The organism is Frigoribacterium endophyticum (assembly GCF_011759585.1).
In the GTDB taxonomy this organism is placed as follows: domain Bacteria; phylum Actinomycetota; class Actinomycetes; order Actinomycetales; family Microbacteriaceae; genus Frigoribacterium; species Frigoribacterium endophyticum.
Genome location: NZ_JAAOYV010000002.1, coordinates 1421648 through 1476250 on the forward strand (window position 1 = coordinate 1421648; position 54603 = coordinate 1476250).

57 protein-coding genes, 1 tRNA gene and 1 pseudogene (2 of these 59 only partly in view) are annotated in these 54603 nt (G+C 75.8%); 15 read left to right on the forward strand and 44 right to left on the reverse strand.

Annotated elements, in window-relative coordinates:
- The 12 genes from FHR77_RS14135 to FHR77_RS14190 form a co-directional block, all read right to left on the reverse strand.
- Positions 1-150, reverse strand: the 5' portion of a protein-coding gene (locus tag FHR77_RS14135) for a sensor histidine kinase (protein WP_341777390.1). The gene continues 1032 nt to the left of window position 1, outside the view; the window shows 150 of its 1182 coding nt (coding positions 1-150); the start codon lies at positions 148-150; its stop codon lies off the left edge, out of view.
- Positions 147-797 (reverse strand): response regulator, encoded by a 651-nt coding sequence (locus FHR77_RS14140; RefSeq protein ID WP_056058420.1) that lies wholly within the window; start codon positions 795-797, stop codon positions 147-149. Before FHR77_RS14140 ends, FHR77_RS14135 begins: the two co-directional genes overlap by 4 nt.
- 115 nt (positions 798-912) lie before the next feature.
- Positions 913-2409, reverse strand: a complete 1497-nt coding sequence (locus FHR77_RS14145) for an alpha/beta hydrolase (protein WP_167261107.1) — start codon at positions 2407-2409, stop codon at positions 913-915.
- Entirely contained in the window at positions 2406-4637 is a 2232-nt protein-coding gene (locus FHR77_RS16715) for a phosphatidylglycerol lysyltransferase domain-containing protein (protein ID WP_167261109.1), read from the reverse strand. The genes FHR77_RS14145 and FHR77_RS16715 overlap by 4 nt, the downstream gene beginning before the upstream one ends.
- Before the next feature lie 134 nt (positions 4638-4771).
- Positions 4772-5776, reverse strand: a complete 1005-nt coding sequence (locus FHR77_RS14155) for an aldo/keto reductase family protein (protein ID WP_167261111.1) — start codon at positions 5774-5776, stop codon at positions 4772-4774.
- A 561-nt stretch (positions 5777-6337) separates the two neighbouring features.
- Positions 6338-7099: an SGNH/GDSL hydrolase family protein gene (locus FHR77_RS14160; protein ID WP_167261113.1), complete on the reverse strand. Its 762-nt coding sequence runs from the start codon at positions 7097-7099 to the stop codon at positions 6338-6340.
- Between the two features lie 204 nt (positions 7100-7303).
- Positions 7304-8014 carry a response regulator gene (locus tag FHR77_RS16200; protein ID WP_167261115.1) on the reverse strand — a complete coding sequence of 237 codons (711 nt, stop codon included), beginning with the start codon at positions 8012-8014 and terminating at the stop codon, positions 7304-7306.
- Entirely contained in the window at positions 8011-9363 is a 1353-nt protein-coding gene (locus tag FHR77_RS16205) for a histidine kinase (RefSeq protein ID WP_167261117.1), read from the reverse strand. The genes FHR77_RS16200 and FHR77_RS16205 overlap by 4 nt, the downstream gene beginning before the upstream one ends.
- 57 nt (positions 9364-9420) lie before the next feature.
- Positions 9421-10230, reverse strand: coding sequence for an ABC transporter permease (locus FHR77_RS14175; RefSeq protein ID WP_167261118.1), 810 nt, complete (start codon positions 10228-10230; stop codon positions 9421-9423).
- On the reverse strand, positions 10227-11174 hold the full coding sequence (locus tag FHR77_RS14180) for an ABC transporter ATP-binding protein (RefSeq protein ID WP_167261120.1): 948 nt from the start codon (positions 11172-11174) through the stop codon (positions 10227-10229). The genes FHR77_RS14175 and FHR77_RS14180 overlap by 4 nt, the downstream gene beginning before the upstream one ends.
- 327 nt (positions 11175-11501) lie before the next feature.
- Positions 11502-12536: an NAD-dependent epimerase/dehydratase family protein gene (locus FHR77_RS14185; RefSeq protein ID WP_167261122.1), complete on the reverse strand. Its 1035-nt coding sequence runs from the start codon at positions 12534-12536 to the stop codon at positions 11502-11504.
- A gap of 217 nt (positions 12537-12753) precedes the next feature.
- Positions 12754-12930 (reverse strand): hypothetical protein, encoded by a 177-nt coding sequence (locus FHR77_RS14190; RefSeq protein WP_156370169.1) that lies wholly within the window; start codon positions 12928-12930, stop codon positions 12754-12756.
- A gap of 465 nt (positions 12931-13395) precedes the next feature.
- Here FHR77_RS14190 and FHR77_RS14195 point away from each other — a divergent pair, with 465 nt between their 5' ends.
- The 3 genes from FHR77_RS14195 to FHR77_RS14205 all read left to right on the forward strand — a co-directional run bounded on the left by FHR77_RS14195 (position 13396) and on the right by FHR77_RS14205 (position 16359).
- Positions 13396-13743 carry a hypothetical protein gene (locus FHR77_RS14195; RefSeq protein ID WP_167261124.1) on the forward strand — a complete coding sequence of 116 codons (348 nt, stop codon included), beginning with the start codon at positions 13396-13398 and terminating at the stop codon, positions 13741-13743.
- A 114-nt stretch (positions 13744-13857) separates the two neighbouring features.
- Positions 13858-14817, forward strand: coding sequence for a helix-turn-helix transcriptional regulator (locus tag FHR77_RS14200; protein ID WP_056058453.1), 960 nt, complete (start codon positions 13858-13860; stop codon positions 14815-14817).
- Between the two features lie 201 nt (positions 14818-15018).
- Positions 15019-16359, forward strand: coding sequence for a glycosyltransferase family 9 protein (locus tag FHR77_RS14205; protein WP_341777391.1), 1341 nt, complete (start codon positions 15019-15021; stop codon positions 16357-16359).
- Positions 16360-16391: 32 nt separating this feature from the next.
- On the opposite strand, the gene FHR77_RS16210 is transcribed toward FHR77_RS14205, so the two are convergent.
- The 8 genes from FHR77_RS16210 to FHR77_RS16220 form a co-directional block, all read right to left on the reverse strand.
- Positions 16392-17783, reverse strand: a complete 1392-nt coding sequence (locus tag FHR77_RS16210; protein ID WP_243861676.1) for a hypothetical protein — start codon at positions 17781-17783, stop codon at positions 16392-16394.
- Positions 17784-18117: 334 nt separating this feature from the next.
- On the reverse strand, positions 18118-18858 hold the full coding sequence (locus tag FHR77_RS14215; protein WP_167261126.1) for an SDR family oxidoreductase: 741 nt from the start codon (positions 18856-18858) through the stop codon (positions 18118-18120).
- A gap of 36 nt (positions 18859-18894) precedes the next feature.
- Positions 18895-20307, reverse strand: a complete 1413-nt coding sequence (gene rfaE2 / locus FHR77_RS14220) for a D-glycero-beta-D-manno-heptose 1-phosphate adenylyltransferase (RefSeq protein WP_167261128.1) — start codon at positions 20305-20307, stop codon at positions 18895-18897.
- Positions 20304-21110 (reverse strand): D-sedoheptulose-7-phosphate isomerase, encoded by an 807-nt coding sequence (locus FHR77_RS14225; protein ID WP_424956112.1) that lies wholly within the window; start codon positions 21108-21110, stop codon positions 20304-20306. The genes rfaE2 and FHR77_RS14225 overlap by 4 nt, the downstream gene beginning before the upstream one ends.
- Complete coding sequence (locus FHR77_RS14235; protein WP_167261129.1) at positions 21107-22381, reverse strand: glycosyltransferase; 1275 nt, start codon at positions 22379-22381, stop codon at positions 21107-21109. The genes FHR77_RS14225 and FHR77_RS14235 overlap by 4 nt, the downstream gene beginning before the upstream one ends.
- Complete coding sequence (locus tag FHR77_RS14240; RefSeq protein WP_167261131.1) at positions 22378-23445, reverse strand: glycosyltransferase; 1068 nt, start codon at positions 23443-23445, stop codon at positions 22378-22380. Before FHR77_RS14240 ends, FHR77_RS14235 begins: the two co-directional genes overlap by 4 nt.
- A complete protein-coding gene (locus tag FHR77_RS16215) occupies positions 23442-24602 on the reverse strand; it encodes a glycosyltransferase family 9 protein (protein ID WP_341777392.1) in 1161 nt (386 codons plus the stop codon). Before FHR77_RS16215 ends, FHR77_RS14240 begins: the two co-directional genes overlap by 4 nt.
- The gene (locus FHR77_RS16220) at positions 24599-25228 is read right to left on the reverse strand and encodes an HAD family hydrolase (protein ID WP_243861678.1); all 630 of its coding nucleotides are present in this window, start codon (positions 25226-25228) and stop codon (positions 24599-24601) included. Before FHR77_RS16220 ends, FHR77_RS16215 begins: the two co-directional genes overlap by 4 nt.
- A 133-nt stretch (positions 25229-25361) precedes the next feature.
- On the opposite strand from FHR77_RS16220, the gene FHR77_RS14250 reads away from it, so the two are divergent.
- On the forward strand, positions 25362-26354 hold the full coding sequence (locus FHR77_RS14250) for a glycosyltransferase family 9 protein (protein WP_167261135.1): 993 nt from the start codon (positions 25362-25364) through the stop codon (positions 26352-26354).
- Positions 26351-27184, forward strand: coding sequence for an ANTAR domain-containing protein (locus tag FHR77_RS15660; protein WP_341777393.1), 834 nt, complete (start codon positions 26351-26353; stop codon positions 27182-27184). Before FHR77_RS14250 ends, FHR77_RS15660 begins: the two co-directional genes overlap by 4 nt.
- On the opposite strand, the pseudogene FHR77_RS16225 reads toward FHR77_RS15660, so the two are convergent.
- Both FHR77_RS16225 and FHR77_RS14260 read right to left on the reverse strand, forming a co-directional pair.
- Positions 27183-28049: pseudogene (locus FHR77_RS16225) on the reverse strand (sigma-70 family RNA polymerase sigma factor); the annotation flags it as partial. The gene FHR77_RS15660 and the pseudogene FHR77_RS16225 overlap by 2 nt on opposite strands.
- Before the next feature lie 200 nt (positions 28050-28249).
- Entirely contained in the window at positions 28250-28675 is a 426-nt protein-coding gene (locus FHR77_RS14260) for a hypothetical protein (protein ID WP_167261139.1), read from the reverse strand.
- A 181-nt stretch (positions 28676-28856) separates the two neighbouring features.
- Here FHR77_RS14260 and FHR77_RS14265 point away from each other — a divergent pair, with 181 nt between their 5' ends.
- Both FHR77_RS14265 and FHR77_RS14270 read left to right on the forward strand, forming a co-directional pair.
- The gene (locus FHR77_RS14265) at positions 28857-29354 is read left to right on the forward strand and encodes a hypothetical protein (RefSeq protein ID WP_167261141.1); all 498 of its coding nucleotides are present in this window, start codon (positions 28857-28859) and stop codon (positions 29352-29354) included.
- Positions 29354-30157, forward strand: coding sequence for a nitroreductase family protein (locus tag FHR77_RS14270; protein ID WP_167261142.1), 804 nt, complete (start codon positions 29354-29356; stop codon positions 30155-30157). The genes FHR77_RS14265 and FHR77_RS14270 overlap by 1 nt, the downstream gene beginning before the upstream one ends.
- 174 nt (positions 30158-30331) lie before the next feature.
- Here the strand turns inward: FHR77_RS14270 and FHR77_RS14275 are convergent, their stop codons facing one another.
- The 6 genes from FHR77_RS14275 to FHR77_RS14300 all read right to left on the reverse strand — a co-directional run bounded on the left by FHR77_RS14275 (position 30332) and on the right by FHR77_RS14300 (position 38039).
- The gene (locus tag FHR77_RS14275) at positions 30332-30484 is read right to left on the reverse strand and encodes a hypothetical protein (RefSeq protein WP_167261144.1); all 153 of its coding nucleotides are present in this window, start codon (positions 30482-30484) and stop codon (positions 30332-30334) included.
- Between the two features lie 295 nt (positions 30485-30779).
- Positions 30780-33428 carry an ATP-dependent Clp protease ATP-binding subunit gene (locus FHR77_RS14280; protein ID WP_167261146.1) on the reverse strand — a complete coding sequence of 883 codons (2649 nt, stop codon included), beginning with the start codon at positions 33426-33428 and terminating at the stop codon, positions 30780-30782.
- 275 nt (positions 33429-33703) lie between these two features.
- Positions 33704-34192 (reverse strand): hypothetical protein, encoded by a 489-nt coding sequence (locus FHR77_RS14285; RefSeq protein ID WP_167261148.1) that lies wholly within the window; start codon positions 34190-34192, stop codon positions 33704-33706.
- 146 nt (positions 34193-34338) lie between these two features.
- Complete coding sequence (locus FHR77_RS14290; RefSeq protein ID WP_167261150.1) at positions 34339-35223, reverse strand: Rieske (2Fe-2S) protein; 885 nt, start codon at positions 35221-35223, stop codon at positions 34339-34341.
- A 176-nt stretch (positions 35224-35399) separates the two neighbouring features.
- Positions 35400-36806, reverse strand: a complete 1407-nt coding sequence (locus tag FHR77_RS14295) for an APC family permease (protein WP_167261152.1) — start codon at positions 36804-36806, stop codon at positions 35400-35402.
- Between the two features lie 312 nt (positions 36807-37118).
- Positions 37119-38039 (reverse strand): LysR family transcriptional regulator ArgP, encoded by a 921-nt coding sequence (locus FHR77_RS14300; protein WP_056058475.1) that lies wholly within the window; start codon positions 38037-38039, stop codon positions 37119-37121.
- Between the two features lie 91 nt (positions 38040-38130).
- On the opposite strand from FHR77_RS14300, the gene FHR77_RS14305 reads away from it, so the two are divergent.
- Both FHR77_RS14305 and FHR77_RS14310 read left to right on the forward strand, forming a co-directional pair.
- Positions 38131-38958 carry a LysE/ArgO family amino acid transporter gene (locus FHR77_RS14305; protein WP_341777394.1) on the forward strand — a complete coding sequence of 276 codons (828 nt, stop codon included), beginning with the start codon at positions 38131-38133 and terminating at the stop codon, positions 38956-38958.
- An 81-nt stretch (positions 38959-39039) separates the two neighbouring features.
- Entirely contained in the window at positions 39040-39849 is an 810-nt protein-coding gene (locus FHR77_RS14310) for a TSUP family transporter (RefSeq protein ID WP_167261154.1), read from the forward strand.
- Positions 39850-39893: 44 nt separating this feature from the next.
- Here FHR77_RS14310 and FHR77_RS14315 read toward each other — a convergent pair whose 3' ends face one another.
- The 7 genes from FHR77_RS14315 to FHR77_RS14345 all read right to left on the reverse strand — a co-directional run bounded on the left by FHR77_RS14315 (position 39894) and on the right by FHR77_RS14345 (position 44768).
- Positions 39894-41039, reverse strand: a complete 1146-nt coding sequence (locus tag FHR77_RS14315) for a zinc-dependent alcohol dehydrogenase (protein WP_341777395.1) — start codon at positions 41037-41039, stop codon at positions 39894-39896.
- 20 nt (positions 41040-41059) lie between these two features.
- Positions 41060-41539 (reverse strand): hypothetical protein, encoded by a 480-nt coding sequence (locus FHR77_RS16230; protein WP_056058485.1) that lies wholly within the window; start codon positions 41537-41539, stop codon positions 41060-41062.
- 151 nt (positions 41540-41690) lie between these two features.
- A complete protein-coding gene (locus tag FHR77_RS14325; RefSeq protein WP_167261158.1) occupies positions 41691-42572 on the reverse strand; it encodes a manganese catalase in 882 nt (293 codons plus the stop codon).
- Between the two features lie 196 nt (positions 42573-42768).
- Positions 42769-43128, reverse strand: a complete 360-nt coding sequence (locus FHR77_RS14330; protein WP_167261161.1) for a DUF7882 family protein — start codon at positions 43126-43128, stop codon at positions 42769-42771.
- Between the two features lie 168 nt (positions 43129-43296).
- The gene (locus FHR77_RS14335; protein ID WP_167261163.1) at positions 43297-43773 is read right to left on the reverse strand and encodes a hypothetical protein; all 477 of its coding nucleotides are present in this window, start codon (positions 43771-43773) and stop codon (positions 43297-43299) included.
- A gap of 552 nt (positions 43774-44325) precedes the next feature.
- The gene (locus FHR77_RS14340; RefSeq protein ID WP_167261165.1) at positions 44326-44604 is read right to left on the reverse strand and encodes a hypothetical protein; all 279 of its coding nucleotides are present in this window, start codon (positions 44602-44604) and stop codon (positions 44326-44328) included.
- Entirely contained in the window at positions 44604-44768 is a 165-nt protein-coding gene (locus tag FHR77_RS14345) for a hypothetical protein (protein WP_167261167.1), read from the reverse strand. The genes FHR77_RS14340 and FHR77_RS14345 overlap by 1 nt, the downstream gene beginning before the upstream one ends.
- Positions 44769-44999: 231 nt before the next feature.
- On the opposite strand from FHR77_RS14345, the gene FHR77_RS14350 reads away from it, so the two are divergent.
- A tRNA-Gly gene (locus FHR77_RS14350) sits at positions 45000-45070 on the forward strand.
- Between the two features lie 103 nt (positions 45071-45173).
- Here the strand turns inward: FHR77_RS14350 and FHR77_RS14355 are convergent.
- The 4 genes from FHR77_RS14355 to FHR77_RS14370 all read right to left on the reverse strand — a co-directional run bounded on the left by FHR77_RS14355 (position 45174) and on the right by FHR77_RS14370 (position 47705).
- Positions 45174-46346, reverse strand: a complete 1173-nt coding sequence (locus FHR77_RS14355; RefSeq protein ID WP_167261169.1) for an NAD(P)-binding domain-containing protein — start codon at positions 46344-46346, stop codon at positions 45174-45176.
- Between the two features lie 211 nt (positions 46347-46557).
- Positions 46558-47013 (reverse strand): MarR family winged helix-turn-helix transcriptional regulator, encoded by a 456-nt coding sequence (locus tag FHR77_RS14360; RefSeq protein WP_056058516.1) that lies wholly within the window; start codon positions 47011-47013, stop codon positions 46558-46560.
- A 292-nt stretch (positions 47014-47305) separates the two neighbouring features.
- Entirely contained in the window at positions 47306-47467 is a 162-nt protein-coding gene (locus FHR77_RS14365; RefSeq protein ID WP_167261171.1) for a hypothetical protein, read from the reverse strand.
- Between the two features lie 94 nt (positions 47468-47561).
- Positions 47562-47705 carry a hypothetical protein gene (locus FHR77_RS14370; protein ID WP_156370189.1) on the reverse strand — a complete coding sequence of 48 codons (144 nt, stop codon included), beginning with the start codon at positions 47703-47705 and terminating at the stop codon, positions 47562-47564.
- 271 nt (positions 47706-47976) lie between these two features.
- Here FHR77_RS14370 and FHR77_RS15665 point away from each other — a divergent pair, with 271 nt between their 5' ends.
- The gene (locus FHR77_RS15665; protein WP_208380839.1) at positions 47977-48333 is read left to right on the forward strand and encodes a hypothetical protein; all 357 of its coding nucleotides are present in this window, start codon (positions 47977-47979) and stop codon (positions 48331-48333) included.
- A gap of 13 nt (positions 48334-48346) precedes the next feature.
- On the forward strand, positions 48347-48682 hold the full coding sequence (locus FHR77_RS14380; protein ID WP_056058522.1) for a DUF7882 family protein: 336 nt from the start codon (positions 48347-48349) through the stop codon (positions 48680-48682).
- On the opposite strand, the gene FHR77_RS14385 is transcribed toward FHR77_RS14380, so the two are convergent.
- From FHR77_RS14385 to FHR77_RS14405, 5 genes are all read right to left on the reverse strand, one after another.
- On the reverse strand, positions 48672-49385 hold the full coding sequence (locus FHR77_RS14385; RefSeq protein WP_167261173.1) for a GAF and ANTAR domain-containing protein: 714 nt from the start codon (positions 49383-49385) through the stop codon (positions 48672-48674). The genes FHR77_RS14380 and FHR77_RS14385 overlap by 11 nt on opposite strands.
- Before the next feature lie 47 nt (positions 49386-49432).
- The gene (locus FHR77_RS14390; RefSeq protein ID WP_167261175.1) at positions 49433-50206 is read right to left on the reverse strand and encodes a hypothetical protein; all 774 of its coding nucleotides are present in this window, start codon (positions 50204-50206) and stop codon (positions 49433-49435) included.
- Between the two features lie 440 nt (positions 50207-50646).
- Positions 50647-50919, reverse strand: a complete 273-nt coding sequence (locus tag FHR77_RS14395) for a hypothetical protein (RefSeq protein ID WP_056058532.1) — start codon at positions 50917-50919, stop codon at positions 50647-50649.
- A 162-nt stretch (positions 50920-51081) separates the two neighbouring features.
- Positions 51082-52176 carry an alanine dehydrogenase gene (gene ald / locus FHR77_RS14400; protein WP_056058535.1) on the reverse strand — a complete coding sequence of 365 codons (1095 nt, stop codon included), beginning with the start codon at positions 52174-52176 and terminating at the stop codon, positions 51082-51084.
- 85 nt (positions 52177-52261) lie between these two features.
- The gene (locus FHR77_RS14405) at positions 52262-52549 is read right to left on the reverse strand and encodes a hypothetical protein (protein ID WP_167261177.1); all 288 of its coding nucleotides are present in this window, start codon (positions 52547-52549) and stop codon (positions 52262-52264) included.
- 160 nt (positions 52550-52709) lie between these two features.
- On the opposite strand from FHR77_RS14405, the gene FHR77_RS14410 reads away from it, so the two are divergent.
- The 3 genes in view from FHR77_RS14410 to FHR77_RS14420 are tightly spaced (at most 59 nt apart) and all read left to right on the forward strand, a layout consistent with a single transcriptional unit that may run on beyond the window.
- The gene (locus tag FHR77_RS14410; RefSeq protein ID WP_307803230.1) at positions 52710-53423 is read left to right on the forward strand and encodes an ANTAR domain-containing protein; all 714 of its coding nucleotides are present in this window, start codon (positions 52710-52712) and stop codon (positions 53421-53423) included.
- A complete protein-coding gene (locus FHR77_RS14415; RefSeq protein ID WP_167261179.1) occupies positions 53420-54133 on the forward strand; it encodes a GAF and ANTAR domain-containing protein in 714 nt (237 codons plus the stop codon). The genes FHR77_RS14410 and FHR77_RS14415 overlap by 4 nt, the downstream gene beginning before the upstream one ends.
- 59 nt (positions 54134-54192) lie before the next feature.
- Positions 54193-54603, forward strand: the beginning of a protein-coding gene (locus tag FHR77_RS14420) for a GNAT family N-acetyltransferase (protein WP_056058547.1). Its footprint extends 960 nt past the window's final position; only the first 411 of its 1371 coding nucleotides appear in the window; it begins with the start codon at positions 54193-54195; its stop codon lies off the right edge, out of view.

Sequence of the window (54603 nt, forward strand, 5' to 3'; positions counted from 1 at the left end):
CAGGCAGATCAGCACGTCGAGGGCGACGCGCTGCCAGCGACGCCGCAGGTGCAGGCCCGGCCCAGGGGGCCCGCCCGGCTCGGGGAGCCCGCCCGTCCCGGGGAGCCGGCCCGCGCCTCCCGCGCTCCGCTCCTCCGCGGGCGACGTCACGGCCGCGGCACCAGCCCCGCGCGGTCGGCGACGATGGCCGCCTCGACGCGCGAGCCGACGCCGAGGGCGGCGACGACCGAGCTGACCGTGTCCTTGACGGTGCCGAGGGTGAGCCCGCACTCCGTGCCGATCTCGGTGTTCGAGAGCCCGCGGGCCAGGGCGCGCAGCACGACGGTCTCGCGCTCGCTGAGCCGGGCGACCACCGCGACCTGCGCCTCGTCCTCGGCAGAGCGGAACAAGCGCTCGCGCCGCAGCCCCGGCGCCAGCACGACCCCGCCCGCGGCGAGGGTGAGCACGTGCCGGGCCAGCTGCTCGGGGTCGGTGTCCTTGAGCAGGAAGCCCGAGGCGCCCCGGTGCAGCGCCTCCAGCACCTGGTCGTCGGTGTCGAAGGTCGTCAGCATCGCCACGACCGGGGGCGCGGCGTCGGCCATCAGCTCGGAGAGGATCGTCAGCCCGTCGGGCTCGGGCATGCGGATGTCGAGCAGCACGACGTCGGGGGCGAGCTCGCGCACGGTCTCGACGGCGACGGGGCTGGCGACGGCCGCGAGCACCGTGATGCCGGGCGAGGCGCCGAGCACGAGGGCGATGCCGGAACGCACGAGCCCCTCGTCGTCGACGACCACGACGGAGACGGGGGTGTCGGTCATCGGTGCGGGCCTCTCGGTCGGGTGCGCGGGCGCCGGGGCCCGCGCTGCGAGGCTAGCGCTGCCGCGGCCGCCCCCGGGGAGTCGCGGGCCGGCCTCCCGGGCAGCTCCCGGCCGGTCACGAGCCGCCGTGGCTCGCCGCGGGGGTCGCCGTCGCTGCCGGGGCCGTGCTCGGGTCGGCCGGTGACAGCGCGCTCGCCGAGAGGCCCCAGCGAGGGTAAAGGTCGCCGATGCCCACCGCGAAGCCCCGGGTGGCGGTCGTCCAGTCGTGGGCCGTGCCCGGCGAGACCCAGCGCGTGACGTGCATGCCCGCGGCCTCGGCGGCGGCCGAGTTCGCGGTCATCGCGGCCCCGAAGGTCGGGTCGTCGGCCCCGACGGCGAAGAACGCGGCCGTGTCGGCGTAGGGCGTGTGCGCCGCCATGATCGCCTGCGGCTGGGCCGCGTCGTACGCGGCGCGGTCTCCCGCGAAGCCGTCGGCGACGGTCTGCTCGACCGAGCCGAGCGACGGCCCGACCTCGCCCGAGACGTCGATCACCGAGCCGAACAGGTCGGGCCGCGCCGACCCGAACTGGATGGCGCAGGTGCCGCCCTGCGAGAACCCGCCGATCGTCCAGGCCCGGGGGCCGGTCGCCACCCGGTAGTGCGCGGTCACGTAGTCGACCACGTCGGTCGTGACGTAGGTCGCGCTGTTCCCGAGGGCCCCGTCGACGCACATCGGGTTGTGCTCGTCGGCGCTCAGCTGGTCGGGCACCACGGCGATCGGCGCGAGCCCGTGGTCGGCCGCGGCGTAGGCCTCGAGGGTCGTGACGAGCCCGCCCGAGGTGACCACCGACTCCGGCGAGGCGGGCTGGCCCGACATCATCACCACGACGGGCAGGGGCGGCGGGTCGGCGACGAGCGCCGCCGGGGGCAGCCAGACGACGGCGTCACGGGCGGGGAAGCCGGAGACCGTGCCGGGGATGTGCACGGTGCCGTAGCGCCCTTGGGCCGGCATGTCGGCGGGCGGGGTCCACGACGCGTACAGCTGCGGGTCGAAGGCGCCGGGGCCGGAGCCCGCCGCGCCGTCGGCGCCCACCGAGGAGGGCAGCGCCGCGATCGTGCTCTCGCCGAGGGCCTCGGCGAGGGTCGGGTACGCGCCCGCGTCGCGGTTGATCGCGAGGGCCCCCGCCGTGACGAACACGACGACGCCGAGGCCGGCCACGACCCGCTTCGCAGCCGAGGTGCGGACGAGGGCCACGACGGCCACCGCGACGGCCGCGAGCACGCCCGAGAACCAGGTGCGGTCGACCCAGGTCGGGGGCACGCCGGCGACGTCGAGGAGGTCGCCGAGCACCCACGAGCCCAGGGCGCCGAGCGCGGCGCCGGCGACGGCCGCGAGCAGGACCCGCCGCCACCAGCGCCGATGTGGCCGGGCGGCCGCGGTGTCGGGGGCCGTGTCGGGGGCGACGGCCCGGTCGGGGGCGGCGGCCGTGTCGGCGGCGACGCTCGCGGCCGGTCGGCGCGGACGCCGCCGCGGTGGCCACGCCACGAGCACCGCCAGCACGAGCGCCGCTCCGTAGACCACGGCGAGCAGCGGGGTGGAGGTGAGGGGCAGGGTCAGGAGGTCCTCCTTCATCGGGCACCGCGCATCCGACGGTCCGCCGCCGCGCCGCGGGCGGCCCGCAGCGCGGCCACCACCTGTCGGGCCCGGAGGGTCGGCACGTAGGCCGTCGCCAGGGCACGGCCGACCGGCGCGAGGTCGGCCGGGCTCGGGCAGGCGAGCCAGAGGGTCTCGTGGGCGGGGTCGAACTTGGCCTTGAAGCGCCGCAGCGACGTGAAGCCGTACGAGGGCTCGAGCACCCGGCCGGTCGTGGCGAGCAGCCGTGCGACGAGCCGGTCGACCAGGGTCGTCGGCACCGTGCCGTCGGCGCTCGCCAGCGGGGTGCCCGAGAGGCTGAGCGTCTCGAGCCCCTCGGCGCGGAACGTCTGCGCGGCGGTCGCGATGAGGAACTCCACGACGCCGGGCATCGGGTCGTGCCCGCGGCGCATCACGTCGAGCGTGCGCCCGACGAGCCGCCCGTCGCGCCACGAGGGCAGCCAGCTCGTCACCCCGTGCACGGCCCCGTCGGCGTCGACCGCGACGAGCAGCCGCACCTCCGGGTCGTCGAGCTCGTGGAGGCCGCCGAGGGTGAAGCCCATCTCGGGCAGCGCCTTCGCGGCCACCCAGTCGTCGCTGAGCGCGTCGACCTGGCGGCGCAGCTCCTCGTCGAGGCCGCGGTAGGTGCTCCACACGGCGCGGACGCCGTCGCGGGCCGCGCGGTTGGTGGCGGTGCGGAGGTCCTGCCGCTTCTTGCCCGACGTGGTGAACGTCGCCAGCTCGACCACCGACTCCTCGGCGACCGGGGTCACGCTCCAGCCGAGCTCGGCGAAGACGTCGAGGTGGCGACCGTGCACGCTGTAGAACGCCGGCACGAGGCCACGCGTCGAGCAGTGGCGGGCGAAGCCGCGGATGGTCTCGGCGGCGTCGTCGGGGGCGCTGATCGGGTCGGAGACCGTGAGGGCCACGCCGTGCGCGACCCGGTAGGCGACGGCGCCGCGGCCGTCGTCGGTGAACCAGTGGCCGTTGCCGGCCCAGGTCGCCATGAAGCCGAGCGAGCCCGCGTCGGAGCGGCGCAGCTGCGCGAGCACCCGGTCGCGGTCGGCGACGCGGAGGTCGGCGGCGGTGCGACGGTCGAAGGCGCGACGGCGGCGCAGCAGCACGATCGTCGCCGTGGCCGGGGCGACCCAGATCAGGAGGAGCAGCACCTGCCACTCGACCTCGCCCGAGCTGAGGCCCGACCAGGTGAACCAGTCGTCGGCGAGCGGGATCACGGTGAAGTACCAGGCCAGCAGGCCCGTCATCAGCACGAGGGCGCCGACGGCGACGACGAGCCCGAGGCGCCGGCCGCGCAGCAGGAGGCCGACGGCGAGGGCGAGCACGCCGACCGCGACGACCGTCACCTCGGGGCCCGCCAGCTCGGAGATCGGCGACAGCACGCCGACCGCGTCGCGGGCGACGGCGGCGATGGTCCAGCCGAGGGCGACGGTGCCGAGGGCGGTGGCGGCGACGGTGCGGGCGCGACGGCTCGGCTCGTCGTGCCAGGGGGCGTGCGCCGAGAGCGGCACGAGGGCGCGGCCGAGCGGCAGGCCGGCGAGCAGGGCGAGGGCCCGGGCGAGGTCGATCCCGTGCCCGCCGAAGAGCAGCCCCGCGAGGGCGAGGGCGAGCACCGCGGCGCGCAGGCCCTGGCGGCGGGCCGGGGCGAGCCCGCGGCTGACAGCGACGAGCACGACGATGAGCGTGACGGACGGGCCCCAGACCCGGTCGCCGTCGGCGATCTGCGAGAACTCCTCGCCCACCGCGGAGCCGACCAGGAGCACGAGGGAGGCGGCGGCCGCGGCCCCGAGGGAGCCCACGACCGCGACGGTGCCGGTCCGCACCGCGCCGACCCGCGCCTCCGCCCAGGCCACCGTCACGAGCGCGGCGGCGGCCGCGAGTGAGGGTGCGACGACGTGGCGGAGGTCGCCGTCGGCGTGCGCGACGGTGATCCAGGCGGCCGCGGTGAGGAGGGCGAGGAGGGTGAGGGGGCGGGCGCGGAGGACGGTGGCGGCGGCGCGGGCGGCCGCGGTGGCTGTGCGTGCGGCCGCGGTGGCGGTGCGCGCGGGCGCGGCGGCTGTGGGGGCTGTGGTGGCGCGCGTGCCCTGGGTGCCGGGGCTGCCGGTGCTGCCCGGGCGGGCGCTCGTGCTCGTGCTCGGGCTGGCGCTGGTGTCCGCCGGGCCGCCGTGGGGGCTGCCGGCGGGGGGCGGGGCGAGGGTCGTGTTCTCCACGGCCCCAGTCTCGGGCGGGGCCTCGAGCCGCGCGTCGGCCCCCGGGCGTGGCCCGCCCGCCGTCCGGCTGGCGCGGGTCCGCCGGACGGCTGGGCGAGGAGAGCCGGGCGGGTCGGGCCCGGCGCCCCGGTCGGCTACGCCTCGCGGCCGGCCGGCATCTGGGTCCCGCGGGGGTCGGTCTCGGCGAGTCCCTCGAAGATCGACTCGATCTTCGCGAGCACGTCGGCCTCGAGCTTCACCCCCGACGCCTTCGCGTTCGACTCCACCTGCTCGGGGCGCGAGGCGCCGATGATGGCCGAGGCGACGTTCTCGTTCGAGAGCACCCAGGCGAGGGAGAGCTGCGCCTGCGTGAGCCCGAGCTCGTCCGCGACGGGCTTCAACTGGGCGACCGCGTCGAGCACGTCGTCGCGCATCCAGCGCTCGATCATCGACGCGCCGCCCTTCTGGTCGGTCGCGCGGCTGCCCTCGGGCAGGGCGGCGCCCTTCTGGTACTTGCCCGTGAGCACGCCCTGCGCGACGGGCGACCAGACGATCTGCGAGATGCCGAGCTCCTTCGAGGCCGGGACGACCTCCTCCTCGATGACCCGCCAGAGCAGCGAGTACTCGGGCTGGTTCGAGACGAGCTGGATCTTCAGCTCGCGGGCGAGGGCGTGCGCCTCGCGCAGCTGCTCGGCGTTCCACTCCGAGACGCCGATGTAGAGCACCTTGCCCTGGCGCACCAGGTCGGCGAACGTCTCCATCGTCTCCTCGAGGGGAGTCTCGACGTCGTAGCGGTGGGCCTGGTAGAGGTCGACGTAGTCGGTCCGGAGGCGCTTCAGCGAGCCGTTGATCGACTCAGTGATGTGCTTCCGGCTGAGGCCGGTGTCGTTGTGGCCCTTGGGGCCGGTCGGGCCGTAGACCTTGGTGAAGATCTCGACCGACTCGCGGCGCTCGCCCGCCAGCGCCTCGCCGAGGACGACCTCGGCCTGGGTATTCGCGTAGACGTCGGCCGTGTCGAAGGTCGAGATGCCGACGTCGAGGGACTTGCGGACGCAGGCGGTCGCCGTGTCGTTCTCGACCTGCGAGCCGTGGGTGAGCCAGTTGCCGAAGGTGAGCTCCGAGACCTTGAGGCCAGAGTTTCCGAGGTACCTGAATTCCATGGGGTGTGCTCCTTGTCGGGCGCGCTCCGGTGCGCGCCGCCGTGCACGGTAGTCCGCGCGCTGCGTGCGCTGCGCGTGCGCTGCGCGGACGTGACCCCTTCCGGCACCCCGTTCTCGCCCCGGAACCCCGCCGCGGCGGGGTTCGCGTTCGACGACGGGGTGTCTCGCGCCTGGTGCCGCGCGGCGCGGCACGGCGCCGGGCGGGGCCGCCCGGTGACGCACCACGTCTTCGCCGGGGAACCACGCCGCGGCGTGGTTCGGGTGCGAGGACGTGGTGCCTCGGCCCAGCCAGCGGGCGAGCGGGCAAGCGGGCGCCCGGGCGGGCGCGCGGACGTGGGGGCCGGGCGGCACGGTCGGGGAAGGCCGATCCACTCCGGAGTGGATCGGCGATCGTGGAGCGCGCCGTCGAGCCGTCGTGGGTCGGATCGGCCAGACGGGCGGGGCCGCGGGGACGACGCACCACGTCTTCGCCGGGGAACCACGCCGCGGCGTGGTTCGGGTGCGAGGACGTGGTGCCTCGGCCCAGCGAGCGCGGCGAGCGAGCGGGCGCGGCGGCGCGGCTCAGGCGTCCTCGTCGAGGATGCGGGTGAGCTCGGGGGCGAGCGCCGACGACCAGAGCTGGTGCACCCGCGCCCACGAGTAGAGCTCGTCGCCCAGGCGCGCGTCGCCGACGTCGGGGTCGGGGAAGGGCACGAACACGCAGTCGCCGCGGTCGCGGACGAGCCTCACGCTCGCCTCGTTCAGGCGCTGCACCTGGTGCCGGATGCGCTCGCGGCCCCAGCGCGGAGTCTGGCGGAAGCGGTCCATCGGCGGGATGCCGCCGACGATCACGGGGCTGAGCACGGTGCCGGTGCGGCGGGCCCGGTCGAGCAGCACGTCGAGGCCCGCGGTCCAGTCGCGCACCGACGTCATCAGCAGCACGTCGCTGAAGCCCAGCGCCACCACCGTCGCGTCGACGTCGGCGGACTCCGCCGCGCAGCGCGCCGCGGCCTCGCCGACCGTCAGCACCCCGCCGCCGCCGTCGACCCAGGCGAAGGGCCGCCCGCGGGCTGCGGACACGGTCGCGGCCAGGCGGCTCAGGGTCGTGAGGGCCTCGTCGACGACTCCGAACCGGGGGGAGGCGGTGCTCCCGACCCAGGCGACGCGGTCGGCCGAGACGTCGGTGACGGCGTCCGCCGTGGGGTCGGGCCCCTCCGGGAAGGTCCCGGCCCGGATCGACCGCCGGAACTGCTCGAGCTGCAGCCGCAGCACGGGCCGCGCCGCCGCCCAGAAGAGCTCGGAGGCGCCTCGCCGCGGGGGAGGGGTGGTGGTCGACCGCGTCATCAGGGCCTCCGTGTCGGCGCGGGCGCTGCCCGGTCGGGTTCGGGCCCCCGCCGTCGGGCCCCGTGGCCGGGCGCGCCTGCGTGTCGAACCTAGCCGCGACCGGCGGCCCGACGGGGGTCCGGAGGTGCACTGCGCGCAGATCGGACAGGCCGGCCATCGAGCACCGAGCACCGAGCACCGAGCACCGACGACGACCGGCGCGGGTCACTCCGCCCGGGGCAGCCATCCGCGCTCGAGGGCGAGCGTCACCGCGCGCGTCCGGTCGGCGACCCCCAGCTTCTCGAACACGTGGAGGAGGTGCGTCTTGACCGTCGCCTCCCCGATGAAGAGCCGGCGGCCGATCTCGGGGTTCGAACAGCCGGCCGCGACGAGGTCGAGCACCTGCGTCTCGCGGGCGGTGAGGGGGCTCGCGGCGGCGTCGGCGCCCGGGGCGGGCGTCCGGGCCCGGGTGACGAGCAGCGCCGCCATCGACGGAGCGAGGGCGACCTGCCCGGCGACCACGGCACGGAGGCCCGCGAGCAGCTCCGCCTCGGGCGCCGCCTTGAGCAGGTAGCCGCTCGCGCCGGCCTCGATCGCCGAGAGGATCGAGTCGTCGGTCTCGTAGGTCGTCAGCACGACGACGCTCGCCTGCGGCCGGGCGAGCAGCACCTGGCGGGTGGCGGCGACCCCGTCGACGCCGGGCATCCGCAGGTCCATGACGACGAGGTCGGGGGCGAGCTCCGCCGAGAGCCGCACGGCCTCGGCGCCGTCGGCCGCCTGGCCCACGACCGCGAAGTCGTCGGCCCCCGCGAGCAGGGCGACGATGCCCTGGCGCACGATCGGGTGGTCGTCGACGACGAGCGTCCGGGTGGCGGGGCGGGCGTCGGGGGCGGTCTCGGCTGCTGCGCCCGCGCCTCCGCCCGGTGCCGCGCTCACGACGCCACCGCCGCGAGCGGCAGCCGGGCCGCCAGGGTCGTGCCGCCCGCGCCGCTCCGCAGGTCGAGCGAGCCCCCGGCGAGGGCGAGGCGCTCGGCCAGTCCCTCCAGCCCGAACCCGTCGCGGGCGAGGGCCGGGTCGAAGCCCGTGCCGCCGTCGACGACCGTGAGCACCGCGTCGTCGCCGTCGCGCCGCAGCACGACGCGCGCGCTCGCGGAGCCGCTGTGTCGACGCACGTTCGCCAGCGCCTCCTGGGCGCAGCGCACGACGACGACCTCGTGCTCACGGGCCAGGCCCCCGGCGGCGCCGGCTTCCAGCTCGACCCGCACGTCGACGTCGATGCCCGTCTCGCGGGCGAAGCGCGCCCCGAGCCGCTGCAGCGTCGTGCCGAGGTCGGTCGCGGCGGGGCCGGGGGAGGCGGTGGCCGCGACCAGCGCACGCGTCTCGGTCAGCGCCTCCCGGGCTGCCTCCTCGACCACGTCGAGCCGTTCGCCGGCCGTCGTCAGGTCGCCGGCGACGAGCGCGCTGCGCGCCTGCTGCGCGAGCAGCACCACGCCCGTGAGGCTCTGCGCCACGGTGTCGTGCAGGTCGCGCGAGAGCCGTTCGCGCTCGGCGCTCGTGCCGACGTCGCGGGCGCGGGCCGCCAGCTCGCCCTGCGCGTCCTCGAGCTCGGCGAGCAGCCGGGCCCGCTCGGCGCCGGCGTGGGCGATGCTCGTGATCCAGAGGCCCAGCGCGATGCTGAAGGCGAGCGAGAGCACCTCGCTGGTGGCGGCGGTGCGGACGGTCTCGGCCGTCGGGCCGAGGGCGAGCACGAAGCCGGCCGTCACGGCGGCGACCAGGGCGACGTTGCCGGCGATCGCGCTCCGCACCGACGGCAGCAGCGCCCAGAGCACGGGCATGAGGAAGGCCTGCGCCGTGGCGAGCTGGGGGGAGGCGGCGGTCAGGGCCCCGGCGACGAGCACGACGAGCGCGGCGGCGACGAGGGCCCGCGGGCCCGGACGGTCGGGGCGCACCGGGTGCCCGGGGCGGCCGGGGCCCCCGGAGCCCCGCGGGCCGCGATCGGCCGCCCGCGCCGCGAGCACGGGGCGCACCGCGCCGATCCACACGCCGACGAAGGCGCCGAGGGCCGGGCCGGCCGTGCCCGGCACGCGCGAGACGTCCTCCGACACGAGAGCGAGCACGGCCAGGGCGACGAGCGTCAGCCCGGCCCCGGCGTCCCAGCCGCGGAGGGCGCCGCCCCGCAGGGCTCCGCCCCGCACCGGCGAGCCCGCGGGCGACCCGGCCAGCGACCCGGCGGGCGCCCCCGCGGGCGCCCCCGTCGGGGTCGTGTCGCCGGTGTCGTCGTTCACGCGCCCCCCTCGGGTCGGTCGGGTCGGCGGGCCCGGCGTGGTCGGCCGGGTCGGTCGTCAGTCATCCTGCCGGATCCAGCGGAAGGTCACGAGCGTGACCCCGAGCCCGACCACCAGCCAGACGCCGAGCCACAGCACCACCGACGGCAGGTCCCAGCTGCCCGAGGGCTCCGCCGCCGCGAACTCCGGCGGCAGGAACACGCTGCGGGCGCCCTGCGCCAGCCAGCGCAGCGGGAAGGCCGAGGCCACCGACTGCAGCCAGCCGGGCAGCTGCGAGAACGGGAGGTAGACGCCCGAGACGAACTGCAGCACGACGGTGATGGGCACGATGACGGCGGTCGCGCTGCGGCCGGAGCGGGGGAGGCGCGAGAGGGCGATGCCGAGCAGCGACGTCGTGGCCAGCCCGAGCAGCCAGATGCCGGCGAACCGGGCCCAGGTGCCCGGGTCGGTCGGCAGGTCGACGCCGAACGCCAGCGCGGCGACCGCGAGCAGCAGGGCCAGCTGGAGCGCACCGGTGACGAGCACCTGCCCGATCTTGCCGAGGAACCACGACGCGACCGGCAGCGGCGTGCTCGCCAGCCGCTTCATCGTGCCGTCGGCGCGCTCGCCCGCGATGTCGACGGCGAGCGACTGGACGCCGATCAGCAGCACGCCCGAGGCGATCATGCCGGGCAGGTAGTAGGTCGCGGCGTTCACGACCGAGCCGTCGGGCGCCTCGCCGAAGTCGGACAGCTCGCTGAACGCCGTCGAGAAGACGAGCAGCATGATCACCGGGAAGGCGAAGGTGAACAGGACGGTGTCGCCGGCCCGGAAGAAGGTGCGCACCTCGGTGCGGGCACGGTCGAGGCCCAGCGTCAGGACGGTCATCGCGCCTCCTCTGTGACGATGCGGGCGGTGCCGACGGGGCCGGCGGTGCCGGCGGTGCCGGGGGCGGGTGCATCCGCCTCGTCCGCCGCGTCGACCGGCTCGGGCTCGGCGACGAGCCCGAGGTAGACGTCCTCCAGGGTCGGTCGCACCACCTCGAGCCCGGCGGGCTCGACGCCGTCGGCCACCAGGCGCGCGACCAGCGCGGCGGGCTCCGCCGTCGTCACGTCGTGCGCGCGCCCGTCGGGGCCTGTCCAGCGCACGTGCGGAGTCCGTGCCCCTGGCCCGCCCAGCGTGTCGGGTGTGCCCTCGGCGACCACGCGGCCGGCCGCGACCACGACGACCCGGTCGCTGAGCTGCGCCGCCTCGTCGAGGTAGTGGGTGGTGAGCACGATGCTCGTGCCCGTGTCGGAGAGCGACCGGACCACGCCCCAGAAGGCCCTCCGCGCCTCCGGGTCGAAGCCCGTGGTCGGCTCGTCGAGGAACAGCACCTCGGGCCGGCCGACGATGCCGAGCGCGACGTCGACGCGCCGACGCTGACCGCCCGAGAGGCTGCGGAGGCGCTGGTCGGCCTGGGCGGTCAGGCCCACCGCCGCGATCACCTCGTCGGCGTCGCGGGGCGCGGGGTAGGCGAGGGCGGTGCTGCGGACGATCTCGCGCACCGTCGAGCTGCCGTCGCCGCCGCTGGACTGCAGCACGACGCCGACGCGGGCACGCCAGGCGCGGTCGGCCCGGGCGGGGTCGACGCCGAGCACGGCGACCTCGCCCCCGGTGCGGCGGCGGTGCCCCTCGAGGATCTCGACGGTGGTCGACTTGCCGGCGCCGTTCGGGCCGAGCACGGCGACGGTCTCGCCGGCCCGCACGTCGAACGAGAGGCCGTGCAGCACGGGCCGGTCGCCGTACGACTTGGTGAGGCCGCGCACGCGCACGGCGGGTTGTGTGGTCATCCCCCCAGCCTCGCCGGGCGTCGACCCGGTCGGCACGACCGGTCGGAGGACGGTGCATCCACCGACCGGTGGACGCCCTGGGGAGGGACGACGCCCGTCCGGCCCCGCCCGCCTCAGGGAGCTGACGACCCCGACCTCTCTCGGATGCGGGAGCTGACGAACCCGATCTCTCAAATTCGAGAGGGATCCGCCGCGGGCGAGCCAGGGCAGGCGGGAGTCACGGGTCGAGAAGTCGGATCGCTCTCGCATTCCGCCCGGCGAGCCGCGCCGTAGGCCAGTCGCACCCGCACCCGCACCCGCACCCGCACCCGCACCCGCGCCCCGCGCCTACCCCCGCGGCGCGACCTGCGCGTCGACGACGGCGAGCACCGCCGTCTCGTCCGCCGCGTCGAGCCCGGCGCGGCGGGGCCGGTCGCGCCCCCGGGCCAGCTCGTCGGCGAGCACCCGCGCGACCGTCTCGCGCAGCGGCCGTCGCACCCCGCCCGCCGCGACGTACGCCGCCCCGCTCCGCCGCACGAAGCCCCCGGCGTCGAGCGGCAGCCAGAGCGGCAGCGACCGCGGCCCGGCCCACCACGAGACGCCGGCGGCGAGCAGGGTCGCGTCGTCGACGGTCACGAGCTCGAGCGCCGCCCCGGGGCCGACCGCCCCGGAGCCGACACCCCCGGAGACCGCAGCCTCCGAGGCCACCGCGACCCGCACCTCCCGCAGGAACTCCTCCAGCGGCACCGGCTCGCCCACCGCGTCGACGGTGCCGACGACCCCCTCCCGCCCCGCCCGCTCGACGAACGCGGCCAGGTCGCCGACGTCGACGGCCTGCACCCAGCGCCCCTCCGTGGTCGGCACGACGACGCGGCCGCCGCGGTGCATCCGCCCGGGCCACCAGCCGAAGCGGTCGCTGGGGTCGCCGGGCCCGACGACGAGGCCGGGGCGCACGACGAGCAGGCGGTCGCCGAGCCGGCCCGCCGACTCCCGCTCGGCCGCGACCTTCGAGTCGGCGTAGACGGAGGGGTCGACCGGCTCGACGAGCTCGGCCGACTCGTCGGCCCCCGGGGTCGCGGTGTCGGCGTAGACGGAGACGCTCGACACGAGGGTCCAGTGGGAGGCGCGGTCGGCCAGCGCGCGGAGGGCCGGCCCCACGAGGGCCGGGTCGGACGACAGCTCGACCACCTCGTCCCACTCGCCGACGAGCTCGTCGTACGCGGCCGGGTCGCGGCGGTCGGCACGGACGAGGCGGGCTCCCTCGGCGACGGCGCCGGACTCACCGCGGGCCAGGCACGCGACCTCGCCGCCCCGCGCGACGGCGGCCGCCGCGATCTCGCGGCCCAGCCAGGCCGTCCCGCCGAGGATGAGGGTGCGCGTCATGCCCCGAGCCAACCAGGCCGGGGCTCCTCCCCGTCACCGACGTCGCGCGGAAGGTGCACTTGCCGACCAGGTGCCCCGATCCGCCCGTCTGATGACGGGGAATCCGGTGATCAGGACCTCTACGGTCGGCATTTGCAGGTCAGAAGGGAGCTGAGAGGGGGTTCGCGCGGGGAGGGGTGAGCCGCGGAGGGCAGCCCGCGCGGAGGCGCGGTACGGCCTAGCGGCGCGCGCCGCTGCCCTGCGTCGTGCGGGCGCGGCTCGAGCCGGCCGTGAGCTCGGGGACCAGCAGCCGCGCACGGAGCACGGCCACGAGCTGCTCGGGCTGGAGGGCGGCGAGCTCGGCGCGGCTGGGGGTGCGGGCGCGGCCCGCGGCGTCGTCGACGGGGCGGGTCACGCGGCGTCGGCGAGCTGCGCGAGCACGGCGACCATGTCGATCGGCTCGGTGACGGGCATGTCGGTGAAGGAGACGGGGATGCTCATGGGGGTCCGTTCGGTGGTGCCCGGGCGAGGAGCGGGGCGGGGATCGGGGTGCGACGGTCGAGTGCTCGATGAGCGGGGGCTCGACGTGCCTCCGGGAGGCGTCGCCCGGAGTCGGGGACCGGTCCGCTGAGACTACGGCGCGCCGCCCCCTCGATCTCCCCCCTCGACCGCGGCCCGACGGCGGCGTCGCAAACCGGACGCCCGGGAGCGCCGCGGAGACCGAGACCGGACAGTCGCGGCGTCCCCTGACCGTGCGGTCACCGGCCCCGCCTACAGTGAGGGCTCCCCCGCGAACCCCGGAAAGCGTGATGTCCTGACATCCACCGACACCCTCCTCGACCATCCCGAGACCGACGCGCACGCCGTCTGGCTCCGGGCGATGGAGGCGTTCAGCGGCACCGTGGACGACCCGCGCGACCGGGTCCTCTCCCTCTTCAGCTTCATCGCCTCCGACCACACGGCCGCCCCGCCGTGCCCGTGCCTCCACGCCGGCGGCGACGTCGAGACCGCCGAGCGGCACGTCCTCGAGCTCTCCCGGCTCGTCGACCGCCTCTGCCGCGAGGGCGGCTACCCGCCGCCCCTCGGCCACGCCATCGTGCTGATGATCGAGGGCGCGCTCGTCGAGGCCCCGGTCATGGGGCCGGACGGGCCGACGCGCGACGCCAGGACGGCCGCGGCGATGCTGCTCGCCGTCTACGAGACGGGCGTCGGCGCGACCGACTTCTGAGGCGACTCCCCGGGGTGCCGCCACGGCGAGGCCGGTGCCCGAGGGGTGCGGCCCAGTGCGCTATCCGGACAGCGCGCCAGCAGTGTCGGTGGCTCATGGCACGATCCATCGCGGATGACAGACGACTACGACGAGCGACGCTTCCGCGTCGACGCCCACGGTGACGACCTCGACGAAGCCCGCGACACCCTCGCTCACGCGTACGAGGGGATCGAGTGGCGCGCCGAGCGTTCCGACGCGCCCTTCTCGTACCGGTACTCGTCGGCCGGCGACCAGTTCATGAGCCTGAGGGCGGTGCGCTTCGAGGGCCGCATCGAGGGCGAGATGCCGCCCGGCGACGACTACGTCATGCAGTGGATCACCCGCGGCCAGGGCACGCTCGACGTCGGGCCCGACGAGATCCGGCTCGAGGCCGGGCAGCCCCGGCTCTGGCCGTCGGTGCCGTTCCGCTTCGCGTTCTCCGACTACGACCAGCGGCTCGTGCAGATCAACCGCCAGACCGTGCACGACCTCGCGGCCGAGCGTGGCTTCACGCCCGCGCAGCTCCGCTTCGACCACGCCGTCGAGCCGCGGCAGCAGGCGATGGCGCTCTGGCGCAACAGCGTCACGCTGATCTCGCGCAGCGTGCTCGACGGCGAGGCGAGCCCGCTGCTGCAGGCCGAGATGGGCCGCCTCGGCGCGATCGCCCTGATGGAGCTCTACCCGCAGCAGGGCTCGCCCCTGCCCGACGAGCTGCTCCTGCCGCGCAACGCCCACGTGCGCGCCGCCATCGAGCACGTGCACGCCCACGTGCAGCTGCCGCTGACCTCGGTCGACCTCGCCGAGGTGGCCCACGTCAGCGTGCGGGCGCTGCAGCAGGCGTTCCAGAAGCACGTCGGCACGACGCCGAACGGCTACATCCGCGCGCTCCGGCTCGACCGCATCCGCGAGGAGCTCCTCGTCAGCGACCCGCACCGCACGTCGGTCGCCGAGGTCGCGAAGCACTGGGGCTTCGCGCACGCGGGCCGGTTCGCGGCGGCCTACGCCGAGAAGTTCGGCGAGTACCCCAGCGAGACGCTCGAGCGAGCGCACTAGCGCGGCTGCCGCTGCGCCGTGGCGCCGAGGTGCCTCCACCTGGGCCTTCGACGGCCCGCACGGCCCAGGACGAGTCGTCTCGACGCCCGGCGTCGCCCACGCCGCGTCGTCTCGACGCCCCGGCAGCGACGCGCCCGGCGGCCCGCCCGTTTGAGCCCGGGCGCGCCCGGGCAGGGGGCAGCCACCAGAGAGAGGACCCTCGTGAGCCCCGACCGACGCCAGACGATCCCCGGACTCCCGCCCCTCGGCGAGCCCTTCCCCGACGTGCGGCGCATCGCCGTGCTGCGCGGCGGCGGGCTCGGCGACCTCGTCTTCGCGCTGCCGGCGATCGCCGCGCTGCGCGCCGCCTACCCGGGCGCCTCGGTGACCCTGCTCGGGTCGCCCGTGCACCGCGCGCTCCTGGCGGGGCGGCCCGACGTCGTCGACGAGGTCGACGTGCTGCCGGTCGTGCCGGGCGTGGGCGACGCGTCGGGAACCGAGGTCGACGAGGCCGCCACCGAGCGCTTCGTCGAGCGGCACCGCGCCCGGGGCTACGACCTCGCGGTGCAGGTGCACGGTGGCGGTCGCAACTCGAACCCCTTCCTGCTGCGGCTCGGGGCACGGCACACGATCGGCACCCGTACCTCCGACGCGGTGCCCCTCGAGCGCACGATCCCCTACGTCTACTACCAGCACGAGGTGCTGCGGGCCCTCGAGGTCGTCGCGCTCGCCGGGGCGGCCCCTGCGGGAGGCGCGGTGCTGACCCCGACCCCGGCCGAGCTCGAGCGCGGTGCCGAGCTGCTCGGCCGCTCGGGCGCCGGCGGTGACGGTCGCCCGGTGGTCGCGCTCCATCCCGGGGCGAGCGACCCGAGGAGGCGCTGGTCGCCTGACCGCTTCGGTCACCTCGCGGCCCGGCTCTCGCACCACGGCGTGCGGGCCGTCGTCGTCGGCGAGGGCGAGGACGTCGCCCTGGCCGACCGGATCGTGGCCGTGGCGCGCGCGCGGGAGCCTCGCCGTGCCTCCCTGGTGGGCTCGCTCGCCGGTCAACTGAGCCTCTCCGACCTCGTCGGGGTGCTCGCGTCGGTCGACGCCTTCGTGGGGAACGACAGCGGCCCGCGGCACGTGGCGGAGGCCGTCGGCACGGCGACGAGCTCGGTGTTCTGGTTCGGCAACGTGATCAACGCGGGCGCCCTGGGGCGGACGCGGCACCGCGTCGCCATGGCGTACACGACGGCCTGCCCGGTGTGCGGCGCCGACATCACGCAGGTGGGGTGGACGGCGGAGCGCTGCGAGCACGACGTCAGCGTCGTCGACTCCGTGACGGTCGACGAGGTGTGGGAGAACACGCGGGAGGTGCTCGACGGGGTGCTCGCCGACCGCGGCGAGCGGGTCGGGCGTGACCTCGACGAGCGCGACCACGACGTTGCCGGCCGGCGTCACGTCGACGAGCCTGACGGGGACGAGCGATCGCGGCACGGCACCGCCGCGCCGGACCCCGCCCGGGGCGAGCTGCTCGCCGGGACGGCGGCTCGCCCCGGTGGGGCCTCGGTCGACGCGAGCTGAACTCCGGCCCGCGTCGCCGTCGAAGTCGCGACCTAGCGGGCGTCGACCTCGAAGGCGAAGCGCTCGCCCGACTCGGCCAGGAGCACCTCGTACGACGTGACCTGGCCGAGCGGGGCGGGCACGGACACCGTGCCCGTGTAGCCGAGCGTCGTACCGGCGCGCACCTGGCGCCCGTGTGCGTCGTAGATGACGAACCGCTCGAAGAGGCCGCCGGTGACGGTGACGGACGCGGCCCCGGCCGAGACCTGGCCGACCTCGACGCCCGGGGCGGGTGCCGGGGCGACCGGCGGCTCGACGGTCTGGCCGTCGTTCACGACCGTGACGGTCTGGGTGCCGATCGTCTGGTACAGGTCGCGGACGGTCAGCGTGTAGCTGGTGCTGCCGACGGGGGCCTCGACGGAGGCGCGAGCGCTGCCGTCAGGGCCGAACAGGCCGCTGGCGGCCCAGAGGCCGTCCATGCCCGTCATCGTGAAGTAGTGGCCGGTGGGGCCGGTCAGGTCGAGGCTCGCGTAGCCCCCGCGGAGGCTCGAGACGTCGACCGAGACGAGGTCGTCGCCGGGCTCGGCGGGCACCTCGGGCTCGACGGGGGTCTCCGGCTCGACGGGCACCTCGGGCTCGATCGGGGTCTCGGGCTCGATGGGGGTCTCGGGCTCGACCGGGACCTCGGGCTCGACGGGCACCTCGGGCTCGACCGGTGTCACCGGGTCGCCGGCCGTGCGGTCGATGACGACGTCGACCGAGTCGACGATGTCGTAACCCTCCTTCAGGTTCAGCACGAACCGTGACGACACGCCCTCGGGGGCCCACAGGCTGACCCGGGCGGTGCCCTCCGGCGAGAAGGTGCCGCTGCCGGCCCAGTAGTCGTGCGCGTCGAAGACGCTGTAGGCCTGGCCGGCGGGGCCGGTCAGCACGACCTGCGCGTAGTCCTGGGTGATGGACTCGACGTCGTACGCGAGGAGGCCGGAGCCCGGGTCGGCCGGCGTGCCCGGGTCGACCGGCGGCGCGACCTCGCGGGGGTCGACGCTCCAGACGAAGTCGAGGCGGTCGACGAGCTGGCCCGCCTCGTCGGTCAGCGTCACCTGGATGCGGAAGTCGTAGGCACGGGCGTTGTCGATGCCGAGCTGGATCGTGTTGTGGCCGGAGTCGTCGAGCTGGACGCGCCGCACCTGGCCGTCGTCGTAGGTGAACTCGACCATCGAGCGCGGCGTGCCCTGCACGTCGACGACGAGGAGGCCGCTGCCGACCTCCGTGGCGGTGAGGACGGGGGTGACGAGATCCCCGGCCTCGGCCGTCGAGGCCGAGGAGGTCGTGCTGGCGGCGCCGGCGGTCGGCGCGGGCGCCGCGAACGCGGGGCCGGCGACGAGGGAGGCGAGGACGACGCCGGTGGCGCCGATCGTCGCGAGGCAGGCTTTCTTCGGGGGCATGGTGCTCCTTGGGTCAGGCGTGCCGAGGCGGCACGCTGACCGGAATGCTACACACCGCATATCTCCCGTGCTGAGCGCGCGCTCTGTCTCGTGCGCGACCGCCCGCACAGAGGAACGCCCTCCTCCGCCACGGGTGGGGCAGGGGAGGGCGTTCCGGCCGCGAGGGTCCAGGTCTCGCAGCGACGCGTCGACGGGCCGTCGTTCGGGCTCGGGTCTGCCGTGGCGACCGGGGTTCGGGCCTCCGATCGACTGCGTGACGTCAACGGTAGACGTGGCCCCCGTCCGGGGCGAGGGGTGGACCCGCGGCCCTCGATCGTGTAGACGCGAGCGTTGCTCAGGGCCAGCTGTCCTCCTCGGGGTGGGTCACGACGAGCTCGCGGATCTCGCTCCGGGCCGGCATGCCGAGCACGTAGAGCACCGCGTCGGCGACGTCGGCAGGGTCCTGCAGGCGCGAGTCGTCCTGCGGCTTGTACTGCTCGTCGCGGGCGTCGAAGAACCGCGTCGCCATGCCCGAGGGGATGAGCGTCGTCACCCCGACCACGCCCTTCAGCTCGGCCGCCAGCGACCGCGTGAAGCCGACCACGCCGAACTTCGACGCGCAGTACGCGGTCGCGTCGCCCACGGCCTTGATGCCGAGCGACGAGGCGACGGTCACGACCTTGCCGTGCGACGCCTTGAGGTGCGGCAGCGCGGCGCGCACGGTCGAGACGGTGCCGAACAGGTTGACGCCGACGATCTTCTCCCACGACGCCGTGCTGAGGCCGTCGAGGGGCGCCGGGGTGTCGACGCCGGCTGCGGTGACCACGGCGTCGAGGCCGTCGTGCGCCTCCGCGGCGGCCGTGACCGCCGCCTCCACCGCGGTCGAGTCCGAGACGTCGACGCGGTGCGACTCGATGCCCTCGGGCACGCGCGAGACGTCGAGGTCGAGCACGATCGGCGTGCCGCCGGCCTGTTGCACGGCGTGCGCGACGGCGGCGCCGAGGCCGCTCGCGCCGCCCGTGACGACCACGCGCCCGGGGCCGCGCCGGCCGCTCTGGGCGCCCGGGGCGCCGGTGCTGCTGCTGGTGTCGGTCATGGGGTTCCTTCCGTCGGGGTGGTGGTCAGCACCGTCTCAGCCCACGCGCTCCAGCGCCGAGGCGAGACGGGTGGTCGACCGCCCGGGGTGGAACGGCACCGTCACGGTGCGCCCTCCCCAGCCGGCCACGAGCGAGGCCTCGGGCAGGGTCTCGGCGGAGTAGTCGCCGCCCTTCACCCAGAGGTCGGGGCGCACGCGGTCGAGCACCGCGTGCGGGGTGTCCTCGTCGAAGACGACGACGGCGTCGACGCACTCGAGGGCGAGCAGCAGGTCGACGCGGTCGCCCTGCGACATGATCGGCCGCTCGGGGCCCTTGAGGCGCGTCACCGAGGCGTCGCTGTTGAGGCAGACGACGAGGCAGTCGCCGAGCGCACGGGCCGCCGCGAGGGTGCGGGCGTGCCCGGCGTGCAGCAGGTCGAAGCAGCCGCCGGTCGCCACGACCGTGCCGCCCTCGGCGCGCACGCGCTGGGCGACGGCGAGGGCGTCGGTGCCGGGCAGGGCCACGGGCGCCGGAGGCGCGGCATCGGCCCCGGTCCCGCTCCCGCCCCGCAGCGCCTCCAGGTCGAGCACCGCGACCCCGCCCCCGCCGAGGAACGCCGCCGCCGAGCGCACCGCGGTCGCGAGCGCCTCGTCGACGGGCGCCCCGCCGAGCAGGGCGACCGCGAGGGCGGAGGCGAGCCGGTCGCCGGCGCCGCACGGGTCGGCGGCGTCGACGGTCGGCGCCGGGACGTGGGCGGGGACGTCGCCGGCGCCCTCGGCGGCGAGCACGGCGCCGCGACCGCCGAGCGTGACGGCGACGGAGCGGACGCCCCAGCGGTCGCGCAGCTCGGCCGCCGCCCGGCCGGCGGAGGCGACGTCGGCCACGGCCGAGCCGTGCAGCGCCGACGCCTCGCCCTGGTTCGGCGTGACCACCGTGCAGCCGGCGACCGGCGCGGAGCCCGCGGGGTGCGGGTCCCAGACGACGGGCGTGCCGCGCCGGGCGACGGTGCGGAGCGCCTCGCGCAGCCGCTCGACGCCCGTGACGCCCCGGCCGTAGTCGGCGACGACGACCGCGTCGGCCGCGAGCACGGCGGCGAGCATCTCGTCGGTGACGAGCGGGGCGGGCGCCGGCCCGCAGGCGTCGTCGACGCGCGCGATCGCGTGGCCCGCGTCGGTGCGCACGCGGGTCTTGGTCGGCGTGCCGGCGCGCAGGTCGCCCGCGACGACGGGCAGGTCGCCGAGGGCGCGACGCACCTCGTCGGCGCCGGCGTCGTCCGAGAGGGCCGTGACGAGCTGCACGGGCACGCCGTCGAGCGCGAGCAGCGCGGCCACGAGCCCCGCGCCTCCGGCCCGGGTGCTGCGGGTCGCGACGTCGAGCACGGGCACCGGCCCGTCCGGGCTGAGCCGCGTCGCGGAGCCCACCACGTCGACGTCGAGCAGGGTGTCGCCGACGACGACGACGCCGCTCACGCGCGGCCGCCGCGGTCGGGGCCGGTCGAGCCGGTGCGCGCCACCTCGGCGTCGAACACGAGGCAGAGGGAGTGCACCGCGATCAGCTGCGCCTCCTGCACGTTCGACGACGGGCCGGGCAGCGTGATCGCGTCGTCGCAGACCGACGACAGCGGGTTCGGCCCGGGGCCGGTCAGCGCCCAGGTGGTGACGCCGATCTCGTGCGCGGCCTCGGCGGCCTCGATCAGGTTCGTGCTGGCGCCGCTCGTCGAGAGCAGCACGAGCACGTCGCCCGCACGGCCGTGGCCGCGCACCTGGCGGGCGAAGACCTGGTCGAAGCCGTAGTCGTTGCCGATCGCGGTGACGGCGCTCGACTCGGCGTGCAGCGAGATCGCCGAGAACGAGGGGCGGTCGGCGGCGAAGCGCCCGACGAACTCGCTCGTGAGGTGCTGGGCCTCGGCCGCCGAGCCGCCGTTGCCGGCCGCGAGCAGGCGGGCGCCGCCACCGAGCCGGGCCGCGAGCTCGACGCCCCAGTCACGGAGGTGCTCGGCCTCGTCGCCGAGGGCACGCAGCACCGGGTCGAGCGTCACGAGGTGCTCGCGCACGAGCGCGGCGTGGTCGACGGGCGCGCCGACGGCGGTCGGGGTCGACGTCGCCGGCGGTGCCGGCGGGGCGGGAGGCGCCGGAGGCGCGGGGGCGGGAGGCGCGTCGGTCGCCCGCGGCCCCGGGGCCGACGTGCCGGCGAGGTCGCGCTCGGCGCGCTCCGCCGGGCTCGTCGCCGTCCGGACGATCGTGAGCGGGCGGGTGCGGATGGTCGAGCTCACAGGGAGGCTCCCTTCGTCGTGGCGAGCTGGCGGCGGGCCTCCGCCGTCGAGCGGGCGATGGTCGAGCGGTAGCTCGCGGAGGTGCCGGCCGCGATGCGGTCCCACGAGTAGCGGCTGCGGGCCCGGCGGCGGCCCTCACGGCCGAGCTGGCGCGTGGCCTCGGGGGCGTCGAGCATCGTGGCCAGGGCGCTCGCGACGGCCTCGGGGTCGCGCGGCGGCACCAGCCGCCCGGTGACGCCGTCGACGACGGTGTCGATCAGGCCGCCGACCGAGGCCGCGACGACGGGCACGCCGCAGGCCATCGCCTCGAGCGGCACGATGCCGAACGGCTCGTACCAGGGCGCGCAGACCAGGGCGTCGAGCGAGCGCAGCACGGTCGGCAGCTCGGGCTGCGCGACCTGGCCGCGGAAGTCGACGCGGTCGCGCACGCCGAGCTCCTCGGCGAGGGCCGAGAGCGCCCGGTAGGTCTCGTCGCCCGCGAGCTGGTCGCGCGGCGGGCCGCCGACGACGAGCAGCTCGACGTCGCGGCCCTCGTCGACGAGGCGGGCCAGGGCGCTGATCGCGGTGCCGTGGCCCTTGCGGGCGACCAGGCGGCCGACGGTGGCGATCCTCGTCGGCCGGCCCCGCGACTCCCGGGGGCCCTCCGGGGTGAAGAGGCCGGAGTCGACGCCGCAGGGCGCCACGTCGATCCGGTCGGCGGCGACGCCGATCGACCGGAGCTCGAACACCTCGTCGGAGCAGGTGGCGATCACCGTGTCGGCGCTGCGGCCCACCTGCGGCTCGAGCTCCGCGCGCTCGGCGGGGCTCGTGTCGAGCGTGCCCTGGTGGCGGCGCTTGACGTGCCCGAGCGCGTGGAAGGTCTGCACGACCGGGATCGCCCGGCCGCCCCGGGCGTCGCGCACCGCGGGGCGGCGGGCGGCGTCGACGGCGGCGACGCCGCTCATCCAGAAGTGGCCGTGCACGACGTCGGGGCGCGCGGCGAGCCAGGCCCGCTCGAGCCCGTCGGCGAGCGCCGGCACGAACGGCAGCAGCTCGTCCTTCGGCACGTGCTCGGCCGGCCCCGCCGTGACGTGCACGACGTCGACGCCGGACGGCATCGTCACCCGGTCGGGCAGCTCGGCGTCGTCGCGGCGGGTGAACACCGTGACCTCGTGCCCGCGGCGGACGAGCGCGGCCGACAGCTCGGCGACGTGCACGTTCTGGCCGCCGGCGTCGACGCCGCCGAGCACGGCCAGCGGGCTGGCGTGCTCCGAGACCATCGCGATCCTCATGCGGGAGTCCTCTCTCTCGGGGGCGGGGCCGCCCCGGTCGGCGGGCCGGCGTGCAGCGAGCCCGACGGGAGCGCGGCCGCGGCCCGGGGGCCCTCCGTCACCACCGCCTCCAGCACGGCGTCCCACTCGTCGAGGAACCGCCGCAGCCCGTACCGCTCGAGCGCGTGCGCCCGGGCGACCTCGCCGGCCGCGCGGGCGGCGTCGGGGTCGGCCACGAGCCCGCGCGCGGTGCGGACGAGCAGGTCGAGGTCGGTCGAGACGGCGCCGGCGCCCGCGGGCACGGCCCGGTACGCCTCGGTCGTCGCGAGCGCGACCACGGGCATGCCGGCCTGCATCGCCTCGATCAGCGAGAGCCCGAGGCTCGTCCAGCGGATCGGGTGCAGGTAGACGCGGCAGCGGGCGAGCCGCCGGTGCAGCTGCCGGGTGGGCAGGTCGCCGACGACGGCCATCCGGTCGGGGCCGAGGCCGAGCGCGTCGGGCAGGCCGTCGGCGCCCATGCCGAAGACGTCGAGCGGGGCGGCCTCGGCGAACCGGGGCAGCAGGTCGCTGCCGGTGACGCGCCAGCGGCGCACGGGCTCGTTGACGACGACGCCCAGCCGGGCGAGCTCGCCGGTGTAGAGGGGGCCCGGGTCGACGACCCCGTGCTCGATCGTCACGGTCGGGGCGTCGCCGCAGTCCCAGAAGAGGGAGTTGAACGCCGTCACGTGGGCGACGAGCACGTCGTCGCGCCCGGCGAGCGGGTGCACCGAGTTCGGCACGGCCTCGCGCGGGGTGTTGTGCTCGACGAACACGGCGGGCACGCGGCCGGGGCCCGTGCCGAGCGGGCGGCCGAGCAGCCGCTCCGCCTCGGCGAGCTCCTCCGTGCGCTGCAGCACGACGAGGTCGACGTCGGCGTCGCGCAGGGAGCCGGGGTCGACCTCGCGCACGGCCTCCGGCCAGTCGCGACCGGCACGGCCGAGACCCCACGCGCCTCCCTCGGGCGTCGACGGCAGGAGGTACTCGTGGGCGCCGCGCACGAACGCGTCGGCCCAGCCGCCGTGCACGTGCCAGAGCAGGATCTTCATCGGGCGGCCTCCACGGTGCGGGTCGGAGAGGTGCGGGTCGGGGCGGTGCTCGTCGGGGCGGTCGTGCGGGAGTCGCGGGCCGGGTCGTCGTCCCCGCTCCCGACCCGGCCGGGCCGCCCCACGAGCCCGGCCAGCGCGGCCACGACGTCGTCGGCGGAGACCCCGGTGAGGCAGGGGTGCCCGGCGACGGGGCACTCGCGGGCCCGGGTGCCGCGGCAGGCGGCGCCCTGGTCGCCGAGCAGCGCGACCGGGACGCCGTACGGCGCCCAGCGGACGGCCGGCACGACGGGCGAGAAGAGGCTGACCACCGGGGTGCCGACCGCGGCGGAGAGGTGGGCGGGGCCGGTGTTGCCGGTCACCGTGGCCGCCGCGTCGGCCAGCAGGGCCGCCATCGTCGGCAGGTCGGTGCGGCCGCCGAGGTCGACCCCGTCGGCGCCGGCGACGCGGCGGGTCAGCTCGGCCTCGGCGGGCGAGCCCGTGACGAGCACCCGCCAGCCGGCGGCCGTGAGGGCCGTGACGGCCTCGGCGTTCCGCTCGGCCGACCACGCCCGCGCGGGGACGGCGGCCCCGGGGTGCACGACGACGTACGGGGCGTCGCCCGCGACGTCGCGGACGAGGGCGGCGGCCGCGCGGCGGGCGCCGTCGTCGAGGTCGACGGCGAGGCGCCCGTCGTCGCCGGCGGGCAGGGCGAACCCGGCCGCCGCCGCGATGCCGAGGGCCCGCTCGGGCTCGGGCTGGTCGTCGTCGAGCTGCTCGCCGGGCCGCAGGCGGACGTCGAGCAGGCTGCCCGCGTAGTCGGTGCTGACGCCGGTGATCCGGCCGACGCCGGCGAGCCGCAGCAGCAGCGCGAGCGGCAGCGGCGACTGGTGGAACGAGGTGAGCACGACCGCCTCGTCGGGTCGCGCCTGGGCGACGAGGGCCGCGAGGTCGGCGACGTGCTCGGGGGTCGCGGCGGGCGCGGGGTCGACGATCCAGGGCGCGGCCCAGGTGAGCACGCGGTCGACGCCGGGCAGGAGGCGGCCGGCGGCGGCGCCCTGCGGGCCGCAGAGCAGGGTGACCTCGACGTCGGGGGCGGCCGCGACGGCCCTGACGGCGGGCCCGGAGACGAGCACGTCGCCGGCGCTGTCGAGGCGCGCGACGAGCACGCGGCGGGTCACGGGCGGGCCTCCGTCGGGGCAGGGGCAGGGGCGGGGGCCGACGTCGGCTCGGCCGGCCCCAGGCGCTCCGCGAGGTGCTCCAGGGCCAGGGCCACCGCCTCCCGCAGGCTCCCGGCGACGGCGCTGCCGGGCCCGGCGGCCGCGTCGGCGACCTCCCCGGGCAGGGTGACGGGGGTCGGCACGAGCACGCCGAACGCCCCGGCCGCGCGGGCGGCCCCGACGTCGGTGCCGATGTCGCCGACCACGACGCAGTCGGCGGGGTCGGCGCCGACCGCGGCCGCCGCCTCCCGCACGAGCCCCGCCGCCGGCTTGCGGCAGGCGCAGCCGGCGTCGACGGCGTGCGGGCAGACCGCCCAGACGTCGAACGGGCCGGCGAGCTCGTCGACCCGTGCGTCGACCGCGTCGACCTGCGCGCGGGTCAGCACGCCCTCGCCGATCGCCGACTGGTTGGTGACCACCCCGACGGCGCGGCCGGCCGCGCGGACCGCGGCCACCGCCTCCCGCGCCCCGTCGACGAGGCGCACCAGGGCCGGGTCGCCGTTCTGCGGCACGTCGACGACGAGCGTGCCGTCGCGGTCGAGGAGCACCGCGCCGACCCGTCCGGAGGCGCGGCTCGAGCTGGTCATGCCAGCGCCCTTCCCCCTCGCGGCTCCCCCCAAACGTGCGTGGCCGCCTTTCCTGCATGCCCTTCTCCTGGTGCCCTCCTGCTCCGAGCGCAAGCCCTGGTCGTCGGGCCGCTCGCCGTGGCACGGTGGCCGCATGCGACGACTCCCCGAGCCCGACGGCACCCCCGAGTTCCTCGCGCTGCGCGCGCTCAAGCTCGGCGACCTGCTCGTGGCGGTGCCCGCCCTGCACGCGATCCGGCGCGAGCGCCCCGACCACCGCGTCGTGCTCGCCGTGCCCGGCTGGCTCGAGCCGATCGCCGACCTCGTCGGGGGCCTCGACGTGCTCTGGCCGACGCCGGGCCTCGACCACCCGCTCGGCGTCGAGCCGGGGAGGATCGACACGGTCATGAACCTGCACGGGAACGGCCCCGAGAGCCGCGGGGTGCTCGAGCAGCTGGAGGCGCGGGTGCGGCTCGGCCACGAGAGCCCCGGCTGGGCGGGCCCCGCCTGGGAGGACGGCGTGCTCGAGCGCCACCGCTGGGCCCGGCTCGCGACCGAGCACGGCATGCCCGCCGACCAGGACGACGTCCGGATCGACCGACCTGCCGCGCCGAGCCCGGCACCGGGGGCCGTCGTCGTGCACGTCGGCGCGTTCTACGCCTCGCGGCACTGGCCGGTGGACCGCTTCGCCGCGGTCGTGCGGGCGTTCCGCGACGACGGCCACCGGGTCGTGCTGACCGGCAGCGCCGCCGAGCGGCCGCGCGCCCTCGAGGTCGCCGCGGCCGCGCACCTCGGCGACGACGAGGTGCGCGAGCACGTGCTCGCGGGCCGGATCGACCTCGCCGAGATGGCCGCCCTCGTGGCCGAGGCTGCGCTCGTCGTCAGCGTCGACACGGGGGCCGCGCACCTCGCCTCCGCCTACGGCACGCCCTCCGTCGTGCTCTTCGGGCCGGCGCCCGTCGAGGAGTGGGGGCCGCCCGAGGCCGGCCCGCACGTGGTGCTCACCGACGCGCGCCTCCGGGTGGGCGACACCTTCGGCGCCGAGCCCGACCCGGCGCTGCTCGCCGTCACCGCGACGGACGTCGTCGCGGCGGGCCGCGGCGTGCTGCGGGTCGTGCCCGCGGCCGTCGCCGGGGCCGACCGGTGAGCACCGAGGAGGACTTCTTCGCCTCGCTCGCCGCCGACCTCCAGTCCGAGCCCGACCTGCGCGTCACCGTGCAGCGCGCCGTCGGCTACGTGCGGGCTCTGACCCGGTGCGACGAGGTGTCGGTGCGGCTCGACCACGTCACGGGCGACGGCACGCCCTTCGTCGCGGCCACCTCGGCGCGCGGCGAACGGCTCGACGCCCTGCGCGACCGGCACGCCTCGCCGCGGCCGACGCTCCGTGCCGGGGCCGGGGCCGGGGCCGGGCCTGCTGCGACGGGCTCGATCCCGGGCGCGGGCGTCGGCGCCGCTCCGGACGACGGAGGCGCGGTGCTCGTCGACGACACCGCCCGCGACCCCCGCTGGCCCGCCTGGTGCGCCGCGCTCGCCGCCGAGGGCGTCGGCACGACCCTCACCGTGGGCCTGGCGGCGCGGGGCGTCGACCTCGGCGTGCTGACGCTGAGCTCGGCGACGGCCGGGTCGCTCCGCCGCCACGTCGGCGACGAGCCGCTCGGCCTCCTGCTGCGCCAGGTCGCGGTGGCGCTCGCCGGCCTGAGGGCCGCGGCGGACCTCGAGTCCGTCCGTGAGGCCCGCACGGTCGTGGGCCAGGCGCAGGGCATCCTCATGGAGCGGTTCGACCTCGACGCCGACGCCGCCTTCTCGGTGCTGCGGCGCTGGTCGCAGCAGGGCAACGTCAAGCTGAGAGAGGTGGCCGCACGGCTGGTCGAGACGCGGCAGCTGCCGGAGCAGCCGCGTCGGGCTCGTCCTCGCCCAGCTCCCGGCGCAGCCGCGCGAGCAGCTTCGTCAGCAGGCGGGACACCTGCATCTGCGTGACCCCGAGCACCCGGCCGATCTCGGCCTGGCTCATCTCCTCGACGAAGCGCAGCTGCACCAGCTGACGGTCGCGGCGCCCGAGGCCGGCGAGCAGGCGGCCCAGCTCGCACCGCGCCTCCGCCCGGGGCAGGAGGTCGTCGGCGGCGAGGGCGTCGCCGAGGCTCGTGCCGCGGCCCCCGCCCTCGGCGTCGCCGACGGGCACGTCGAGCGAGGTCGCCCAGCGGTCGCGGCGGGCCAGCAGGGCCTCGCGCACCTCGGCGACCGGCTGGCCGAGGTGGTCGGCGAGCTCGTCGTCGGTGGGCTCGCGGCCGAGCTCCTGCTCGAGGGAGGCGCGGGCCACGACGGCCGCGGCGCACAGCTCCTGCAGGCGGCGGGGCGGCCGCACCGACCACCCCGTGTCGCGGAGGTGCCGCTTGATCTCGCCCGACACGGTCGGCGCGGCGAAGGCGACGAAGTCCTCGCCCTTGCCGTGGTCGAAGCGGAGGGCGGCCTTGACCAGCCCCACGCAGGCGACCTGGCGGATGTCGGCCCACTCGTCGCCCGACGACGAGTAGCGGCGGGCCACGGCGTCGGCGACGTCGAGGTGGCGCTCGACGACGTGGGCGACGAGCCGGCGGCGGTCGCGCTCGTCGTCGGCGGTGCCCGCGCGGGCGGCGGCGGCGTAGAGCTCGAGCGTCTCGAGGCGGCGGCGCTCCTCGCGGGGCGTGCGGGCCGAGGAGGCGCGGTGGCCGTGGTCGTGCCCGGCCCGCGCCTCGGCGAGGGGCGTGACGGTTGCGGTCGCCGAGCGCTCGGCGGTCGCCGGGCGGTCGGCGGTCGTGGTGGTGGGTCGGTCGGTGGTGGTCGTGTGCACGGCGTTCTGCCTCATCCCAGCTGAGGTGGGGCGGCTCTTTGCTCGGCCGCCGTCGTGGTGGGTCCGACCGAACCACGGCGTGCGACCACCCGTGCCCCCCTTGTCAGGGTCACGGGTCGTCGGTTACCTTCCCCGGCCCACCGAGCGTCGCTCAGGTCCTGGGGTACAACCGGGGCGCCTCCCCGGGGCCTCGGGCAGCCCGCCGGGCGCCCGCGTCAGCCGACCCCGTTGCCGCGCGCGCCTCGGCCGCTGGCGGGCTCCGCCTGCTCCTCCCAGAGGGCGAGCTGCGGGTGGGGGAAGAGCGCGATCACGAGGGCGGCCCCGCCGTTGGCGAAGAAGACCAGCTGGTCCATCAGGGTGAGGCCGGTGTGCGCCGCGCCGTAGAGGTGCTGGTCGGTCAGGCCGGCGAAGCCCAGCACGAGCTGCGAGGCGGCGACGACGCCGAGCAGGATCCTGAAGGTGACCGGCGACACGTCGACCACCGCCGCCACGATCAGCAGGGCGGCCGAGCCGAGGTAGATCAGGTCGAGCGTGATGTCGACGCTGAAGATGCCGAGCAGGTGCTCGCCCTCGATGAACAGGCCGAGCAGCCCGTGGCCGCCGATGACCATCGCGAGCAGCAGGGCGAGGGACTTCGCCATGGTGGTGCCTCCTCCTGGGGCGGCGCTCGCCGCCCGTCGTGCGCACCCCGTACCCACTCGGCCGCGGATCATGCCTGCCCCGGGCGACGGCGTCCTGCCCGACGCGTGTCGGGGTACAGCGCGCCTCCGAGGGTGCCGAGTGCGCGGTCTCGCGGCGGGATGCTGCTGCTTGGGTCGGGGCATGGGGAGAGCGGGGAGGCGACGGGGTGCGGGCGCGCCGGCGACCGCGGCGACGCGGTTCGGCGTCCGGCCGCTCGGCGGGGCGCCGCTCGGCATCGGGCCGACCGGCCGGGTGCCGCTGGGCGGGGTGCCGCTCGGCGTCGGGCCGACCGGCCGCGCGCCGCTCGGCGTCGCGACGGCCGCGTACCTCGCGACCTGCGGCGTGGGGCTCGGGGTGCGCACGGGGGTGCTGCGCACCGAGCGCGTCCGCTGGGTGCACCACGCGCTCTTCGTCGTGACCGCCGTCTCCGCCGGTGCCGCCGTCCTCGCGCTCGGCGTCGCGGGTCACCGGCCCGCCGCCGCGTCGCTGCTCGCCTCGGCCGTGCCGTTCGCCGCCCTGACCCGGAACTCGCCGCGCACCGGCCCGCACGCCCGCCTCGCGCTCGCCGCGGCGCCCGCCTACGTCGGCGCCTGGCTCCTGCGCGGCGCGCCCCGCGCCTCCGCCCGGCAGGCGGGCTGATGGACTTCGTCGAGGCCGTCCGTCGCCGCCGCACCACCAACGGCCACTTCACGAGCGAGCCGGTCAGCGCGGCCGACCAGCGCCTCCTCGTGGAGCTCGCCGGTCGCGCCCCCAGCCAGCTGAACAGCCAGCCGTGGCGGTTCGTCCTGGTGGAGTCGCGGGAGACCATCGAGGAGGTCGCGCGGATCAGCGGCGAGAGCATGACCGAGGCGATGTCGGACGGCACCTTCTTCGAGCGCTACAAGCCGTTCTTCCGGTTCAGCCGCGCCGAGATGGAGCGTCGCCGCGACGGCATGCTCTTCGACAAGCTGCCCGCGCCGCTGCGCCCGTTCACGGGGCAGGTGTTCACCAAGCGCGGCCAGGTGCTGATGAACGCGCTGCGGGTGCCGCAGACGCTCGGCGCCGAGAACCGCGCCCTCGTCGCCGGCTCGCCGCTGCTGCTCGGCGCGATGCTCGACCGGTCGACGTACCGGCCCGACTCGCTGACGTCGTTCTACTCGACCTTCAGCCTCGGGGCCGCGATGGAGAACCTCTGGCTGGCGACCGGCACGCTGGGGCTCGGCATCCAGTTCGTGTCGTTCCCGATGGAGCGGCCCGAGCGCTGGGCGCAGGTCGAGCGGCTGCTGGCGGTGCCCGACGACCTCGAGCTGATGGCGGTGTACCGGATCGGCCACGTGCCGCCCGAGCGGGTGCGCCCGGCGATCGACTGGGTCAGCGACGAGCGGCGGCGGATCTCGCAGTACGTGTTCCGCGAGGACTGCCGCACGCCGCAGACGGGGTGGGACGAGCCGCCCGAGGTGTGACCGTCGCGGTCACGAACCACGTCCTCCCCCCGAACCACGCCGCGGCGTGGTTCCGCTGCGAGGACGTGGTTCGTCACGGCGCGGCCGGCGGCGGGCGGCTGCCCCGCGCGCACGAGAGCGGCGCCGCCCTCGACGGGGCGACGCCGCTCCGGCGTGGTGGGGCGGTGCCGCCGACTACTTGTCGGTCGACTCCGAGTCCTTGTCGTCGTCGACGAGCCCGGCCTTCTTGCCGTCGGGGAGCTCCTCGGTGTACTTCGCCTGCTCCTCGGTGATCTCGGTGGATCCGTCGGGGGCGGTGGACGGGGTGGTGTCGTCGGTTGCGCTCATGCCCCCGACGATACGCCCGCGGCCGCGCGAGCGACCTGATCCGCGCCCGCGCCCGAGTCCGAGTCCGAGGCTGTGCGGTGGATCGGAGGAATGCGAGAGGGATCCGTCGTCGAGGAGCCGGGTGGCGCGGCTCCGGCCTCGTCATCCGGCGGATCACGCTCAAATTTGAGAAGAGAGCGCGAGAGCAGGGTCACGGCGGCGGACGCACGGAGGCGCGGTGCCGGTCAGACCGACACCGCGCCTCCCGCAGTCCCGCAGTCCCGCAGCCGCGGCTACGCCGCAGCCGCCCCCGCGGCTACGCCGCGCTCGCGACCTCCGCCGCGACGGGGCGGGCGACGAGCTCGCCGTCGTCGCCGACGCTGACCAGCACGCGCCCGCCGGCCGCGACCGCGCCGGAGACCATCAGGTCGGCGAGCCGGTCGTCGACCTCGCGCTGGATCGTGCGGCGCAGCGGCCGGGCGCCGAACTCGGGCTCGTAGCCGTGGTCGACGATCCAGTCGGTGGCCGCGTCGTCGACCTCGACCGCGATGCCCTGGGCCTCGAGGCGACGCGAGGTCGCCCCGAGCAGCAGGCGCACGATGTCGCGCAGCTGCGCCCGGTCGAGCTTGCGGAAGAGCACGATCTCGTCGATGCGGTTGAGGAACTCGGGCCGCATCGCCTCCCGCAGCTTGCCCATGACGCGGTCGCGCAGCGCCTTCTCCGACCCGAAGCCGTTCCCGGCCGCGGGGTCGGAGCCGACGGGCCCGGCCGGCGTGAAGCCGAGGGCTCCGCCGCGCGAGGCGAGGAACTCCGAGCCGAGGTTCGACGTCATCACGACGACCGTGTTGCGGAAGTCGACCGTGCGGCCCTGGCCGTCGGTCAGCCGCCCGTCGTCGAGCACCTGCAGCAGCAGGTTGAACACGTCGGGGTGCGCCTTCTCGATCTCGTCGAGCAGGATCACCGAGTACGGGTTCCGCCGCACGCGCTCGGTCAGCTGGCCGGCCTCGTCGTAGCCGACGTAGCCGGGAGGGGAGCCGACCAGGCGGCTCACCGTGTGGCGCTCGCCGTACTCGCTCATGTCGAGCCGGATCATCGCGCCCTCGTCGCCGAAGAGCGACTCGGCCAGGGCCTTCGCCAGCTCGGTCTTGCCGACGCCGGTCGGCCCGAGGAAGAGGAACGACCCGGTCGGGCGGGCGGGGTCGCCGAGGCCCGTCCGGCTGCGTCGCACCGACCTGGCGATCGCGGTGACCGCGTCGTCCTGGCCGACCACCCGGGCGTGCAGCTCCTGCTCGAGCAGGGCGAGCCGCGAGCGGTCGCCGTCGGTGAGGCGAGCGACCGGGATGCCCGTGGCGCGCGCGACCATCTCGGCGACGTCCGCCGCGGTGATCTCCGTGCCGACCGCCTCCGTGCTGACCGCCGCCGTGCTGTCGGCGTGACCGCTCCCGACCGCCGCGGCCAGCGACTCCTGCACGGCCTCGATCTCGTCACGCAGGTGCGAGGCCTCCTCGTAGCGCTCCGCGGCGACCGCGGCGTGCTTCGACGACTCGAGCTCGGCGAGCCGCGCCTGGAGCGCCGCGGTGTCGACCCGGCCGCCGAGGCGCAGGCGACGACGCGCGCCGGCCTGGTCGATCAGGTCGATCGCCTTGTCGGGCAGGAACCTGTCGCTGACGTAGCGCGCCGACAGCTCGACGGCCGCGCGCAGGGCCTCGGGCGTGTAGGCCACGCCGTGGTGCTCCTCGTAGCGCGGGGCGAGCCCGGTGAGGATGAGCACGGCGTCGTCGACGCTCGGCTCGGGCACCGTGACGGGCTGGAAGCGGCGCTCGAGGGCGGCGTCCTTCTCGATCGTGCGGTACTCCTTCAGCGTCGTCGCGCCGATGAGGTGCAGCTCGCCGCGGGCGAGGCGGGGCTTGAGGATGTTCCCGGCGTCCATGGTGCCGTCGCCGTTGCCGCCGGCCCCGACGACCGTGTGGATCTCGTCGAGGAAGACGATGAGCTCGCCCTGGTGGGCGGCGATCTCGTCGACGACCGTCGTGAGGCGCTCCTCGAAGTCGCCGCGGTAGCGCGTGCCGCTGACCATGCCGGCGAGGTCGAGCGTGACGACGCGCTTGCCCTGCAGCAGCTCGGGCACGTCGCCGTCGACGATGCGCTGGGCGAGGCCCTCGACGATCGCGGTCTTGCCGACGCCGGGCTCGCCGATCAGCACCGGGTTGTTCTTCGTGCGGCGCAGCAGGATCTCGACGGTCTGCTCGACCTCGTCGGCCCGGCCGATCACCGGGTCGATCTCGCCGCGGCGGGCGCGGGCCGTGAGGTCGCTGCCGTACTGGTCGAGGGTGGGCGTGCCGGAGTCGCGGGCCGGGTCGCCGGCACCGGTCGCGTCGGTGCCCGTGCCGGCTCCGCTCCCGGCCGCGCCTGCGGCGCCTACCGCGGTCGACCCGCCGGTCGGCGACCCGTCGCGCACGAACGCCTGGAGCGCCTGCGGGGTGACGCCCGCGGCGGCGAGCAGCTGCCCGCTGACCGACTGCTGGTCGACGACCAGCGAGAAGAAGACGTGCTCGGGGTCGACGTAGGTCGAGCCGAACGCGCGGGCGGCCTGGGCGGCCTGGAGCAGGACGCGCTGGGCGGCCGGGGTGAGGGCGACGGTGCTGGGGGTGTCGGACGAGGGGCCGGGGAGGCGGCTGTCGACGGCTCGGAGCAGGGCGTCGCGGTCGACGCCCGCGTGGCGGACGACGTCGGCGGCGGGCGACTCGTCGAGGAGCACCCGCAGGACGTGCAGGGAGTCGACCTCGGCGTGGCCACGGCTGGTGGCGAACTCGCCGGCCCGGGTGACGAGCCCGTGGGCGGCGCTGCTGAGCAGGCGCGAGATGTCGACGGGGCGTCCGGTCTGACCCGACCGGGCGCCGTTCATGAGGCGGGCGAGGAACTCGTCGAACGAGCCGCCGTCGCCGGAGCCGAACTGTGCAGGCATGGGACCTCCTGGGGAAACTTGAGTGGCTGCGACTCAAGTAAACGCAGGGAGGCCCGGGTCATTCCCGGTCGGCGGAGAAAGTTGAGCGGAGTTGACTCAACCCGCCACATCAGGTCGCCGGGTGGCTCACTTCGCCGCCCCCGCGCCTCCGGCCCCTCCGTCGTCTCGCCCACTCGGTGTCGCAGATGCCGACCATCAGCGCTGCTGTACAGGGTTTTCCCCCTGTTGCGACCCGACCGAGCCTGCGACGGTCGGCATTTGCGACAGAGAGCGGGTCAGGAGCCGGTGCGGGCGCCGGCGAGGTGCTCGTCCGTGGCGCCGTCGGGCCCGGCGGCGGCCTCGGCGCCGCTGGTGTGCGCGCTCGCCTTGCCCTGGTCGTCGCCCTCGTCGCCCTCGGCGTCGGCGCCCGGCGCGTTCGCGTACTCGGCGCCGTAGCTGTCGCTGTCGAGGTCGGGGATGTCGAGCATCTCCTGCGGCCAGGCCGGCCGGGAGGGCTGGAGGCGCAGCGTCGCCTCCTCGAGGTCGCGGATGACGTCCTCGTCGACGGGCTCGTCCTGGCTGTTCTCGACCGGGGTGGAGAACACCTGGCTCGCCGGGCCGATGAGCAGGTGCGCGTAGGCCTTGCTGCCGCCCTCGGTCACGACGGGCACCGACACGATGTCGGAGGTGTCGGCCTCGGCGAGCGCCCTCGCGTAGCGGAGCACGGCCTTGCAGGTGCGGTCACCGACCAGCATGTAGCTGCCGGAGTAGTGGAGTCGTCTCATGGGATCGACCGAACCACGAGGGGCCCGGCCGTGCTCGCCCTTGCTCGCGGGGCGTCCGTGCACTACGCGCACCGCGCCTCCGGCGGGCTCCCCACCGCCCCGGAGCGGGAGCGAGGGCCTGCCGGGGGCGCGGGTCGGCCGGGCGGTCAGCCCGCGTCGGGCAGCCGCACCTCCACCGTTCCGTCGACGACGCGGGTGTCGAACCGCGGCTGCGGCGACGTCGCCGGACCGTGCACGACCTCGCCGGTGCGCATCGAGAAGACGCTGTCGTGCCACGGGCACGAGACGCAGGCCTCGCCGGGCTTCCCCGCGTCGGTGACGAGCTCGCCCTCGGAGAGCGGGCCGGAGAGGTGGCTGCAGACGCTCGAGAGCACCTCCACCTCGTCGCCGCGACGCAGCGCGACGAGCGGCTGCCCGTCGAGGTCGAGGCCGGTCAGCTCGCCCTCGGGCAGGGCGTCGAGGCGGGTGACCTCGTGCCAGCCGGGCGAGACGAGGTGCGGCACGTCCTCCGCGTGGTTCGCGCCGACGGCCTGGCGGTAGGCGAGGTGCCCGCCGATGAAGCCGCCGAGGCCCACCGCGCCGAGGCCCGCGAACGAGAGCACCTTGGCGCTCGTCTGCCTGCCGCGTAGCCGCTGCAGGTACGAGGCGCCGTAGAGCGCGGTGCCGACCAGGTTGGCCGCGGAGTGCACGAGCCCGGTGCGCTTCTGCTGCTCGTGCGTGGCCGACCAGTCGGCGAAGCCGGCCAGGGCCGAGGGCGCGACCGCGAGCACGCCGGCGCCGACGAGCGTGCGGGCGGGGCGCTCCTGGCCGGGCATCAGGTCGAGGAGGGCCGCGCTGATCCACGCGCCGGTCGGCACGAGCACCATCACGGGGTGCAGCGGGTGGCCGGCGGGCACGCCGTGCAGCAGGTCGCGCAGCGCCCGGGGCTGCAGCACGGCGTCGACGACGCCGGCGACCTTCTCGACGAGCGGGTCGAGCCTCTTCTCGCGCTCGACCGCCTCGAGTGCCTTGACGATCCTGAGTTCGCGCATGGTGCCTCCTCCGCCCTCGCGGGCTGTCGTGCGCCGCGGCTGCTGTGCCGCGGGCGGTCGTGCGGTCGGTGGGTCGTGCCGTGCCCCGAGTCGACACCGGCGGGGCGCCGGGTGCCCGGCCCGGGCCGGAACTGTTCGCGTCGCGGACGACGCGAGGTCGGTGCGGTCCGGGCGCCTCAGGCCCGTTCGACGCCCGCGCCGCGGCGGCTGCCGAGCTTCGCGAGCAGGTAGAGCACGACGCCCGCGGCGAGCATGATCGCGCCGAACAGCCACACCTGGGCGCTCTGCTGGGTGAGCAGCAGGATGCAGGAGGCGACGCCCAGCACGGGCACGGCCGTCCAGACCCGGAAGTGCTCGTGCTCGACGCGGTCCTTCCGCAGCACGAGCACCGCGACGTTCGTGCTGATGAACACGAAGAGCAGCAGCAGCACGACCGTCTCGGCGAGCGTGCCGATGTCGCCGACGAGGGTGAGGCCCATCGCGACGGCCGTCGTGACGAGGATGGCGGCCCACGGCGTGCGGCGCTTCTCGAGCACGGCGCCGAGCGGGCGGGGCAGCAGCCCCTGCTCGGCCATGCCGTAGGTGACGCGGCTCGACATGATCATGGTCAGCAGGGCGCCGTTGGCGACCGCGATCAGCGCGATGAGGCTGAACAGCCACGACGGCACGGCGACGCCGCTGGCCGCGACGACGTCGAGCAGGGGGCCGGTCGAGCCGCTGAGCTCGTCGGCGGGCAGGGCGATCGCGCTGGCGAGGCCGACGAGCACGTAGACGACGCCGGCGGTGGCGAGGGCGCCGAACAGGGCGCGGGGGTAGACGCGGCGGGGCTCGCGCACCTCCTCGGCGATGTTGGCGCTCGTCTCGAAGCCGACGAACGAGTAGTAGGCGATGATCGCGGCGCCGAGGGTCGCGATCGCCGGGTTCGCGTCAGCCGGGAACTCGCCGACGCGGCCGACGTCACCGCCGCCGCTGCCGAGCATCACGGCGACGACGACGATCACGATGACGAGGCCGCTCACCTCGATCACGGTCATCACGACGTTGCCCTTGAGCGACTCGCTGATGCCGCGGGCGTTGAGGCACGCGACGAGGGCGAGGAAGGCGACGGCGGTCGGCACGGTCGGCAGGTCGACGAAGGTCGACAGGTAGTCGCCGGCGAACGCGAGCGAGAGGCCGGCGGCGCTGACGACGCCGGCGGCGAGCATGCTGAAGCCGACCAGGAACGAGATCACCGGCTGACGGAACGCCCTCTCGGCGAAGATCGCCGCGCCTCCGGCCTTCGGGTACTTGGTGACGAGCTCGGCGTACGAGCCGGCGGTCAGCAGCGCGAGCAGCAGGGCGAGCAGCAGCGGGGCCCAGAGCGCGCCGCCGACCTCGGCCGAGAGCGTGCCCATGAGGGCGTAGATGCCGGCGCCGAGCACGTCGCCGAGGATGAAGAGGTACAGCAGCGGGCCGGTGATCGCCTGCTTGAGCTTCGAGCTGCTGGCGGCGCCGTCGGCGCCCGGGGTGCCGGAGTCGCGGGTCGAGCCCTCGGGACGGGCCGGCTCCGAGGAGGCGGCGGCGGGTCGGGCGGGCGTGGTCATGTGTCCTCCTGGCAGCGGGCGCCGTCGGGACCGGCCGTCCTGTCGGCCGCGCCCCGGCGCCCACCGAGGCAACCACCGGCCCTGCACGCGGGGCCTCATCGCGTCAGGGGCTTGCGCCGCGCCGCTGCCGTGTGCTGAGCCTGCACGGGGGCTGACGCCGCCCGCCTCGCGTCGGACCGGGTGGTGTCGGCAGTGCGGCGGGTCCGTGTCCTCCTGGGCGGGTCAGCGCCGGCCCGCCCACGAGGACACGGACCCGCCCGCTCGCGAAGGGCTCGGCCCGAGTGCGGCAGGGCGGGCCGGGCGCCGCACCGCTCAGGCGGGCGGCAGCAGCGCCCCGGCGGCGCCGGCCCGGACGGCCGCCGAGACGCGGTCGAGCAGGGGGGAGGCCAGCGTCCAGCGCTGCCACCAGAGCTCGACGTCGACCACGTCGCCCGGCGACAGCTCGACGAGCCGCCCGGCGGCGAGGTCGTCGGCGCTCTGCTGGTCGGGCAGCAGCGCCCAGCCGAGGCCGAGCCCGACGGCCCGCACGAAGTCCGACGACGAGGGCACGTAGTGCCGCGGCGGGCGCGGGTCGTAGCCGAGCGCCCGGCGGAGGAACCCCCGCTGCAGGTCGTCGTTGCGGTCGAACGAGAGCATCGGCGTCGCGTCGACCCTGCCGATCGACGGCACCCCGCCGAGCCAGCGGTCGACGTAGCCGGGGCTGGCCACCGCGCGGTACCGCATCGTGCCGAGCGCCTCCGACGTGCAGCCCTGGATCGGCTCCCTCGTCGACGTCACCGCCGCGAGCACGTCGCCCTGGCGCAGCAGGGTCGTCGTCCGCTCCTCGTCCTCGCGCCGGATGTCGAACACCACGGGCGCCTCCGGCGGCAGCGACGCCAGCGCGTCGAGGAACCAGGTGGCGAGCGAGTCGGCGTTGACGGCCAGGGCCAGCGACGGGGGCGGCGCACCCGCGTCGGAGGCGCCTCCTCGTGCTCCGTGCCCCAGCTCGGCCGCCGTGTCGGCGGCGAGCAGCTGCACCTGGCGGGCGTAGCGCAGCACGACGTCGCCGGCCGCGGTCGGCACGACCGGGGTCGTGCGCTGCAGCAGCACCTGGCCCGCGGTGCGCTCGAGCGCCTTGATGCGCTGCGAGACGGCCGACTGCGTCATGTGCAGCCGCTGGGCCGCGGCCTCGAAGGTGCCCTCGTCGACGATGGCGCGCAGGGTCTCGAGGTGGTCGAGAGCGAACGGCGTCATCCGCGCGGCTCCGGTGTCATCATCAGCACAGCTTATGCGGCATGACGATCTGTAGCTGGAGAGATGCGCGGCGCGGACGTAGCGTCGCCGGGTGACCACTTCCACGCTGCTGCTGACCTCCCTCACGGGCATGGGCACCGGGCTCGCCCTCATCGTCGCGATCGGCGCCCAGAACGCCTACGTGCTGAAGCTCGGGCTGCAGGGCGTGAACCGCGTCATCGTGCCGGTCATCGTCATCTGCGCCCTCAGCGACGCCGTGCTCATCACGGCGGGCGTCGCCGGGGTCGGCGCGGTGGTCGCCGCTGCTCCGCAGGCGCTCGTCGTCGTGCGGGTCGTGGGGGCGGCGTTCCTCCTCGTCTACGCCGGGTTCGCCGCCCGTCGGGCGCTGCGACCGGTCGGAGGGCTGACGGTCGACGGACCCGACGAGGCCCCCGCGCCCGGCACGCCCGCCGCGCCCGGGGGCGGCCCCGGCTCCGGGCCCCTCGAGCCCGTCGGCGCCACCGGCCCGGTCGAGGGACCCCTCAGCGGCTCCGTCGCCAGCCCCGCCACAGGCTCGGTCGCGACGGTCGCCGCCCCGGCGCCGGCCCGCTCGTCGACCCCCGGCCGGGCGCCCGGCTCCGCCCCGGTCCGCCGCCGCACGGCCGTCCTCACCGTCCTCGCCCTCACCTGGCTCAACCCGCACACCTACCTCGACACGATCGTCTTCCTCGGCTCGGTGGCCAACCAGCAGGAGGGCGACCTGCGGTGGTGGTTCGCCGGGGGAGCGATCGCGGGCAGCCTCGCGTGGTTCGCGGCGCTGGGCCTCGGCTCGCGCCTCCTGCGCCCCTTCTTCGCGCGGCCGTCGTCGTGGCGGATCCTCGACGGGCTCATCGCCGTCGTCATGACCGCGCTCGGCCTGGAGCTGCTGCTCGGCGCCTGACGCTGCAGGTCGGGGTGCGCGGCCAGGGGCGCTGAGCCCGGGAGGCGCGGGCCCGGTCGGTAGGCTCACGGCGGGGGGCACATGGACTGGCTGGGCGTGGCGGTGCTGCTCGTCGTCGCCGTCGGCGCCGCGTGCCAGGTCGCCTCGGGGCTCGGCTTCGCGCTCGTCTGCTCGCCGTTGCTCGTGCTGGTGCTCGGTCACGGCCCCGGCGTGCGCGTGGTGCTGGTCATGTCGATCGTGCTGAACCTCGTGGTGCTCGCGCGCTCGTGGCGGCACGTCCGCCTCGGCGACGCGCTGCGGCTGCTCGTGCCCGCCGCTCTGTTCGTCGTGCCGACCGCCCTGCTGGCGCAGTCGGTGCGCACGCCGCTCCTCTCGCTGCTCGCGGGGTCGGTCGTGGTCGTCGCGACCGCGCTCGTCATCGCGCGCCGCGAGCTGAGCTGGCTCGACGGCACCCGCGGAGCGGTCGCGGCCGGTGCCGCCAGCGGCGTCTTCAACACGCTCGCCGCGGCGTCGGGCCCGCCGGTGGCGATCTTCGCCGCGCAGCGTCGGTGGGAGCCGCGCGTGATGAGCGCCACCCTCCAGGCCTTCTCGCTGCCGCTCAACCTCGTGACGCTCGCCGTCCTGGTGCTCGTCGGCGACGGCGCTGGCGATGGCGGTAGCGCCGCCACCGCCACCGCCTCCGCCACCGCCGTCGCCGCCAGCGCGGCAGTCCCGGCCGGCCTGCCCCTGGCCCCGCTCGCCTGGGCCGTGGTCGGCCTCCTTGCCGGAGCCGCCGCGGGAGTCGCGCTGGGCCACCGGGTCCCCGCCCCCGTCGTGCGGGCGGTCGCCCTGGGCGTCGCGCTGCTCGGCGGCGCGACGCTGGTGACCAGCGGGCTCACCGGCCTCCTCTGAGGGGCCCCCGCCCGCCCCTCTCGGCCCGCGCCTCCTCGGCGCCGCTACGGGCGGAACACCGCCCGCACGCAGCCGTCCTCCTTCTCCTTGAACATCTCGTAGCCCCGCGGCGCCTCGTCGAGCGGCATCACGTGGGTCGCGAGGTGCTCGGTGGTCAGCTCGCCCGCGGCCATGCGCTCGAGCAGCATCGGCGTGTACCGCTGCCCGTGCATCTGGGCCCCGCGCATGGTCAGCCCCTTGTTCATCAGCGCCCCGAGCGGGAACTTGTCGACCACCCCGCCGAAGACGCCGAGCACGAACACGCTGCCGCCCTTGCGGGCTGCCATCACGGCCTCCCGCACGGCCGTGGGCCGGTCGGTCTGCAGCCGCAGCTGCTGCTTGACCATGTCGTAGCCGAAGTCGGGCCGGTCGCGGTGGGCCTCCATGCCGACGGCCTCGATGCAGACGTCGGGGCCCCGGCCGCCGGTGAGCTCGCGCAGCTCGGGCAGCACCTCTACCTGCGTGTAGTCCATCGTCTCGGCGCCGATCACGTCACGCACCTGGGCGAGGCGCTCGGGCAGGCGGTCGATGACGACGACGCGCTCCGCCCCGAGCAGCAGGGAGGCGCGGGCCGCCATCTGCCCGACGCCGCCGGCGCCCCAGACGGCCACGGTCGACCCCGGCCCCACGCCGCCGAGGTCGGCGCCCATCCAGCCGGTCGGGGCCGCGTCGGAGGCGAACAGCGCTCGCTCGTCGCTGACCGACTCGGGCACGGTGAAGGCCCCGACGTCGGCGTACGGCACGCGGATGTACTCCGCGTGGCTGCCCGCCCAGCCGCCGACCGCGTGCGAGTAGCCGAAGCAGCCGCCGGGCGACTGGCCCCAGAGGCCCTCGGCGATGCCCGCGTTCGGGTTGCCGTTGTCGCAGAGCGAGTACTGCTCCTGCCGGCAGTACCAGCAGCGGCCGCAGGCGATGAACGAGTTGACGACGACCCGGTCGCCGACGGCGTGCCGGCGCACGGCCGAGCCGACCTCGACGACCTCGCCGACGAACTCGTGACCGAGCACGTCGCCGGAGCGCATCGTCGGCACGTAGCCGCCGAGCAGGTGCAGGTCGCTGCCGCACGAGGTCGTCAGCGACACTTTGACGATCGCGTCGTGGGCGTTGAGCAGCCGCGGCTCGTCGACCTGCTCGACACGGAGGTCGTTCACCCCGTTCCAGACGAGCGCCCTCACAGCGCACCCGCCCCGAACGCGCGACGCTCGGCGCCGTCGACGAGGGCACCCGCGACCGTGTGCTTCCGGCGCCCCTCGGGCCGCGGCAGCTGCTGCAGCACCTCGCCCGTCTCGACGCGCGTCTTGAGCTCGCGGAGGGCCCGGCGCAGCGTGTCGGCGGGGTCGCCGCCGAGCTGCTCGCGGACGACGGCCTCGGCCCGGCCGCCGGGCAGCACCCGCGCGTGCAGCTCGGTGCCGCGGTCGCCGGGGGCCGGCAGGAGGCGCGTCTCGACGACCTCCGCGAGCCGGTCGAACGGCGGCCCGACGACGCCGCCCGGGGCGATGTCGTCCGGCGTCGCCAGGACGGTCACGGACTTCCAGCCGTCGGCGACGGGCTGCTTCTCCGCGTGGCGCCGGGCCAGGGCCGCGGCGGCCGCCGCCGCGGAGGCGGCGACGCCCGCGCCGGCTCCGAGCAGGGCGAGGGTGCTCTTGTTCATGGTGATCTCCTTCGGGGGCGGGCGGGTGCGGACGAGCCGACCCGCGACTCCTTCGTCGTCAGGGTGGGGGATGCACGAGGACCCCGCCCCGGGCGGGCGTCCCGGGCGGGGAAGCTCGTCCGGGACGGGGTCCTGGTGAGGGAGGGCCGGGTCAGCCCTTGTGGAGGGCGTCCTTGACGGCGCCCTTCGTCTTCTCGAGCAGCGGCGACTTGCCGGTCGTGCCGTGGAAGCGCTCGTCGGGCGTCGTCGGCGCGGGCATCGGCGCCGTCGTCGTGGGGCCGTCGTGGTAGCTGAACTCGCCCTTGCCGTCGGGGGTGGGTCCGCTGGCCCACGAGCCCTCCTTCGCGTGCGCGCCGTCGGAGAAGTTGAGGTACTGGTAGTTCACCGTCTGGTCCTCCTTCGACTGCGGGAAGGTGCTCGGCACCGGGAACTGCTCGATGCCGTCGTCCTGCAGCTCCTGGATCGCGGCGAGCCACTGGTTCTGGTGCATGGTGTCGCGGGCGATGAGGAAGCTCAGGAGGTCCTTCACGCCCTTGTCGTCGGTCATGTGGTAGAGCCGGGCGGCCTGGAGGCGGCCCTGCATCTCGCCGTTCGCGTTGGCGGTGAAGTCGGCGAGGAGGTTGCCGCTCGACGTGATGAACGCGCCCTGCCAGGGGTTGCCCATGCTGTCGACGGGGCGGGCGCCGGCGCCGGCGACGATGGCCTGCTGCACGTCGGTGCCGCCGATCACGGCCGCCATGACGGGGTCGTTCTGCACGGCCTCGTCAGTGAGGCCCACGGGGGCCTTCTCGAGCAGCTGCGAGATCATGATCGCGAGCATCTCGACGTGGCCGAACTCCTCGGCGGCGATGCCGAAGAGCAGGTCGCGGTACTTGCCGGGGATGTGGGTGTTCCAGGCCTGGAAGCCGTACTGCATGGCGATGGTGATCTCGCCGTACTGGCCGCCGAGCACCTCCTGCAGCTTGCGGGCGTAGACGGCGTCGGGGGCGTCGGGGGTCGCGCTGTGCTGCAGCTCTTGCTTGTGGAAGAACATGGGGGTCCTCTCGTCGAGTGGATGGACCCCCACACCACGCCGGGAGGCGCGGGGCGACACCCAGGGGAGCGCTCGCCGGGGCACGCATCGCCAAACGGGCTTGACGGGAGGTGCGGGGTGCGGGACCCTGCGCGGGCTCAGCGGGGCCCAGCGGGGCTCAGCGGGGCTCAGCGGGGCTCAGCGGGGCTCAGCGGGGCTAGGCGCCCTCGGCCCCGGTCGCGACGGACGTCGTCGGGGTCGCCTCGCCGGCGGCGCCGACGGGCGGCTCGGGGAGGAGCTGGAGGCCCTGGCCGCTGTTGGCCGACTCGGTGAGCACGGCGATCCACCGCGGGTTGATGGTCGGCGGTCGGCTGCCGGCGAACGAGAAGCGCAGGCTGACGGTCGGGTGGATCCACACGCTGCTGCGGCCGTCGCCGGCCGAGGCGGGCTCCTTCCAGGAGAAGACGAAGCTCTCTTGGCGGCGGATCTTGGTGATGATCACGATCTGGAGGTGGGCCAGCACGCGGTCGTCCAGCTGCACCTCCGCGGTGCCGCCGTCGTAGGTCAGGTAGCCCACGGTGCCTCCCGTCTCCTCGGCACGAGGGGCGCAGGCCCCTTCCGTCCCATGGTGCCAGGAGGCCGAGCGCTGCGCACCGTGGTGACCGGAAGGCGCACTGGCGCCCCGGACGGCCGCCCCGGCCGCCGTCAGGTGCCCGTCGCGCTCGTCCTCCTGACGGTGCGGGGCTCAGCGGGCCGTGTCGTCGGCGTCCTCGATGCACGAGAGCGCCTGCTCGGCGGCGTCGGAGTCGTCGTCGGCGTCGGTCGCACGGGTGAACGACGAGTTCTCGGCGGCGTCGTCGTTGGCCGACTCGAAGGTCGCGTCGAAGTCGTCCGACTCGACGTCGCCCGTCGTGGTCCAGAGGCCGATGGTGTCGCTCAGCACGTTGTTCTCGCCGAGGGGCGCCGCGACGTACCAGGTGTCGCCTTCCTGGACGGCGTAGCCGAGCAGCACGTCGTCGGTGGCGCCGTCGGCGAGGGTCGAGAGGGCGGTCGCGCCGATGCGGGTGCACGCGGCGTCGTTGGCCTGGCCCGGGTCGGTGCGGGTGGCGGACGAGCCGGGCACGTCGCCGGCGGGGTCCGTGTTCTGCGCGCCTCCGGTGCAGCCCGCGAGCGGCAGCATCAGCAGGGCGGCGAGGGGCAGCAGGGTCTTCTTCGTGATCATGAGGCCGACGCTAGGAGGACGGCCCCCGCTCCGCCCGTATTCACAGGCCCCCTTGCCCTTGGGCCCGTCTCGTCCCCCGGTGGGCGGGCCCCGCCGGGCCCGGTCGTCGGCTCCCGCAGCGCCCGGCCGTCGTCCCCGGCGCGGCCTGAGGGTCTCTCCGCTCCTCCGTCCCTGCCGAATTCGCGAGTGATCCGTGCCGCGGGCCCGCGGCTCCCGCCTGACACGGCCGCGGCGGGCCGGATCCCTCTCGGATCCCCCGGGGAGTCGCGGTCCGGTCGCGAGGACCGGCCTGCCACCCGGGCCGGGCTGGGCCGGGCGGGCTGGGCCGCCCGGGCGGCCGCAGGTCGGTCGCCCGGATCGCTGCTCCACTCCGGAGTGGATCGGCGGCTCTCGACGTGGCGGGAGGGCGGAGGCTGCTCCACTCCGGAGTGGATCAGCGGATGTGGACCGTACTTCTCGGGGCGGATCTCGGTCCGGAGCTGGGACGTGCCGTGGAGAGCCGCCCGTGCCCGCGACCGCACCGAACCGCGCCGCCCGAGCAGGGCGCACGGCTCAGCCCAGCTCGACCCCGTGCTCGACGAACGTCAACGCCGCGCAGCGCAGGTCGGGGCACGGCACGTGGTCTCGCGGCCGCCCCATCAGCGTGACCTCGTAGAGGCCCCCGGTGCGCTCGACGAAGCCGAGCAGCGCGGCGACGTCGTCGGGGGGCAGGCGCCGGTCGAGCACCCGCCACTGGCCGTCGTCGATCCGGTGCAGGTGCACGTCGGCGACGTCGGTCAGCGGCACGCGCACCAGCTGCTGCGCGGTCGACGTCTGACCGGCGAGGGTCATCAGGCCACCCCGCTCGCGGCGGACTCGGCGACGAAGAAGTCGCCGTAGCGCACCTCGTCGCGGTGGGTGGAGCGCTGGCCCGGCGTGGTGCGGCGCCGCGGCCGCGGCGGGTAGGTGGTGATCTTGACCGGTCGGGCGTCAGGATCGCTGACGTAGTGGCTCATGAGGTTCTCCTCTGTCGCCCGGGTCCGCCCAGTCGGCCCCGGTGGTCCCCTCGACGCTAAGCGGGTGGACGGATCGGTGCAGGCCCTTGACAACCGGCCCCCGACCGGGGGACACCGGGTGGAACGGGGGACGCGACGTCGTGAGCGGGCCGTCGGGCGGGCCGTCGGGCGGGCGCACAGACCGAGGAGTCGCGGGTCGCTATAGTGGGGGAGTCCGCCTCTCCGCGGCGCGCGAGTGTAGTTCAATGGTAGAACTCCAGCTTCCCAAGCTGGTAGCGCGGGTTCGATTCCCGTCACTCGCTCTCCTCGCTCGTCCCTCGCTGTGCTCGCCTCACCGGCGCGAGCGGTCGCGAATTGCTCGTCACGAGCCGGGCAGCAGCACGTCGCGACCACTCGGCCCCGCCGTCACCGCCGCGCCGCCCCCGTCCCCGCACCCAGCCGCTGCACCAACGCGACCGCCGCCGCGCGGCCCGCCCGGTTGGCTCCGACGGTCGACTGCGACGGCCCGTAGCCGATCAGGTGCACGCGCTCGTCGGCCCGGGCCCGCGTGCCGACGAGCGGCACCCCGCCGAGCGGCCCGCGCAGCCGCAGCGGGTCGAGGTGGTCGAGGTCGGCCCGGAACCCCGTGGCCCAGATGACCGCGTCGACGCTCGTGCTCGACCCGTCGGCCTCGACCACGTGGTGCGGGCCGAGCGCCGTGAACATCGGGCGACGGGTGAGGACTCCCCGGCGCCGCGCCTGCACGGCGTAGCTCGTCCAGCCGAGCCCGGTGTACGAGACGATGCTCGCGGGCGGGCGGCCCTCCGCCGCGTCGGCCGCGACACGGCGCTCGACGTCGACGCCGTCGAGGCTCTGCGTGAAGTCGTGGTCGAGGAAGACGGGCTCGCGTCGCGTGTACCAGAGGGTCGTCGCGACCCGGCTGACCTCCTCGAGCAGCTGCACCGCCGAGATGCCGCCGCCGACGATCGCGACTCGCCGGCCCGTGAAGTCCGAGGCCCGTCGGTAGTCGCGGCTGTGCCGCTGCAGGCCGGCGAAGAGCTCGCGGCCCGGCAGGTCGGGCACGACGGGCGTGTTCCACGTGCCGGTGGCGTTGACGACCGCGCGCGTGAGCCAGGTGCCCGCCGTCGTCTCGACGAGCAGGTCACCGCCCGGGTCGTCGTCGACCGCCCGCACCGCCGTCACGCGCACGGGCCGCACGATCGGCAGCCGCGCGCGCTCCTCGTAGGCGGCGAAGTACCGCGGCACCGCGTCGCGGCTCGGCTCGTCGGGGTCGACGGGCGGAAGCGGCATGCCCGGCAGGTCGAAGATGCCGTTGACGGTGCCCATGTGCAGCGACTCCCAGCGGTGCTGCCACGCGCCTCCCGGTCGGTCGTCCGCGTCGAGCACGACGAGCGTGTGGGCCGCGTCTCCGTCGGGGTCGGGGTCGTCGAGCGCGGAGCCGAACCCGCGCCGCGCCAGGTGGTGCGCGGCCGAGAGCCCGGCCTGGCCGGCGCCGACCACGACGACGGTCGCGCGGCGGGGCGCCGACGACCGCCCGCGGGTCGGGACCGAGGTCGGGGCCGGCGTCGCGTCGCTCATCCGCGCCTCCTCGTCCCTCGGTGCGGGCATGCCCCTCGACACGTCGACGGTACCTGAGCCGCGGTAGTTGCCATCTCGAGGGGCAGATGAGCGCTCTCAGGCCCTGGAATCGGCAACTGACGAGCCGCGCCTCGTCGAGATGACCCGATCTGGGGCCTGCGAGCCGCGGAGGGCCCAGGACGGGTCACCTCGACGTCCGAGGGCTCGAGCGTCAGCGCGGGACGCGCTCCGCCTGCGACGCGATCACGGTGCTCAGCTCGTCGAGGAACGCGCTGATCACCTCGGCCTGCTCCGGGGGCACCTGCATGAGGAACTCCTGCACCGGCGGCACCGTCGTGGTTGTCTCGCAGGCGTCGCGCCCCTCCGGCGTGGTGTGCACGGTCTTGCGGCGACGGTCGCTCGGGTCGGCCTCGCAGAGCACGAGCCCGGCGTCCTGCAGCCGGTGCAGCAGGTTCGAGACAGCGGGGGTGGTGAAGCCCAGGGTCGCGGCGAGGGCGCCCGGCGTCATCGGCTGCTCGGTGGCCTCCGCGGCGAGGATTAGCGCGAGGGCGTCCCGCTCCGTCCGCGGCAGGGGCGACGACCCAGCCGTCCGGTCGAGACGCTGCTCGGTGATCCGGTAGCTCTCGAGGGAGGCGTGCAGGCGGGCTGCCTGGATTCGCTGGGGCATCGCGGGGTCCTCTGGGTGATCAGGCCGTCGGGGGTGACGGTGTTCGGTGTGACGCCCGTCGGGCGTCGCCCGCGCGCTGCCGGCCCTGGTGGAGGCGGTGGTCGAGCGGGGTCGTGCGGTCGTCGTCATGCTGTCGTGCGGTCGTCCTGTGCTGCTGTCGTGCGGGTGGTGCCGTGCGGGTGGTGCCGTGTGCCTCGGGGGAGGCGTCAGTCGAGGTCGTCGTCGTCGATCGACGTGTCGAAGTACGAGACGTGCTCGAGCTCGGGAGCGAGGGCGCGGGTGGAGAAGGGCATCAGGCGGCCTCCATCCTCGCGTGCTCGGGGCGGGCCGAGGGGGCCTCGACGGGGCTGGCGGAGAACGCCTGCACCTCGGCGGCCGAGAGCGACTGGGGGCCGACCAGGCGACCCGAGACGGCGGCGACGAGCGCCTCGTGGGTGAGCGACCGGAGGTCCATCAGGCGGCCTCCGCCCGGAAGAGGTCGGCGAGGTCGAGCGGCTCGGTCGCGGGGAGCGCGAGGTCCGACCAGGTGGCTGCGGCGCCGGGGGCGTTCACGCGGCGACCCCGAGGGCGACGAGCATGCCGGCGACGACGGTGCCGCACGCGGCGACCGCCGAGGTCGCGATGACGAAGAGGGTGGCCTGGCGCTCGGTGGCTCGGATCTCCGTGAACGGAGACTGGCTCGTGATGCTCATGTCGTTCTCGTTCCTGACGGCCCTGCGCCGTCGTCGTTGCGGGTGGCCCGCCGTGAAGTCGGGCCGTACCGCCGTGAACCGGTACGAGTGAGATGCTGACATGATTTAGCTAGTCCAGCTAGTTAGTCCTCCTAGACACTTCGCTTTCCGGACAACTGCGTCGCGGAGCGCGCCGAACGGACGGGAGGAGCGCCTGACGGCCCCCGCCCCGGAGGAGGACACTGGAGGAGGCGGCAGCCCCGTCCCTGACCCGACGAACGGACCGAGCACCATGGCCATCTCCAACCTGCCCTACGACGACGGCGTCATCGTGCGTGCGGTCGAGGGCGTCCCGGCGCGTGACCAGTCGGTCTCCGACGTCCGGGTCGACTTCCTCAGCGACGACATCGGGGCCGGCGGCAGCGCCACGGTCACGGCGACCATCACCTGGTCGATCTCGGCGGCGGACGCCGTCGCGATCCTCGACCAGGCGCGCCTGCCGCAGGGCGCCTCCGGCCCCGCCACCGAGAACGGCGCCCACGACCCGAACGCCGCGCCCGACCAGCTCCACGACCACGACCACGACCAGCACGCCGACCACGCCCCGCACGACACCGCCGTCGACGACGCGGCCGTGCCCGGCGCCTGAGCGGGGCACGACCGTGGGCCACCTGATCTACGACCGCGGCACCGCCGAGGTGCAGATGGACGACCGCGTGCTGGCGCACCTCCAGATCGTCATGGTCGCCAAGCTGCGCCGCCACGAGAGCTTCGCCTTCTCGTGGAAGGAGCCCGCGGCGTCCGGCGACGGGCGCAGCACCATCTGGGTCTTCCCGACCGTGAGCCTGCGCTTCCGCTTCGCCGGCAGCCGCCCTCCGGCGATCAACCCCGCCTGGCTGAGGGCGCTCGCCGCCTCCGCTGACAGCGGCCCCGGCCTGCACGTGCTGCCCGAGCCGGCCTCGGCCACCGGGGCCTCGGCGCCGGAGGTCAGAGGCTGAGCTCGCGACGCACCACGCCCTCGGCGACCTCGCGGAGGCGCACCCGGTGTCGCCGGGCGTGGTCACGGATCAGCGCGAAGGCCTGGTCCACCCCCGTCTCGTGCTGGTAGGCGAGGAACCCCTTCGCCTGCTCGATCGTGACGCGGGCGTCGAGCGCCCGCTGCAGCTGGTCGGCGAGCTCGTCGCGGGCGTCGGAGTCGCGCTGCTGGAGCACGCTGATCGTCGCCACGTGGGTCATCGCCTGCAGCAGCACCAGCTCGACGTCGCTCAGGCGCCCCGCCTCGCGCAGGAAGACGTTCATGCCGCCGATGGTCCGGTCGCGCACCGTGAGCGGGATGGCGACGGCGGCGCGCAGGCCCGACGCCTCGGCCGTCTCGACGAACTCCGGCCAGCGGTCGACGACCCCGTGCACGTCCGGCACCTCGAGCAGGTGGCCGTCCGCGTAGGCGGCGACGCAGGGGCCCGAGGCTGTGCCGATCTGCGCCTCCTCGACGTCGACGGAGCGCTCCGAGGTCGAGGCGACGACGTGGAGGGAGCCGCCGGCGTCCGCCAGGACGACCGCCGCCTCGGAGGCGCGGGTGTGCGTGACGGTCGCCTGCACGAGCACGTCCATCGTGTCGATGACGTCGTGCCCTCCCCGGAGCGAGTCCGCCAGGTCGACGAAAACGCGGGCCAGGTCGATCTCCCTCTGATCAGCGCTCATGCACCGACCCTACGAACGGAGACCGCGGCTCGCTCGCCGATGTCCGGTCACCGAACCGGGAGCTCCTGCAGCTTCGCCACCAGCGCGGTCTTCGTCAGGCGCGAGTACCCCGTGAGCCCCGCCGCGCGGGCGAGGCCGCGCAGGTGCACGAGGGTCTGGGCGTGCAGGTCCTCGCGGGCCTCGCTGCCGTCCTCGCGCGTCACCGTCGTGTCGTCGCTCGGGGGGAGCGGCAGGGCGTAGTCGACGGGCGCGGAGCCGGTGGCTGCGGTGGCTGCCGGAGTCGCGGTGCCGGCGGGCGCCCCGGTCGCGACGGCCGCCGGGCCGGACGTCGGCGTCGACGAAGCGCCGGGTGCCGTGGCCGCCGTGCTGCGCGACGCCTTCGCGGCGGCCTTCTCGGCGCGGCGGGCGGCCTTCGCGGCGGCCTTCTCGGCCGCGGCGACCTCCTCGCGGGCGGCGTCGGCCTTCGCGGCCTTCCTCTCGGCGCGGGCACGGGCCTTCCGGGCGGCGGCGCGGCGCTCTTCGAGCTCGGCGCGCTGGGCGTCCGCCTTCTCGGCGCGACGGGTCGCGGCCTTGATCTCGCCCTCGACGACGACGAGCTGCTGCGCGAGGTCGTCGAGGCCCGGCCGCGTGACGGTGGTCAGCGCCGCCGACCGGGCGCGCGCCTCGGCGACGGCGGCCTTCGCGGCGCGCAGGGCCTCGCGAGCGCGGGTCTCGGCCTCGGCGGCCTTCGAGCCGCCCTTCGCGGAGCCCTTCTTCGTGGCCCCCTTGGCGGAGCCCTTCCCCGCGTCGGAGTTCTTCGGGGTCTTGTCGTCCTTGGGCACGGCGGTCCTTCCTCGGGTGGACGGCGCCGCGGGCACGGGCGCCGGGAGATCGCTGCGGCGAGTCTGGCACCGCGACCTGCGACCGGCCTCAGGTCGCACCTACCGCATCCGTCCCCCTCCCGCGATGTGGACAAGTCGAGCGCGAGATCGAGAGTTATCCACAGGGCTAGCCCTCGCCGAAAGTGCTGGTCACAGAGCTATGAGTGAATTACACCGGTGTGATTTCCACACCTTTGTCCCCAGTTGTCCCCAGTTCTCCACGGGGCGGGCGGCGTGTCGGCACAGGTTCTCCACACGTCATCCACACCCTGTCGACAACTCGTGACTCAGGTGCCGACGCCGGGCGGGGGGTGGGCGACCCACGCGAGATGTCGCGTCCTGGATCGTCACGGACTCCCAGGGCCCAGATCGAGTCACCTCGGTCGAGGGGCGGCCTCGCCTCAGTCGTAGACGCGGCCCAGCACCCACCGGCCCGCGGCGTCGCGCAGCACCTCGAACATGTGGGTCGTGCCGACCCCGTCGGTGGCCTGGAACCGCCACCCGACGAACTGCCGTGGTGGGTGCGTGATGAGCGCGTGCACGAAGGTCGGCTCGTCGAAGAGCTTCGTCGGCATGTCGGAGACGCGGTACCGCACCCCGTCGTGCACGAGCCGGTCGGGCACCTCGTCGACGAACCAGAGCGCGACGTCGGATCTGGTCGTGGAGATGTTCATCAGGGCCGCCTCTCTCGAACACGTGTTCGAACAGGGGTCGAGTGTAGGCAGCCCCTCCGACGGTCCGCAAGCGCTCCGGCGCGTCGCCCGCGGACACCGGCGCGTCGCGCCGAGGCACTCGGGAGCACGCTGCGGCGCGCCCTCCGGCGGGCCCTCCCTCGCCTAGCCCAGCGGCAGCCCGAGCGCCGTCGCGACCCCGGCGTTCGTGACGCGCCCGCCCACGACGTTGAGCCCGAGCGCGAGGGCCGGGTCCGCCTCGGTCGCCGCACGCCAGCCGTGGTCGGCGAGCGCCGCCACGTAGGGCAGCGTCGCCGCCGTGAGCGCCCGCGTCGACGTCTCCGGCACGGCGCCGGGCATGTTGGCGACGCAGTAGTAGACGGCGTCGTGCACCGCGAAGGTGGGGTCGTCGTGCGTCGTCGGTCTCGACCCCTCGAAGCAGCCGCCCTGGTCGATCGCGATGTCGACGAGCACCGCGCCGGCCTTCATGCCGGCGACCATCTCGTCGGTCACGAGCTTCGGCGCCGCGGCCCCCGGCACGAGCACCGAGCCGATCACGAGGTCGGCGTCGCGCACCTGCGCCGCGATCTCCCACGGCGACGAGTGCCGCGTGGCGACGCGCCCGTCGAAGCGCGCCTCCAGGCTGCGGAGGCGCGGCAGCGACAGGTCGACCACGGTCACGTCGGCGCCCAGGCCGACGGCGGCGGCCGCCGCGTGCTCGCCGGCGACGCCCCCGCCGATCACGACGACCTTCGCGCGCGGGGTGCCCGGGACGCCGCCGAGCAGGGTCCCGCGACCGCCGGAGGCGCGCATCAGGTGGTACGCCCCAACCGTGATCGACAGCCGCCCGGCCACCTCGCTCATCGGCTGCAGCAGCGGCAGCGAGCGGTCGGCCAGCTGCACCGTCTCGTAGGCGATCGCGGTCGTGCCCGAGGCGACCAGCGCCTCCGTCAGGGCCCGGTCGGCCGCGAGGTGCAGGTACGTGAAGAGCACCTGGTCGGCGCGGAGGCGGGCGTGCTCCTCGGCGACCGGCTCCTTGACCTTGACGAGCAGGTCGGCGGCGTCCCACACGGCCGCGGGGCCGTCGACGACCGTCGCGCCCGCCGCGGCGAAGTCGGCGTCGGAGAGACGCGAGCCGAGGCCCGCCCCCGACTGCACGAGCACCTCGTGGCCCCGGCGCACCAGGGCGTCGACCCCGGCGGGCGTGATCGCCACGCGGGCCTCGTTGTTCTTGATCTCGGTGGGCACGCCGACGCGCATGGGGGCTCCGTCCGTCTCGCGGTCGTGTCGACGTCTCTGTCGGGTGACCGGGTGCCTCCATCGTGGCCCGTCGGCGACGCGGGGGCTACCAGGCGTACTCGTCGAAGTCGATGGCGGCGTCGATGCGCGCCCAGTCCGTGGCTTCCTCCGGCTCGTGGGCCGCGTCGACGGGCTCAGTCGGCACCGACTGGAGGCGCACGACGCTCGACGCCGTGACGAGCACCGAGACCAGGCCGTGCGCGACCGTCGAGAAGTCGACGAAGTCCGCTCCCTGTCGGGCGACGGCCGAGATGCGGGCCTTGAGGGCGCCCACGTCGACCGAGGGGTCGAGGTGGTAGAGCTGGCCGTCGATGCTCAGGCTGGTGACGTTCACGGTGACCTCGTCCGGTAGAGCGGCCGAGGCCGCGTGTCCGCCGCTCCCGGGGTCCGGGGGAACGATCTCTCGTGCTCCGATGGTCGCACGTCACGGGGCCCCGGCGACAGGGTCGGCGGTACGGTTGACTCCGAGACCGGAGTGTGCAGGGAGCAGCGACGTGGACGACGAGATGGTGACGGCCGTGGCCGAGCTGCGCCGCGCCTCCTCGACCGGGGGCGACCTGGCTCGTCCGTTGCTCGGCGCCCTGCCCGTGACGGGCCTCTCCATCGCGACGATGGGCGACCTGCTGCCCACCGGGACGGTCGCCGCCACCGACGACCAGGCCGCGCGGCTCGACGAGCTGCAGTTCGACCTCGGCGAGGGCCCCTGCTGGGACGCCGTCGCCGCCCGCCGACCGGTGCTCGAGCCCGACGTCGCGGGCTCGCCCGTGCGCGTCTGGCCCGCGTTCTCGCGGGCGCTCGCCGACGAGCCGATCGGTGCCCTCTTCGCCTTCCCCCTGCTGCTCGGCCCGCTCGCGCTCGGCGCCATGGACCTCTGGTGCGACCACGCGCACGACCTGAGCGACGAGCACGCCCTCCGCGCCTCCGCCCTGGCCCGCGAGGTCAGCCGCCACCTGCTGCGCGCCGCCGTCCGCGAGATCGCCGACGAGCAGCACGACGACGCCGTGACCGACCGCTTCTCGCGCCGGCACGTCCACCAGGCCACCGGCATGGTGCTCGCCCAGGTCGGCGTCTCGCCCGAGGACGCCGAGCTGCTGCTGCAGGGCCACGCCTTCGCCACCGGGACGTCGATGCGCGAGGTCGCCGACGACGTCCTGGCCGGTCGCCTCAGCTTCGCCACACGCCCCACGGGCATCGAGGAGTCATCATGACGGAATCCACACGGGAGGCCGCTCTCGTCGACGCCTTCACCACCCTGGCCGACTCGCTCGTCGCGGGCTTCGACGTCATCGAGCTGCTGCAGTCGCTCGTCGAGACCTGCCGCGACCTGCTCGACGTCTCGGAGGGGGGCATCCTGCTCGCCGACGACTCGGGCGAGCTCGAGGTCGTCGCCTCGACGAGCGAGGCGACCTCGCTCGTCGAGACCATGCAGCTCGACGCGGAGGAGGGGCCCTGCTGGGAGTGCTTCCGCACCGCCAAGGTCGTCTCGGTCACCTCGCTCGACGAGGGCGACGCCCGCTGGCCGCGCTTCGCCCGCGTCGCGCGCGAGCAGGGCTTCCGCTCGGTGCACGCCGTGCCCCTGCGCCTCCGCGAGACCGTGATCGGCACGCTCAACCTGCTGCGGCACGAGCCCGGAGAGCTCAACGAGCGCGACGTGCGCGTGGCGCAGGCGCTCGCCGACGTCGCGACCATCGGCATCGTGCAGGAGAGGACGCTGCGCGAGAGCACCGCCGTCCAGGCCCAGCTGCAGTCGGCGCTGACCACCCGCGTCGTCATCGAGCAGGCGAAGGGCGTGCTCGCCCACACGCACGACGTCAGCACCGACCAGGCCTTCGAGCTGATGCGGTCGCATGCGCGGCGCACCCGCACGCGCCTCGCCGACGTCGCCCGCGGGCTCGTGGAGCGGCGGCTGACGCTCTAGCCGTCGGCTCCTCCCTCCGGCCGACGACAGCGTCGGCGGCGCGCCCTACGCTGGCCGTCGTGGCTCCCTTCGACGACGACTTCGACATCCGTTCCTTCCCCGCCGCGCTCGAGCCGACCCCGGTCGCCGATGCGGGCGACGACGCTGACGGTGCCGCCGGCGACGCCGCGGGCGACGGCGCCGCGCCCGCCGACCCGCGCGCCGACGCCGACTCGACGGCCTGGACGCGGGCGGTCACCCTCGGCTTCCACAACGCTGAGCCCGACGCCGGCACGATCGGCCGCGAGACGCAGCGCGGCGTCGTCGACGGCCGGCTTTACACGGGCGTCTACGCGAAGGAGGCGCGGGAGGGCTCCCTCGCCGCGTCCGGAGTGCCCGTGGGCACCTTCGTCAGCCTCACCCGCTCGATCAACGTCGGCGGCGGGCGCCTCCTCGACGCGCACCTCGTCTCGGGCGTGACCGTGCAGCCG

Coding starts and splice junctions, on each gene's coding strand:
- FHR77_RS14140 (WP_056058420.1), bottom strand. CDS start 797: ATGACCGACACCCCCGTCTCCGTCGTGGTCGTCGACGACGAGGGGCTC.
- FHR77_RS14145 (WP_167261107.1), bottom strand. CDS start 2,409: ATGAAGGAGGACCTCCTGACCCTGCCCCTCACCTCCACCCCGCTGCTC.
- FHR77_RS14155 (WP_167261111.1), bottom strand. CDS start 5,776: ATGGAATTCAGGTACCTCGGAAACTCTGGCCTCAAGGTCTCGGAGCTC.
- FHR77_RS14160 (WP_167261113.1), bottom strand. CDS start 7,099: ATGACGCGGTCGACCACCACCCCTCCCCCGCGGCGAGGCGCCTCCGAG.
- FHR77_RS14175 (WP_167261118.1), bottom strand. CDS start 10,230: ATGACCGTCCTGACGCTGGGCCTCGACCGTGCCCGCACCGAGGTGCGC.
- FHR77_RS14180 (WP_167261120.1), bottom strand. CDS start 11,174: ATGACCACACAACCCGCCGTGCGCGTGCGCGGCCTCACCAAGTCGTAC.
- FHR77_RS14185 (WP_167261122.1), bottom strand. CDS start 12,536: ATGACGCGCACCCTCATCCTCGGCGGGACGGCCTGGCTGGGCCGCGAG.
- FHR77_RS14195 (WP_167261124.1), top strand. CDS start 13,396: ATGGAGGCGTTCAGCGGCACCGTGGACGACCCGCGCGACCGGGTCCTC.
- FHR77_RS14200 (WP_056058453.1), top strand. CDS start 13,858: ATGACAGACGACTACGACGAGCGACGCTTCCGCGTCGACGCCCACGGT.
- FHR77_RS16210 (WP_243861676.1), bottom strand. CDS start 17,783: ATGCCCCCGAAGAAAGCCTGCCTCGCGACGATCGGCGCCACCGGCGTC.
- FHR77_RS14215 (WP_167261126.1), bottom strand. CDS start 18,858: ATGACCGACACCAGCAGCAGCACCGGCGCCCCGGGCGCCCAGAGCGGC.
- FHR77_RS14235 (WP_167261129.1), bottom strand. CDS start 22,381: ATGAGGATCGCGATGGTCTCGGAGCACGCCAGCCCGCTGGCCGTGCTC.
- FHR77_RS14240 (WP_167261131.1), bottom strand. CDS start 23,445: ATGAAGATCCTGCTCTGGCACGTGCACGGCGGCTGGGCCGACGCGTTC.
- FHR77_RS16220 (WP_243861678.1), bottom strand. CDS start 25,228: ATGACCAGCTCGAGCCGCGCCTCCGGACGGGTCGGCGCGGTGCTCCTC.
- FHR77_RS14250 (WP_167261135.1), top strand. CDS start 25,362: ATGCGACGACTCCCCGAGCCCGACGGCACCCCCGAGTTCCTCGCGCTG.
- FHR77_RS14260 (WP_167261139.1), bottom strand. CDS start 28,675: ATGGCGAAGTCCCTCGCCCTGCTGCTCGCGATGGTCATCGGCGGCCAC.
- FHR77_RS14265 (WP_167261141.1), top strand. CDS start 28,857: ATGGGGAGAGCGGGGAGGCGACGGGGTGCGGGCGCGCCGGCGACCGCG.
- FHR77_RS14270 (WP_167261142.1), top strand. CDS start 29,354: ATGGACTTCGTCGAGGCCGTCCGTCGCCGCCGCACCACCAACGGCCAC.
- FHR77_RS14275 (WP_167261144.1), bottom strand. CDS start 30,484: ATGAGCGCAACCGACGACACCACCCCGTCCACCGCCCCCGACGGATCC.
- FHR77_RS14280 (WP_167261146.1), bottom strand. CDS start 33,428: ATGCCTGCACAGTTCGGCTCCGGCGACGGCGGCTCGTTCGACGAGTTC.
- FHR77_RS14285 (WP_167261148.1), bottom strand. CDS start 34,192: ATGAGACGACTCCACTACTCCGGCAGCTACATGCTGGTCGGTGACCGC.
- FHR77_RS14290 (WP_167261150.1), bottom strand. CDS start 35,223: ATGCGCGAACTCAGGATCGTCAAGGCACTCGAGGCGGTCGAGCGCGAG.
- FHR77_RS14295 (WP_167261152.1), bottom strand. CDS start 36,806: ATGACCACGCCCGCCCGACCCGCCGCCGCCTCCTCGGAGCCGGCCCGT.
- FHR77_RS14300 (WP_056058475.1), bottom strand. CDS start 38,039: ATGACGCCGTTCGCTCTCGACCACCTCGAGACCCTGCGCGCCATCGTC.
- FHR77_RS14310 (WP_167261154.1), top strand. CDS start 39,040: ATGGACTGGCTGGGCGTGGCGGTGCTGCTCGTCGTCGCCGTCGGCGCC.
- FHR77_RS16230 (WP_056058485.1), bottom strand. CDS start 41,539: ATGAACAAGAGCACCCTCGCCCTGCTCGGAGCCGGCGCGGGCGTCGCC.
- FHR77_RS14325 (WP_167261158.1), bottom strand. CDS start 42,572: ATGTTCTTCCACAAGCAAGAGCTGCAGCACAGCGCGACCCCCGACGCC.
- FHR77_RS14335 (WP_167261163.1), bottom strand. CDS start 43,773: ATGATCACGAAGAAGACCCTGCTGCCCCTCGCCGCCCTGCTGATGCTG.
- FHR77_RS14340 (WP_167261165.1), bottom strand. CDS start 44,604: ATGACCCTCGCCGGTCAGACGTCGACCGCGCAGCAGCTGGTGCGCGTG.
- FHR77_RS14345 (WP_167261167.1), bottom strand. CDS start 44,768: ATGAGCCACTACGTCAGCGATCCTGACGCCCGACCGGTCAAGATCACC.
- FHR77_RS14355 (WP_167261169.1), bottom strand. CDS start 46,346: ATGAGCGACGCGACGCCGGCCCCGACCTCGGTCCCGACCCGCGGGCGG.
- FHR77_RS14360 (WP_056058516.1), bottom strand. CDS start 47,013: ATGCCCCAGCGAATCCAGGCAGCCCGCCTGCACGCCTCCCTCGAGAGC.
- FHR77_RS14365 (WP_167261171.1), bottom strand. CDS start 47,467: ATGGACCTCCGGTCGCTCACCCACGAGGCGCTCGTCGCCGCCGTCTCG.
- FHR77_RS14370 (WP_156370189.1), bottom strand. CDS start 47,705: ATGAGCATCACGAGCCAGTCTCCGTTCACGGAGATCCGAGCCACCGAG.
- FHR77_RS15665 (WP_208380839.1), top strand. CDS start 47,977: ATGGCCATCTCCAACCTGCCCTACGACGACGGCGTCATCGTGCGTGCG.
- FHR77_RS14385 (WP_167261173.1), bottom strand. CDS start 49,385: ATGAGCGCTGATCAGAGGGAGATCGACCTGGCCCGCGTTTTCGTCGAC.
- FHR77_RS14395 (WP_056058532.1), bottom strand. CDS start 50,919: ATGAACATCTCCACGACCAGATCCGACGTCGCGCTCTGGTTCGTCGAC.
- ald (WP_056058535.1), bottom strand. CDS start 52,176: ATGCGCGTCGGCGTGCCCACCGAGATCAAGAACAACGAGGCCCGCGTG.
- FHR77_RS14415 (WP_167261179.1), top strand. CDS start 53,420: ATGACGGAATCCACACGGGAGGCCGCTCTCGTCGACGCCTTCACCACC.